This window comes from Streptomyces sp. NPDC050617 (assembly GCF_040654795.1).
In the GTDB taxonomy this organism is placed as follows: Bacteria; Actinomycetota; Actinomycetes; order Streptomycetales; family Streptomycetaceae; genus Streptomyces.
Window position 1 is genome coordinate 57,672 of record NZ_JBFAIS010000019.1, and the last position, 57,198, is coordinate 114,869.

49 protein-coding genes, 1 tRNA gene and 1 pseudogene (2 of these 51 running past the window's edge) are annotated in these 57,198 nt (G+C 70.5%); 17 read left to right on the forward strand and 34 right to left on the reverse strand.

Annotated features, from left to right (window positions below):
- Positions 1 to 105, reverse strand: the start of a protein-coding gene (polA, locus tag AB0I49_RS24155) for a DNA polymerase I (RefSeq protein ID WP_363229132.1). It extends 2,634 nt beyond the left edge of the window; 105 of the gene's 2,739 nt are visible here — the first part of the coding sequence; it begins with the start codon at positions 103 to 105; its stop codon lies off the left edge, out of view.
- 127 nt (positions 106 to 232) lie between these two features.
- Between polA and AB0I49_RS24160 the strand changes: the two genes are divergently transcribed.
- From AB0I49_RS24160 to AB0I49_RS24195, 8 genes are all read left to right on the forward strand, one after another.
- Positions 233 to 2,539: an FdhF/YdeP family oxidoreductase gene (locus tag AB0I49_RS24160; protein ID WP_363229133.1), complete on the forward strand. Its 2,307-nt coding sequence runs from the start codon at positions 233 to 235 to the stop codon at positions 2,537 to 2,539.
- 85 nt (positions 2,540 to 2,624) lie between these two features.
- Positions 2,625 to 3,119, forward strand: coding sequence for a PaaI family thioesterase (locus tag AB0I49_RS24165; RefSeq protein ID WP_363229134.1), 495 nt, complete (start codon positions 2,625 to 2,627; stop codon positions 3,117 to 3,119).
- 148 nt (positions 3,120 to 3,267) lie between these two features.
- Positions 3,268 to 3,681, forward strand: coding sequence for a hypothetical protein (locus AB0I49_RS24170; protein ID WP_363229135.1), 414 nt, complete (start codon positions 3,268 to 3,270; stop codon positions 3,679 to 3,681).
- Positions 3,682 to 4,179: 498 nt separating this feature from the next.
- Positions 4,180 to 5,412 (forward strand): branched-chain amino acid ABC transporter substrate-binding protein, encoded by a 1,233-nt coding sequence (locus tag AB0I49_RS24175; protein ID WP_363229136.1) that lies wholly within the window; start codon positions 4,180 to 4,182, stop codon positions 5,410 to 5,412.
- A 94-nt stretch (positions 5,413 to 5,506) separates the two neighbouring features.
- Positions 5,507 to 6,439, forward strand: a complete 933-nt coding sequence (locus AB0I49_RS24180) for a branched-chain amino acid ABC transporter permease (RefSeq protein ID WP_363229137.1) — start codon at positions 5,507 to 5,509, stop codon at positions 6,437 to 6,439.
- Positions 6,440 to 6,444: 5 nt separating this feature from the next.
- A complete protein-coding gene (locus AB0I49_RS24185; protein ID WP_363229138.1) occupies positions 6,445 to 8,274 on the forward strand; it encodes a branched-chain amino acid ABC transporter permease in 1,830 nt (609 codons plus the stop codon).
- 5 nt (positions 8,275 to 8,279) lie between these two features.
- Positions 8,280 to 9,149: an ABC transporter ATP-binding protein gene (locus tag AB0I49_RS24190; protein ID WP_363229139.1), complete on the forward strand. Its 870-nt coding sequence runs from the start codon at positions 8,280 to 8,282 to the stop codon at positions 9,147 to 9,149.
- The gene (locus AB0I49_RS24195) at positions 9,146 to 9,862 is read left to right on the forward strand and encodes an ABC transporter ATP-binding protein (protein WP_363229140.1); all 717 of its coding nucleotides are present in this window, start codon (positions 9,146 to 9,148) and stop codon (positions 9,860 to 9,862) included. The genes AB0I49_RS24190 and AB0I49_RS24195 overlap by 4 nt, the downstream gene beginning before the upstream one ends.
- A 9-nt stretch (positions 9,863 to 9,871) precedes the next feature.
- Here AB0I49_RS24195 and rdmE read toward each other — a convergent pair whose 3' ends face one another.
- Together rdmE and AB0I49_RS24205 are read right to left on the reverse strand one after the other, a co-directional pair.
- Positions 9,872 to 11,449 (reverse strand): aklavinone 12-hydroxylase RdmE, encoded by a 1,578-nt coding sequence (rdmE, locus tag AB0I49_RS24200; protein ID WP_363229141.1) that lies wholly within the window; start codon positions 11,447 to 11,449, stop codon positions 9,872 to 9,874.
- Between the two features lie 136 nt (positions 11,450 to 11,585).
- Positions 11,586 to 12,236 carry a response regulator gene (locus AB0I49_RS24205; protein WP_363229142.1) on the reverse strand — a complete coding sequence of 217 codons (651 nt, stop codon included), beginning with the start codon at positions 12,234 to 12,236 and terminating at the stop codon, positions 11,586 to 11,588.
- 90 nt (positions 12,237 to 12,326) lie between these two features.
- On the opposite strand from AB0I49_RS24205, the gene AB0I49_RS24210 reads away from it, so the two are divergent.
- Positions 12,327 to 12,410, forward strand: a tRNA-Leu gene (locus AB0I49_RS24210).
- 86 nt (positions 12,411 to 12,496) lie between these two features.
- Positions 12,497 to 13,285, forward strand: coding sequence for a helix-turn-helix domain-containing protein (locus AB0I49_RS24215; protein ID WP_363229143.1), 789 nt, complete (start codon positions 12,497 to 12,499; stop codon positions 13,283 to 13,285).
- Positions 13,286 to 13,299: 14 nt separating this feature from the next.
- Here the strand turns inward: AB0I49_RS24215 and pyk are convergent, their stop codons facing one another.
- From pyk to AB0I49_RS24235, 4 genes are all read right to left on the reverse strand, one after another.
- Positions 13,300 to 14,736, reverse strand: a complete 1,437-nt coding sequence (gene pyk, locus AB0I49_RS24220) for a pyruvate kinase (RefSeq protein WP_363229144.1) — start codon at positions 14,734 to 14,736, stop codon at positions 13,300 to 13,302.
- A gap of 133 nt (positions 14,737 to 14,869) precedes the next feature.
- The gene (locus AB0I49_RS24225) at positions 14,870 to 15,574 is read right to left on the reverse strand and encodes an SIMPL domain-containing protein (protein ID WP_363229145.1); all 705 of its coding nucleotides are present in this window, start codon (positions 15,572 to 15,574) and stop codon (positions 14,870 to 14,872) included.
- Positions 15,575 to 15,624: 50 nt separating this feature from the next.
- Positions 15,625 to 17,064, reverse strand: coding sequence for a SidA/IucD/PvdA family monooxygenase (locus tag AB0I49_RS24230; RefSeq protein ID WP_363229146.1), 1,440 nt, complete (start codon positions 17,062 to 17,064; stop codon positions 15,625 to 15,627).
- A complete protein-coding gene (locus AB0I49_RS24235; protein ID WP_363229147.1) occupies positions 17,042 to 18,475 on the reverse strand; it encodes an aminotransferase class V-fold PLP-dependent enzyme in 1,434 nt (477 codons plus the stop codon). The genes AB0I49_RS24230 and AB0I49_RS24235 overlap by 23 nt, the downstream gene beginning before the upstream one ends.
- A 217-nt stretch (positions 18,476 to 18,692) precedes the next feature.
- On the opposite strand from AB0I49_RS24235, the gene atpF reads away from it, so the two are divergent.
- A complete protein-coding gene (gene atpF, locus AB0I49_RS24240; protein WP_363229148.1) occupies positions 18,693 to 19,241 on the forward strand; it encodes a F0F1 ATP synthase subunit B in 549 nt (182 codons plus the stop codon).
- Positions 19,242 to 19,364: 123 nt separating this feature from the next.
- Here the strand turns inward: atpF and pepN are convergent, their stop codons facing one another.
- Positions 19,365 to 21,920 carry an aminopeptidase N gene (gene pepN / locus AB0I49_RS24245; protein ID WP_363229149.1) on the reverse strand — a complete coding sequence of 852 codons (2,556 nt, stop codon included), beginning with the start codon at positions 21,918 to 21,920 and terminating at the stop codon, positions 19,365 to 19,367.
- Positions 21,921 to 22,050: 130 nt separating this feature from the next.
- On the opposite strand from pepN, the gene AB0I49_RS24250 reads away from it, so the two are divergent.
- Positions 22,051 to 23,238 (forward strand): amidohydrolase, encoded by a 1,188-nt coding sequence (locus AB0I49_RS24250; protein WP_363229150.1) that lies wholly within the window; start codon positions 22,051 to 22,053, stop codon positions 23,236 to 23,238.
- Positions 23,239 to 23,476: 238 nt separating this feature from the next.
- Here AB0I49_RS24250 and AB0I49_RS24255 read toward each other — a convergent pair whose 3' ends face one another.
- The 3 genes from AB0I49_RS24255 to AB0I49_RS24265 form a co-directional block, all read right to left on the reverse strand.
- Positions 23,477 to 23,836 (reverse strand): chorismate mutase, encoded by a 360-nt coding sequence (locus AB0I49_RS24255; protein WP_363229151.1) that lies wholly within the window; start codon positions 23,834 to 23,836, stop codon positions 23,477 to 23,479.
- A 150-nt stretch (positions 23,837 to 23,986) separates the two neighbouring features.
- Positions 23,987 to 24,271 carry a hypothetical protein gene (locus AB0I49_RS24260; protein ID WP_363229152.1) on the reverse strand — a complete coding sequence of 95 codons (285 nt, stop codon included), beginning with the start codon at positions 24,269 to 24,271 and terminating at the stop codon, positions 23,987 to 23,989.
- Between the two features lie 330 nt (positions 24,272 to 24,601).
- The gene (locus AB0I49_RS24265; RefSeq protein ID WP_363229153.1) at positions 24,602 to 25,402 is read right to left on the reverse strand and encodes a serine protease; all 801 of its coding nucleotides are present in this window, start codon (positions 25,400 to 25,402) and stop codon (positions 24,602 to 24,604) included.
- A 336-nt stretch (positions 25,403 to 25,738) separates the two neighbouring features.
- On the opposite strand from AB0I49_RS24265, the gene AB0I49_RS24270 reads away from it, so the two are divergent.
- Positions 25,739 to 26,638 (forward strand): hypothetical protein, encoded by a 900-nt coding sequence (locus tag AB0I49_RS24270; protein WP_363229154.1) that lies wholly within the window; start codon positions 25,739 to 25,741, stop codon positions 26,636 to 26,638.
- Positions 26,639 to 26,837: 199 nt separating this feature from the next.
- Here the strand turns inward: AB0I49_RS24270 and AB0I49_RS24275 are convergent, their stop codons facing one another.
- From AB0I49_RS24275 to hisI, 13 genes are all read right to left on the reverse strand, one after another.
- On the reverse strand, positions 26,838 to 28,298 hold the full coding sequence (locus AB0I49_RS24275; RefSeq protein WP_363229155.1) for a glutamate synthase subunit beta: 1,461 nt from the start codon (positions 28,296 to 28,298) through the stop codon (positions 26,838 to 26,840).
- The gene (gene gltB / locus AB0I49_RS24280) at positions 28,291 to 32,853 is read right to left on the reverse strand and encodes a glutamate synthase large subunit (protein ID WP_363229156.1); all 4,563 of its coding nucleotides are present in this window, start codon (positions 32,851 to 32,853) and stop codon (positions 28,291 to 28,293) included. Before gltB ends, AB0I49_RS24275 begins: the two co-directional genes overlap by 8 nt.
- A gap of 294 nt (positions 32,854 to 33,147) precedes the next feature.
- The gene (locus AB0I49_RS24285) at positions 33,148 to 33,879 is read right to left on the reverse strand and encodes a VIT1/CCC1 transporter family protein (protein ID WP_363229158.1); all 732 of its coding nucleotides are present in this window, start codon (positions 33,877 to 33,879) and stop codon (positions 33,148 to 33,150) included.
- A 241-nt stretch (positions 33,880 to 34,120) separates the two neighbouring features.
- Positions 34,121 to 35,068, reverse strand: coding sequence for a prolipoprotein diacylglyceryl transferase (gene lgt, locus AB0I49_RS24290; protein WP_363229159.1), 948 nt, complete (start codon positions 35,066 to 35,068; stop codon positions 34,121 to 34,123).
- A 162-nt stretch (positions 35,069 to 35,230) separates the two neighbouring features.
- Positions 35,231 to 36,037: a thioredoxin domain-containing protein gene (locus AB0I49_RS24295; RefSeq protein ID WP_363229160.1), complete on the reverse strand. Its 807-nt coding sequence runs from the start codon at positions 36,035 to 36,037 to the stop codon at positions 35,231 to 35,233.
- A gap of 106 nt (positions 36,038 to 36,143) precedes the next feature.
- A complete protein-coding gene (trpA, locus tag AB0I49_RS24300) occupies positions 36,144 to 36,959 on the reverse strand; it encodes a tryptophan synthase subunit alpha (protein WP_363229161.1) in 816 nt (271 codons plus the stop codon).
- Entirely contained in the window at positions 36,956 to 38,254 is a 1,299-nt protein-coding gene (gene trpB, locus AB0I49_RS24305; RefSeq protein ID WP_363229162.1) for a tryptophan synthase subunit beta, read from the reverse strand. Before trpB ends, trpA begins: the two co-directional genes overlap by 4 nt.
- 335 nt (positions 38,255 to 38,589) lie before the next feature.
- A complete protein-coding gene (gene trpC / locus AB0I49_RS24310) occupies positions 38,590 to 39,399 on the reverse strand; it encodes an indole-3-glycerol phosphate synthase TrpC (RefSeq protein ID WP_363229163.1) in 810 nt (269 codons plus the stop codon).
- A 225-nt stretch (positions 39,400 to 39,624) separates the two neighbouring features.
- Positions 39,625 to 40,059, reverse strand: coding sequence for a DUF2752 domain-containing protein (locus tag AB0I49_RS24315; protein WP_363229164.1), 435 nt, complete (start codon positions 40,057 to 40,059; stop codon positions 39,625 to 39,627).
- Positions 40,060 to 40,201: 142 nt separating this feature from the next.
- The gene (locus tag AB0I49_RS24320; protein WP_363229165.1) at positions 40,202 to 40,426 is read right to left on the reverse strand and encodes an HGxxPAAW family protein; all 225 of its coding nucleotides are present in this window, start codon (positions 40,424 to 40,426) and stop codon (positions 40,202 to 40,204) included.
- 103 nt (positions 40,427 to 40,529) lie between these two features.
- A complete protein-coding gene (locus tag AB0I49_RS24325) occupies positions 40,530 to 41,192 on the reverse strand; it encodes a TIGR02234 family membrane protein (protein WP_363229166.1) in 663 nt (220 codons plus the stop codon).
- Positions 41,193 to 41,319: 127 nt separating this feature from the next.
- A complete protein-coding gene (locus AB0I49_RS24330) occupies positions 41,320 to 42,849 on the reverse strand; it encodes an anthranilate synthase component I (RefSeq protein ID WP_363229167.1) in 1,530 nt (509 codons plus the stop codon).
- 11 nt (positions 42,850 to 42,860) lie between these two features.
- On the reverse strand, positions 42,861 to 43,235 hold the full coding sequence (gene hisI / locus AB0I49_RS24335) for a phosphoribosyl-AMP cyclohydrolase (protein WP_363229168.1): 375 nt from the start codon (positions 43,233 to 43,235) through the stop codon (positions 42,861 to 42,863).
- Between the two features lie 127 nt (positions 43,236 to 43,362).
- Between hisI and AB0I49_RS24340 the strand changes: the two genes are divergently transcribed.
- Positions 43,363 to 44,292, forward strand: a complete 930-nt coding sequence (locus AB0I49_RS24340; RefSeq protein WP_363229169.1) for a hypothetical protein — start codon at positions 43,363 to 43,365, stop codon at positions 44,290 to 44,292.
- Between the two features lie 82 nt (positions 44,293 to 44,374).
- Positions 44,375 to 45,007, forward strand: coding sequence for a TIGR03085 family metal-binding protein (locus AB0I49_RS24345; RefSeq protein ID WP_363229170.1), 633 nt, complete (start codon positions 44,375 to 44,377; stop codon positions 45,005 to 45,007).
- A 319-nt stretch (positions 45,008 to 45,326) separates the two neighbouring features.
- Here AB0I49_RS24345 and AB0I49_RS24350 read toward each other — a convergent pair whose 3' ends face one another.
- From AB0I49_RS24350 to AB0I49_RS24360, 3 genes are all read right to left on the reverse strand, one after another.
- On the reverse strand, positions 45,327 to 46,583 hold the full coding sequence (locus AB0I49_RS24350; protein WP_363229171.1) for an MFS transporter: 1,257 nt from the start codon (positions 46,581 to 46,583) through the stop codon (positions 45,327 to 45,329).
- Positions 46,580 to 47,170 carry a helix-turn-helix domain-containing protein gene (locus AB0I49_RS24355; RefSeq protein WP_363229173.1) on the reverse strand — a complete coding sequence of 197 codons (591 nt, stop codon included), beginning with the start codon at positions 47,168 to 47,170 and terminating at the stop codon, positions 46,580 to 46,582. The genes AB0I49_RS24350 and AB0I49_RS24355 overlap by 4 nt, the downstream gene beginning before the upstream one ends.
- Before the next feature lie 191 nt (positions 47,171 to 47,361).
- Positions 47,362 to 49,062 carry a hypothetical protein gene (locus AB0I49_RS24360; protein WP_363229174.1) on the reverse strand — a complete coding sequence of 567 codons (1,701 nt, stop codon included), beginning with the start codon at positions 49,060 to 49,062 and terminating at the stop codon, positions 47,362 to 47,364.
- Between the two features lie 607 nt (positions 49,063 to 49,669).
- On the opposite strand from AB0I49_RS24360, the pseudogene AB0I49_RS24365 reads away from it, so the two are divergent.
- A pseudogene (locus AB0I49_RS24365) lies at positions 49,670 to 50,477 on the forward strand (SDR family oxidoreductase).
- Between the two features lie 187 nt (positions 50,478 to 50,664).
- On the opposite strand, the gene AB0I49_RS24370 reads toward AB0I49_RS24365, so the two are convergent.
- Positions 50,665 to 51,615: an NADP-dependent oxidoreductase gene (locus AB0I49_RS24370; RefSeq protein ID WP_363229175.1), complete on the reverse strand. Its 951-nt coding sequence runs from the start codon at positions 51,613 to 51,615 to the stop codon at positions 50,665 to 50,667.
- 84 nt (positions 51,616 to 51,699) lie between these two features.
- Here AB0I49_RS24370 and AB0I49_RS24375 point away from each other — a divergent pair, with 84 nt between their 5' ends.
- Positions 51,700 to 52,272: a helix-turn-helix domain-containing protein gene (locus AB0I49_RS24375; protein ID WP_363229176.1), complete on the forward strand. Its 573-nt coding sequence runs from the start codon at positions 51,700 to 51,702 to the stop codon at positions 52,270 to 52,272.
- A 354-nt stretch (positions 52,273 to 52,626) separates the two neighbouring features.
- On the opposite strand, the gene AB0I49_RS24380 is transcribed toward AB0I49_RS24375, so the two are convergent.
- The 6 genes from AB0I49_RS24380 to hisH all read right to left on the reverse strand — a co-directional run.
- Entirely contained in the window at positions 52,627 to 52,965 is a 339-nt protein-coding gene (locus tag AB0I49_RS24380; RefSeq protein ID WP_363229177.1) for a hypothetical protein, read from the reverse strand.
- A gap of 806 nt (positions 52,966 to 53,771) precedes the next feature.
- Positions 53,772 to 55,022, reverse strand: a complete 1,251-nt coding sequence (locus tag AB0I49_RS24385) for a helix-turn-helix transcriptional regulator (protein ID WP_363229178.1) — start codon at positions 55,020 to 55,022, stop codon at positions 53,772 to 53,774.
- Positions 55,023 to 55,123: 101 nt separating this feature from the next.
- Complete coding sequence (gene hisF, locus AB0I49_RS24390) at positions 55,124 to 55,888, reverse strand: imidazole glycerol phosphate synthase subunit HisF (RefSeq protein ID WP_363229179.1); 765 nt, start codon at positions 55,886 to 55,888, stop codon at positions 55,124 to 55,126.
- A gap of 3 nt (positions 55,889 to 55,891) precedes the next feature.
- Complete coding sequence (locus AB0I49_RS24395; protein WP_363229180.1) at positions 55,892 to 56,293, reverse strand: RidA family protein; 402 nt, start codon at positions 56,291 to 56,293, stop codon at positions 55,892 to 55,894.
- Complete coding sequence (priA, locus tag AB0I49_RS24400) at positions 56,290 to 57,021, reverse strand: bifunctional 1-(5-phosphoribosyl)-5-((5-phosphoribosylamino)methylideneamino)imidazole-4-carboxamide isomerase/phosphoribosylanthranilate isomerase PriA (RefSeq protein ID WP_363229181.1); 732 nt, start codon at positions 57,019 to 57,021, stop codon at positions 56,290 to 56,292. Before priA ends, AB0I49_RS24395 begins: the two co-directional genes overlap by 4 nt.
- 11 nt (positions 57,022 to 57,032) lie before the next feature.
- Positions 57,033 to 57,198, reverse strand: partial view of an imidazole glycerol phosphate synthase subunit HisH gene (gene hisH, locus AB0I49_RS24405; RefSeq protein WP_363229182.1) — the final stretch only. It continues 479 nt past the right edge of the window; 166 of the gene's 645 nt are visible here — the last part of the coding sequence; its start codon lies beyond the right edge, outside the window; its stop codon occupies positions 57,033 to 57,035.

Sequence of the window (57,198 nt, forward strand, 5' to 3'; positions counted from 1 at the left end):
CCGGTACGCCATGGAGTGCCCGTCCATCAGGAGCAGACGGGGGCGGCCTCCCCCCGCTGCCTCGGTGCCGGTCGTTGCGCTCGTCTTCGATGCCTTTGCTGCCACGACCCCGATCCTGCCACGACCCACTGACAATCCCCGCGCACACGACCTCGGCACCGCCGCTGTCAGCCCCTCGTGTCAGGATCTAAGAGCAGCAAGGTCGCAGGCACACCGCCGAAGGGGAGCCGACATGGCAGGCAAACCGCCCGCAGGAGATCCGGTACAGGACGCGCCCGACGTCACCGCGCCACAGCACTCCGCCGCCGGGCTGCCGGCCGTCGCCCACTCACTGCTCATGGCCCGGCAGCAGATGGGCGTGCGCCGCACCGCCCTCACCCTCCTCAAGGTCAATCAGAAGGACGGGTTCGACTGCCCCGGCTGCGCCTGGCCCGAGCCCGACCACCGGCACAAGGCCGAATTCTGCGAGAACGGCGCGAAGGCCGTCGCCGAGGAGGCGACGCTGCGCCGCGTCACCCCCGACTTCTTCGCCGCCCACCCCGTGGCCGACCTCGCCGCCCGCAGCGGCTACTGGCTCGGCCAGCAGGGCCGCCTCACCCAGCCCATGTACCTCGCCGAAGGCGCGGAGCGCTACGAGGCGGTGCCCTGGGAGCGGGCCTTCGACATCATCGCCGAGGAGCTCACCGCCCTCGACTCCCCCGACGAGGCCGTCTTCTACACCTCCGGGCGCACCAGCAACGAGGCCGCCTTCCTCTACCAGCTCTTCGCCCGCGAATTCGGCACCAACAACCTGCCCGACTGCTCCAACATGTGCCACGAATCCTCCGGCTCCGCGCTCACGGAGACCATCGGCGTCGGCAAGGGCAGCGTGCTCCTCGAAGACCTCTACAAGGCCGACCTGATCATCGTCGCCGGACAGAACCCCGGCACCAACCACCCCCGCATGCTCTCCGCCCTGGAGAAGGCCAAGCAGGGCGGCGCGAAGATCATCTCGGTCAATCCGCTGCCCGAAGCGGGCCTGGAGCGCTTCAAGAACCCCCAGAAGGCACGCGGCCTCGCCGGCAGCGGCACCTCGCTCACCGACCTCTTCCTCCAGATCCGCCTCGGCGGTGACCAGGCTCTCTTCCGCGCCCTCAACAAACTCATCCTCGACACCCAAGGCGCCGTCGACCAGGACTTCATCGACGAACACACCCACGGCTTCGAGGAATTCGCCCGCGCCGCCCGCGCCGCCGACTGGGACGAGACCCTGCGGGCCACCGGCCTCCAACGCGCCGAGATCGACCGCATGCTGCGCATGGTCCTCGACTCCGAGCGCACCATCGTCTGCTGGGCCATGGGCCTCACCCAGCACAAGCACTCCGTTCCCACCATCCAGGAAGTCGTCAACTTCCTCCTGCTGCGCGGAAACATCGGCCGCCCCGGCGCCGGCGTCTGTCCCGTACGCGGCCACAGCAACGTCCAGGGCGACCGCACCATGGGCATCTTCGAACGCCCCGCCCCCGCCTTCCTCGACGCCCTGGAGAAGGAATTCGGCTTCGCGCCGCCCCGCGCCCACGGCCTCGACGTCGTACGGGCCATCCGCGCGCTCCGCGACGGCGACGCGAAGGTCTTCTTCGCCATGGGCGGCAACTTCGTCTCCGCCACCCCCGACACCGACGTCACCGAGGCCGCGGTGCGCCGCGCCCGCCTCACCGTGCACGTCTCGACGAAACTCAACCGCTCCCACGCGGTGACCGGCGCCCGCGCCCTCATCCTGCCCACCCTCGGCCGCACCGAGCGCGACACCCAGGCCGGCGGCGACCAGTTCGTCACCGTCGAGGACTCCATGGGCATGGTCCACGCCTCCCGCGGCCGCCTGGAGCCCGCGGGCCCCCACCTGCTCTCCGAGCCCGCCATCGTGTGCCGCCTCGCGCGAAGCGTCCTCGGCCCCGAAAGCCGCGTCCCCTGGGACGCGTTCGAGAAGGACTACGGCACGATCCGCGACCGCATCGCCGCCGTCGTCCCCGGCTTCGAGGACTTCAACGCCAAGGTCGCCAGGCCCGGCGGCTTCACCCTGCCGCACGCCGCGCGCGACGCCCGCCGCTTCCCCACCGCCACCGGCAAGGCCAACTTCACCGCCGCCCCCGTCGAATACCCCAAGGCGCCCGAAGGCCGGCTGCTCCTGCAGACCATCCGCTCCCACGACCAGTACAACACCACCGTCTACGGCCTCGACGACCGCTACCGCGGCATCAAGAACGGCCGCCGCGTCGTCCTCGTCCACCCCGACGACGCCCGCGCCCGCGGCCTCGCCGACGGCTCGTACGCCGACCTCGTCAGCGAATGGACGGACGGCGCCGAACGGCGCGCGCCCGGCTTCCGGATCGTGTACTACCCCACCGCACGCGGCTGCGCGGCCGCCTACTACCCCGAGACCAACGTCCTGGTCCCCCTGGACCACACCGCCGACACCAGCAACACCCCCGCCTCGAAATCCGTGGTGGTGCGGCTGGAACCCACGGCCATGCCCGGCCCCGGCCTCCAGGACCCGGCCTGACCGCTCACCAGGCCGCCTGGTAAGACTTCCGGCAGGAAAGCCGTTGCCACGTCAACGACCAAAGGACGATCGGAGCCGCGACCCCATGGGCGAACAGAGCCGGACCACGTTCCCACAAGAAGTCCTGGACCAGTGGGCCGACAGCGGCCTCGACCTGTCCCTGATGATGACCGCCGGACACCTCGGCGACCGCATGAGCGTCCAGATCGTCCACGCCTCCCCCGAGCGCGTGGTCGCCACCATGCCCGTCGAAGGCAACACCCAGCCCTACGGCCTGCTGCACGGCGGCGCCTCCGCCGTACTCGCCGAAACCATCGGCTCCGTCGGCTCGATGCTGCACGGCGGCCCCACCAAGATCGCCGTGGGCGTCGACCTCAACTGCACCCACCACCGCAGCGCCCGCTCCGGCCTCGTCACCGGCGTCGCCACCCCCGTACACCGCGGCCGCTCCACCGCCACGTACGACATCGTCATCACCGACGAGAACGACCAGCGCGTCTGCACCGCCCGCCTCACCTGCCTGCTCCGCGACGCGCCGACCGCCCCGGACAGCGCCCCCGGCACGGCGGCCGGCAGCTGACGACGGAGGAGCCCGGACGCGACCCCTCGCGCCCCGGCTCCTCCCACGGGCCCCTCCCGAAACTCCACGACACAGGCCCGGCACACACCGCCGCCCGAAGCCTCCGCCCCCGCTTCCCAGCCCCGCGGGGCGGCCCTACCGTGCCCCCATGAGGGCCCCGCCCCGCACCCCCGCACGGCACACCGCCGGCCGCGCACTGGCGCTCACCGCCGCGTTCGCCCTCGCACTCGGCGGCTGCGGCGACTCCACACCCCACCGCCCCCGCGCCACGGCCAGCGCCGCGCCCAGCTCTTCCCTCATCCGGGCCTGCACCGACCTCATCGCCTACTGGGCGCGGCAGGAACTCGCCGGCAGCCGGTGGGCCGGCCTCGACTGGGAGCAGAAGGGCCTTTCCAACGACCAGCGCGAGATCTACGACGACATCGTGCGCGCCGCACACGCCGAGCGCGATGCCCACGGCACCGACGCCGCGCGCCGGCTGATCGAGCGCCGAGCCGAACAGCGCTGCACCGCGGAGAACGGCGCGACGCGGAGCTCCGAGAACTGGCGCCCGCCCGAATGACCGCGGCCCGCGCCCGACCGAGGCGACCGGCGGGTACCCGGTGAGCGGCATCGGCCCCGCGGCGTCGAACCGCCCATCCTCGACGTAACACTCCGTAGCATTCGCGCCATTCAGAACCAGAGTTTCCTCCCCGGCGAGAGCTACGCCCGCGATCTCTCGTCATCGCTGCGCGGCGCCCGCGCCCCGCAGCGGGCCGTGAACCGGCCAACTCGTTAACAGAACTGCGGAATTAGACGATCCAGATCAGCGAAGAAATCATGATCCGTCCCAACCATCCGATTAGATCTTCTACACAAACCCCAAACAGTGATTCGCGTCATAACAAGACAGTCACAGCATGGACGGCACCACTGCCCCAGCCCGCCGCACACCCTTAGAGTCACGGCCAGTCACCACCCCGCCGGGCGGCTCGCACCTCAAGCACCGCACATTCCACACCCACCCGGCGAGCGATACGGCACCTCAGCAGAGGAGGCCGCGCCAGGGAAAGGAATCGACGTGCGACACCGTTCCTTGCTCATCCTCACCACCGCGCTCACCACGGGAGCCCTCACCCTGAGCGCCTGCGGATCCCGCGACGACAACAAGGGCAGCGACGACGGCGGCAAGAAGACCACCGTGACCATAGGCGTCGACGCCCCGCTGACCGGCTCCCTCTCCGCGATCGGCCAAGGAATCAAGAACTCCGTCGACCTCGCCGTCAAAACCGCCAACAAGAACAACGAGGTCAAAGGCGTAACCTTCAAGATCGAACCGCTCGACGACCAGGCCGTGCCCGCCTCCGGCCAGCAGAACGCCACCAAACTCGCCGCCGACACCAGCGTCCTCGGCGCCGTCGGCCCCCTCAACTCCGGCGTCGCCCAGTCGATGCAGCGCGTCTTCGCCAACGCCAACCTCACCCAGGTGTCCCCCGCCAACACCAACCCCGCCCTCAGCCAGGGCGACGAATGGGGCAAAGGAAAGAAGACCCGCCCCTTCAAGACCTACTTCCGCACCGCCACCACCGACATCATCCAAGGCCGCTTCGCCGCCCAATACCTCTACAACGACGCCAAGAAACGCAAGGCATTCGTCGTCGACGACAAGCAGACCTACGGCGCCGGCCTCGCCACCATCTTCAGCCAGGAATTCAAACGCCTCGGCGGGCAGGTAGTCGGCACCGACCACCTCACCACCAAGGAAACCGACTTCTCCAGCACCGCCAACAAAATCAAGAACTCAGGCGCCGACTCCGTCTACTTCGGCGGCCAGTACCCCGAAGGCGGCCTCCTCTCCGGCCAGACCAAACGCGCCGGCGCCAACGTGCCCGTCATGGGCGGCGACGGCATCTACGACCCCGCCTTCATCAAGGCGGCAGGCGGCGGCAACAACGGAGACCTCGCCACCTCCGTCGGCTACCCCGTCCAGCAGCTCGACTCCGCCAAGAACTTCATCAAGGACTACGCCGCCCAGAGCTACAAAGACCCCTACGCCGCATACGGCGGCTACTCCTACGACGCCGCCTGGGCCATCATCCAGTCCGTCAAGAAGGTCGTCGGCGACAACAACGGCAAACTCCCGAGCAACGCCCGCGGCAAAGTCGTCGAGGCCATGTCCACGGTCTCCTTCCAAGGCGTCACCGGCAAAGTCTCCTTCGACCAGTACGGAGACACCACCAACAAACAACTCACCGTCTACACCGTCAAAAACGGCAAATGGACGACCGTGAAGAGCGCCACCTTCAAGGAATGACCACCGCACCGCCCCGCCACAGCACCCCCGCGCGAGGGCGCCACCAGCGCCCCCGCGCGGCGTCACATCCGACACCCGCATCGGAGGCACCGCGGTGCACGAACTGCCCCAGACACTCATCACCGGCCTGGCCCTGGGCGCCACCTACGGGCTGATCGCCATCGGCTACACCATGGTCTACGGCATCATCCAGCTCATCAACTTCGCCCACGGCGAGATCGTCATGATCGGCGGCTTCGGCGCCCTCACCATCTGGCTCTGGCTCCCCAGCAGCACCTCCCTCACCATCGCCATCCCCCTCATGCTCGTCGGCGCCGTCATCGCCTCCGTCGCCGTCGCCACCGCCGCCGAACGCTTCGCCTACCGCCCCCTGCGCGGCGCACCCCGCCTCGCCCCGCTCATCACCGCCATCGGGCTCTCCCTCGCCCTCCAGCAAATCGTCTGGAGCTTCTACCCCGACGCCAAGAAAGCCCGCAGCTTCCCCCAGATCAGCGGCGACTCCTTCCAACTCACCGGCAACCTCCACCTCCAGCGCAACGACGTCTTCGTCCTCATCGCCGCGCCCGTCTGCATGGCCGCCCTCGGCCTGTTCATCGCCAACAGCCGCACCGGCCGCGCCATGCAGGCCACCGCCCAGGACCCCGACACCGCGAAACTCATGGGCATCAACACCGACCGCATCATCGTCCTCGCCTTCGCCATCGGCGGCGGCTTCGCCGGCGTCGCGGGCGTCGCCTACGGACTGCGCATCGGACAGGTCGAAGTCCTCATGGGCTTCATCCTCGGCCTCAAAGCCTTCACCGCGGCCGTACTCGGTGGCATCGGCAACATCTACGGAGCCATGCTCGGCGGCGTCGTCCTCGGCCTCGCCGAAGCCCTCACCATCACCTACGTACAGGACATCCCCGGCATGCAACAGCTCGGCGGCGGCAGCTGGGCCAACGTCTGGGCCTTCGTCCTCCTCATCGCCGTGCTCCTCCTGCGGCCACAAGGACTCCTCGGCGAACGCGTAGCGGATCGGGCGTGACAGCGATGACCACACCAGCACACACCGAAACCACCCCCGTCATCCCCCTCCCCCTCACCACCGCCCGCACCATCACCGCCGCCGGAGCCGCCCTCACCATCCTCTCCACATTCCTCGCCTGGACCTGGACCACCGACTTCCCCGGCGACCTCACCGTCACCGGCTACCCCGGCGGCCTCCAAGTCCTCACCCTCATCGGCGGCATCCTCACCCTCGCCTTCGCCCTCTCCGCCTGGAACACCCCCGGCCTCACCTGGCTCACCCCCGCCGGCGGCAACAACGCCACCGCCTACCTCGCCGCCGGCACCCTCGCCACCACCTGGTACACCCTCATCGCCATCGCCGACCAACTCGGCGGCCTGGCCAACCTCGAACCCGGCGGCTACATCGCGGCCGCCACCACCCTGGTCGCCCTCCTCGGCGCCCTCGCCCAACCCCTCGACCGACGCACCGCCGCCTCATTCCCCCAGCGCGGCCGACTCCACACCGGCGCCCTCGGCGCCACCCTCCACGGCATCTACCGGACCGTACGACCCGGCCACACCCCCGGCCCCCTACGCCCCACCCGTCCTCTCCCCGCCTGGGCCGAAATCCTCATCATCGCCGCCGCATTCGGTCTCGCCCTCTACGCCACCACCTACGGCATCGACACCGAATACGGCGAACTCTTCACCGGATTCCTCATCCTCGTCGTCTTCGCCGCCGTCGCACTCTTCAAAGCGGGCCTCATCGCCCGCCTCTCCACCCTCACCAACAAACACCGCAACATCACCATCGCCGCCGCATTCGCCGCGGCAGCAGCCTTCCCCCTCACCCAGAACACCGACCAATACACCCTCATCGCCGTCAACATCCTCATCTTCGCGACCGTCGCCCTCGGCCTCAACGTCGTCGTCGGACTCGCCGGCCTTCTCGACCTCGGATACGTCGCATTCCTCGGCGTCGGCGCCTACACCGCCGCCCTCGTCTCCGGCTCCACCGCCTCCACCTTCGACATCCACTTCCCCTTCTGGGCCGCCGCCCTCACCGGCACCGCCGCCTCACTCCTCTTCGGCGTCATCATCGGCGCCCCCACCCTCCGCCTGCGCGGCGACTACCTCGCCATCGTCACCCTCGGCTTCGGAGAAATATTCCGCATCACCGTCGGAAACCTCGACGGAAACTCCGGACCATCCGTCACCAACGGACCCAACGGAATCCCCAACATCCCCGACCTCGTCGTCTTCGGCTACTCCTTCGACAAAACCCACGACATCGCCGGAATCACCCTCACCCCCTTCGCCAACTACTACCTCCTCATGCTCCTCATCACCATCCTCGTCGTCCTCGTCTTCAGCCGCGCCGGAAACTCCCGCATAGGACGCGCCTGGATAGCCATCCGCGAAGACGAAACCGCCGCAACCGCCAGCGGCATCAACAGCTTCCGCCTCAAACTCCTCGCCTTCGCACTCGGCGCCACCCTCGCCGGACTCGCCGGCACCGTCCAAGCCCACGTCACCTCCACCGTCGTACCCGAGCAATACGTCTTCGCCGGCCCCGTACCCCCCAACTCCGCATTCCTCCTCGCCGCCGTCATCCTCGGCGGAATGGGAACCATCAGCGGACCGCTCCTCGGCGCCGCCCTCCTCTACCTCATCCCCGCCAAACTCCAATTCCTCCAGGACTACCAACTCCTCGCCTTCGGCATCGCCCTCATCCTCCTCATGCGACTACGCCCCGAAGGAATCATCCCCAACCGCCGCCAGCAGCTCGAATACCACGACACCGGCCAACTCGACACCCCCGACCGCGACCTACCACCCGGCACCGTCGGCGTCACCAAGGCAGGGGCGTGAGAGCCATGACGACCACCACCGACACCCCCGTCCTCACCGCCACCGGCGTCACCATGCGCTTCGGCGGACTCACCGCCGTACGCGCCGTCGACCTCACCGTCCACCCCCGCGAAATCGTCGGCCTCATCGGCCCCAACGGCGCCGGAAAAACCACCTTCTTCAACTGCCTGACCGGCCTCTACGTACCCACCAGCGGAAAAGTCACCTACAAAAACACCACCCTCCCCCCGAAACCCCACCTCGTCGCCAAAGCAGGCATCGCCCGCACCTTCCAGAACATCCGCCTCTTCGCCAACATGACCGTCCTCGAAAACGTCCTCGTCGGCCACCACACCCGAACCAAAGAAGGACTCTTCTCCGCACTCCTACGCGGCCCCGCCTTCCACCGCGCCGAAAACGCCTCCACCCAACGCGCCCAAGAACTCCTCGAATTCACCGGCCTCACCCCCAAAGCCGACCACCTCGCCCGCAACCTCCCCTACGGCGAACAACGAAAACTCGAAATCGCCCGCGCACTCGCCAGCGACCCCGGCCTCCTCCTCCTCGACGAACCCACCGCCGGAATGAACCCCCAGGAAACCCGCACCACCCAGCAACTCGTCTTCGCCATCCGCGACCAAGGCACCGCCGTCCTCGTCATCGAGCACGACATGCGCTTCATCTTCAACCTCTGCGACCGCGTCGCCGTCCTCGTACAAGGCGAAAAACTCACCGAAGGCACAACCGACGCCGTACAAGCCGACGAACGCGTCATCGCCGCCTACCTCGGCACCCCCTTCGAAGGCGCACCCGGAGCCGAAGAACTAGCAGAAGTCGAAGCCGCCGAAACAGCAACACCACCGGACACCGTCGCCCACCCGGAGGACAACCAGTGACCGCGCTCCTCGAAGTGGACGACCTCAAAGTCGCCTACGGCAAAATCCAAGCCGTCAAAGGCATATCCTTCACCGTCGACACCGGCCAAGTCGTCACCCTCATCGGCACCAACGGAGCCGGAAAAACCACCACCCTGCGCACCATCTCCGGACTCCTCACCCCCCAGAGCGGCACCATCACCTTCGACGGCCGGCCACTCACCGGCACACCCGCCCACCAAATCGTCGCCCGCGGCCTCGCCCACTCCCCCGAAGGCCGCCGCATCTTCCCCCGACTCACCGTCGCCGAAAACCTGCAACTCGGCGCATTCCTCCGGAAAAACCCCACCGAAATCACCAAGGACGCCGACCGCGCCTACGAACTCTTCCCCATACTCGGCGAACGCCGCAAACAAGCAGCCGGCACCCTCTCCGGCGGCGAACAACAAATGCTCGCCATGGGCCGCGCCCTCATGTCACGCCCCAAACTCCTCATGCTCGACGAACCCTCCATGGGGCTCTCGCCCATCATGATGCAGAAAATCATGGAGACCATCGCGGAACTCAAAGCCACCGGCACCACCATCCTGCTCGTCGAACAGAACGCCCAAGCCGCCCTCACCCTCGCCGACTACGGCCACGTCATGGAAGTCGGCACCATCGCCCTCTCCGGCACCGGCGACCACCTGCTCCACGACGAATCCGTACGCAAGGCATACCTCGGCGAAGACTGAAGCGCGGCACTACCTCGACAACACCGACGTCAGCACACCCAGCAGAACAGCCTCCGGATCAGCCGGCGCGGCAACGGAGCGCCAGGCCACCACGCCGTCCGGACGGACCAGACTCGCCCCCGCCGGCCCGATCCCGTACCGGGCGAGGAAACCACCCGAAGGATCACCCAACTCCCCGCCGACGACATGCGTCTCCACGGAGACGCCCAGCCGCGCAGCGACGCCCTCCGCCGCACCGGACCAGAACCCGCCCCCCGACCCGGCCAACAGCACGAAACCACGCCCGAACAACCCCACCGTCGACACCGCCTCACCACCCCGCCGCAGCCACACATGCGGAGCACGGAACCCCGGCCGCCCGGACGGACGGTACGGATCCTCCGCATCGGCCCCATCGTCGGTCTCCGCGAGCACCGCGCCCGAACGGCAACGGAACCCCAGCGTCAGCTCGACCGCCTTCCGCTGCTCGGAAACCCCGTCCTCCGCCGCCGGCCCGAACCCCCGGCTCGCCTGCAACCGCATCGACTCGGCGACCACCCGCTCCGCGATCGGACGACGCTCGGCGTCATAGCTGTCGAGCAGCCCCGGCCCCGCCGAGGAATCGAGCACCGCCGCCAGCTTCCACGCCAGGTCGTAGGCGTCACCGATCGCCGTGTTGCCGCCGAACCCGCCGACCGGCGGAGTGACCTTGGCCGCGTCACCGGCCAGCAGCACCCGCCCCACCCGAAACCGCTCCGCCACCGCCGCCGCCATCTCCCACGGATGCACGGCCCTGATCCGCGGTTCGAGCTCAGGCAACTCCGTGACCAGCCGAATCAGCTCGGTACACCGGTCATCAGTGAAGTCCCCGGGCGACTCGCCGGCGCCCGGATCGTACGACGTACTGAACAAATGCCGCCCAGCAACGGGATCGACGGTACCGAACACACCCGCCACCTCCCCCGAATCGAGCAGGTACATCGTGGGCCGCTCAGGATCGACCAGATCACCCAGATCGGCGTCGAAGATCATGTTGATGTTGTGCGACAGACTCCCCGGCCCCTGCCGGCCGACGCCGAGCGCCTCCCGCACCGCGCCACGGCCACCGTCCGCCGCCACCAGATAATCCGCGCGCACCCACGACGACGCCTCACCGCCGCACCCACGCAGCTCCGCGGTCACCCCGGCGCCGTCCTGGACGAACGACACCAGCTCGGTACCGAAACACACCTCGGCGCCCAACTCCTCGGCGCGCCGCCGCAGCACCGGCTCCAACTCGTCCTGACCCGCCGCACCACGCCCCGCCGGGGACAGCGCACCCGCATCGTCGACCTCGTCATCATGGACGATCTCGTGGAACGCCGGCCCCCGCATACTGGCCGCGATCCTGATCGTGAACCGCCCGACACCGGGCCCGTCGGCCCGCACCTCGTCGGCGACCCCGCCGAACCCCAGCAGCTCCATCGTCCGCTGGTTCTGCCCCACCGCCCGCGGAAACGGCGACGTCCCGGACCGCCGCTCCACCAGCAGCACGTCCACACCCCGCCGCGCCAGAAACATCGCACTGGCCAGACCGGCCAGCCCAGCGCCCACGACCAGCACCGACACCCGATCCCGCACCATTGACCCCACCCCGAACGCGTAACTGAACGTTCCGGCAGGCTAGTTCGCGGAAATCATGGACGGCAAAGGAATTTCCCCGGCCGGCGGGCCCGGCCCTCGACCCAGACCGCCGGCGGGCCCCCTACTCCCCCTTGGACGCCTTCTTCTCCTCGGCGTCCTCGATCACGGCCTCGGCCACCTGCTGCATCGACAGCCTGCGGTCCATCGACGTCTTCTGAATCCACCGGAAGGCCGCGGGCTCCGTCAGCCCGTACTGCGTCTGCAGCACGCTCTTCGCCCGGTCCACCAGCTTGCGCGTCTCCAGCCGCTGCGACAGGTCCGCGACCTCGCGCTCCAGCGCCCGCAGCTCCGTGAACCGCGAAACCGCCATCTCGATGGCCGGCACCACGTCGCTCTTGCTGAACGGCTTCACCAGATACGCCATGGCCCCGGCGTCCCGCGCCCGCTCCACCAGCTCGCGCTGCGAGAAGGCCGTGAGCATCAGCACGGGCGCGATGGACTCCGCGGCGATCCGCTCCGCGGCGGAGATCCCGTCGAGTACGGGCATCTTCACGTCGAGGATGACGAGGTCGGGCTTGTGCTCCTGGGCCAGGGCGACGGCGGTCTCCCCGTCACCGGCTTCGCCGACGACGCTATAGCCCTCTTCCTCCAGCATCTCTTTGAGATCGAGCCGGATCAGGGCCTCGTCCTCCGCGATGACGACGCGGGTCGTCAGCGGAGGGACGTGCGACTGCTCGTCGTCGGCATGCGGCTGGGGCTCGGCGGCGGTCACGGGACTCCTCGTTCCAGACAGGGCTGTGCCACACGAGCCTACCTAGAGGCAGCCACTCGCGCGCACACGGTACGATGGGGCGCGCAACCGGCCCGGTTGGTGGAACTGGTTAGACACGCGACTCTCAAACAGTCGTGCCCATTGGGCATGTGGGTTCGAATCCCACACCGGGCACTTTTACCCAAATGCGGAATTTCACGTTCTCGTGAATTCGGGCATATCTCACCTTGCGCCTCGCCTCTGTAGCGCAGGATCGAGCCATGCAGATGCACGGCGCAGAAGTGCGCCAACAAGCGCTCGCGCTCATTCGTTCGGGAACCACGAACGCGGACGTCGCCCGCGCCCTGGCGGTCCCACCCGGCACTGTCAGCTACTGGCTCCACGAGGACCGGTCCAAACGCGGCGAATGCCCCGGAGCCCATAACCCAAAATGCCCGCGATGCGACGACCGGGAGCTCGACACAGTCGCGTATTCCTATCTCCTCGGCCTCTACCTCGGTGACGGCCACGTCAGTCAGTACTCCCAACACCGAGCGCCGAGCCTCATGATCACCTGTTGCGATGCCTGGCCAGGGCTGATGGACGAGTGCGAATGGGCGATGCGCGCGGTGCTGCCCGACAACTCCGTCTGCCGGCTCCAGAGGACTGGCTGCCACAACGTAAAGGTGTACTCCAAACACCTATGGTGCCTGTTCCCGCAACACGGTCCCGGCAAGAAGCACGACCGCCGCATAGCCCTCGAGCCATGGCAGCAGCAGATCGTGGACGCCCGCCCCTGGGGGTTCTTGCGCGGCCTCATCCACTCCGATGGATGCCGCATCACCAACTGGACCACCCGACTCGTAGGCGGCGAGCACAAGCGCTACGAGTATCCGCGTTACTTCTTCACCAACAAGTCCGAGGACATCCTCAAGCTCTGCTCGGACACCCTCGACAAGGTCGGCGTCGAGTGGAAGGTCACCTGGCGCGGGAGCGATCCGTACAACATCTCCGTCGCCCGCCGCGCCTCCGTAGCTCTCATGGATCGGTACATCGGGCCGAAATACTGACCTGGCGTGCCGGGCTACTTCTTCGGTGAATCGTCCTCGCCGATGTGGTGTACGCGCACCAGATTGGTCGAGCCCGGGACCCCTGGCGGGGAGCCCGCGGTGATGATGACCACGTCTCCCTTCTGGCAGCGGCCGATGCGCAGGAGATGTTCGTCGACCTGTTGGACCATTTGGTCGGTGTTCTCGGCTCGGGGGCCGAGGAAGGTTTCGACTCCCCAGGTGAGGTTGAGCTGGGAGCGGGTGGCGGGTTCCGGGGTGAAGGCGAGGAGGGGGATTGGGGAGCGGTAGCGGGAGAGGCGGCGGACGGTGTCGCCGCTCTGGGTGCAGGCTACGAGGTATTTGGCTCCGAGGAAGTCGCCGATTTCGGCTGCGGCGCGGGCTACGGCGCCGCCTTGGGTGCGGGGTTTGCTGCTTTCGGTGAGGGGTGGGAGTCCTTTGAGGAGGACGTCTTCCTCGGCCGCTTCGACGATGCGGCTCATGGTTTTGACGGTTTCGACGGGGTATTTGCCGACGCTGGTTTCGCCGGAGAGCATGACGGCGTCGGTGCCGTCGATGACGGCGTTGGCGACGTCGGAGGCTTCGGCGCGGGTGGGGCGGGATGAGTCGATCATTGAGTCGAGCATCTGGGTGGCGACGATGACCGGCTTGGCGTTGCGTTTGGTGAGTTTGATGGCGCGTTTTTGGACGATGGGCACGGTTTCGAGCGGCATTTCGACGCCGAGGTCGCCGCGGGCGACCATGATGCTGTCGAAGGCGGCGACGATGCCTTCGAGGTTGTCGACGGCCTGGGGTTTTTCGATTTTGGCCATGACGGGGAGGCGGCGGCCTTCTTCGTCCATGATGCGGTGGACGTCGAGGATGTCGTCGGCGCTGCGGACGAAGGAGAGGGCGATCATGTCGGCGCCGGCGTGGAGTGCCCAGCGGAGGTCTTCGACGTCTTTTTCGGAGAGGGCGGGGACGGAGACGGCGACGCCGGGGAGGTTCAGTCCCTTGTGGTCGGAGACCATGCCCCCTTCTATGACGATGGTCTTGACGCGGGGGCCGTCGACTTCGATGACTTCGAGGGTGACGCGGCCGTCGTCGACGAGGATGCGTTCGCCTCGGGTGACGTCGGCGGCGAGTCCTTCGTAGGTGGTGCCGCAGCGGTGGCGGTCGCCTTCGGTGGGTTCGACGGTGATGGTGAACTCGTCGCCGCGTTCAAGGAGTACGGGTCCTTCGCGGAAGCGGCCGAGTCGAATCTTCGGGCCTTGAAGGTCGGCGAGGATGCCGACGTTGCGGCCGGTCTCTTCTGAGGCTTTGCGCACCCGGTGGTACCGCGCTTCGTGTTCGGCGTAGGTGCCGTGGCTGAGGTTGAAGCGGGCGATGTCCATTCCTGCCTCGACGAGTGCCTTGATCTGCTCGTACGAGTCGGTGGCGGGTCCTAGGGTGCAGACGATTTTTGCTCGGCGCATGTCTCGACTCTATGACGTACTGATGGGTAGGGAATCTGTCGGTCGGGACAGGCCAACGGCCGTTGGGTTAAGGCTTGTTGACAAGTAGTGAAACGTGCGCGGGGGCGCTCTGATGAGCGGTTCGGGTGTGGTTTCAGAGGGTGGGGCGGGTCATCGTGAAGCGGGCGTTGATCTGGGCGTGGACGTGCTGGCGTTGGGGTTCGAGGTCGAGGGTGGGTTCGGGGTGTGCTGCTCCGCCGTATCCGGCGACGGAGCGGGCTGCTGCGCCGGGGGGTCCGTAGGGCATGGGGCCGTGGGGTGCGGGGTCGTCGGCTCCGATGTCGGCGAGTTCGACGATGGCGTCGAGTCGTGCGCCGAGTGCGTCGGCGTATTCGCGGGCGCGTTGTACGGCTTCGTGGACGGCTTGGCGGCGGGCTTCGCGGTGGGCGGGTGAGTCGGGGCGCAGGCTCCACCAGGGGCCGTCGACGCGGGTGAGGTCGAGGGCCGTGAGGCGGGTGGTGAGTTCGCCGAGGGCGGTGAAGTCGCTGATGGTGGCGGTGGTGTGGATGTGGCCGTGGTACGCGTGGATGCGTTCGTGGCGGCCTTTTTCGGTGAGTTGGGGGGTGATGGTGAAGCTGCCGGTTTCGAGTTTTTCGATGGCGTGGTCGTAGTTCTTGAGCAGGTCGAGTACGTGGGTGTTGCGGCGGGTGAGGTCTTCGAGGGTGGTGCGGTGTTCGGTGCCGCGGGCGTTGACGGTGATGTCGAGGTGGGCGGTTTCGGGGTCGACTTCGAGGTGGGCTTCGCCGCGGACGGCGAGGCGGGGGGTTTCGGGGGTGCCGTAGGGGAGGTGTTGGGTCATGGCCGCAGCTTCTCAGGTGTGGGGCTGTGTGCCGAGAGCTGTGGTCGATGTCAGACCTTGAGGTGGTTGGCGGGTTGGGAGAGTGGGAGTGGTTTTCGGGTGGTGGGGGTGCGGGGGTGTTGTGGGAGGCCGAAGGTGGTGAAGGCGGTGCGGTGTGGTTGGGGGTAGGGGGTGGTGTCGGTGAGGTTGTTGAGGATGGTGGCGCTGCGCCAGGCGGCGAGGCCGAGGTCGGGTGTGCCGGGTCCGTGGGTGTGGCGTTCGGCGTTCTGTACGTAGATGGAGCCTGTGACGCTGGGGTCGAGGGTGAGGCGTTGGTGTTCGTCGACGCGGGGCCGGCCTGTGCTGTCGCGGCGGAGGTAGGGGTCGAGGGGGGCGAGGAGGGCGTCGGTGGGGCGTTCGCGGTAGCCGGTGGCGAGGATGACGGCGTCGGTGGTGAGGCGGGTGCGGGTGCCTTGTTGGATGTGGTCGAGGTGGAGTTCGATGCGGGTGGTGCCGACGCGGCCTGCGGTGCGGACGTTGACGCCGGGGGTGAGGACGGTGTCGGGCCAGCCGCCGTCGAGGGTGCGGCGGTAGAGCTCGTCGTGGATGGCGGCGAGGGTCTGGGCGTCGATTCCTTTGTAGAGCTGCCATTGCTGTGGCAGGAGTTGGTCGCGTACGGCTTCGGGGAGTGCGTGGAAGTAGTGGGTGTAGTCGGGGGTGAATTGTTCGAGGCCGAGTTTGCTGTATTCCATGGGGGCGAAGGCGGGGGTGCGGGCGAGCCAGTGGATTTTTTCTTTTCCGGGTGGGCGGTGCTGGAGGAGGTCGAGGAAGATTTCGGCTCCTGATTGGCCGGAGCCGATGACGGTGATGTGTTCGGCGGCGAGGATTTTCTGTCGGTGGTCGAGGTAGTGGGCGGAGTGGATGACGGGGGTGGCGGGGGTTTCGGCGAGGGGGCGTAGTGGGGTGGGGATGTGGGGGGCGGTGCCGATGCCGAGGGCGAGGTTGCGGGTGTAGGCGCGGCCGAGGGCTTCGGCTTCGCCGTGGGGGTCGAGTTGGGTGTAGTCGATTTCGAAGAGGGTGCGTTCGGGGTTCCAGCGGATGGTGTCGATGTGGTGGTTGAAGTGGAGTCCGGTGAGGTTTTCGCTGACCCAGCGGCAGTAGGCGTTGTATTCGGTGCGGTGGATGTGGAATTTCTCGGAGAAGTAGAAGGGGTAGAGGCGTTGCTGGGTTTTCAGGTAGTTGAGGAAGGTCCAGGGGCTGGTGGGGTCGGTGAGGGTGACGAGGTCGGCGAGGAAGGGGACTTGGAGGGTGGTGTGGTCGATGAGGAGGCCGGGGTGCCAGGTGAAGTTGGGGCGTTGGTCGTAGAACGCGGTGTGGAGGTGGGTGAGGGGGTGGGCGAGGGCTGCGAGGGAGAGGTTGAAGGGGCCGATGCCGATGCCTGCGAGGTCGAGGGGGCGGTTGGGGGTTGAGGGTGCGGTCGTGGGGTGGTCAGGGGGTGGTGCGGTGGTCATCGGCGGGGGTGCCTTCCGGGGGTGGTGCGATGAGGTGGAGGAGTGCGCGCAGGTCGGCAGGGTGGGTGTGGGGGTTGAGGAGGGTGGCCTTGAGCCAGAGGCCGGTGGGGGTGGTGGCGCGGCCGAGGACGGCGCGGCCTTGGTGAAGGAGGCGGCGGCGGGTGTCGGCGATGGTGCGGGCGGTGGCGTTGGCGGGGCGGAAGAGGACGGTGCTGAGGGTGGGGCGGGAGTGGAGTTCGAGGGCGGGGTGGGCGTCGATGAGGTCGGCGAGGTGGTGGGCGGTGGCGCAGACGCCTTCGATGAGGTGGGCGAGGCCGTGGCGGCCGAGGGCGCGGAGGGTGACGGCGATTTTGAGGGTGTCGGGGCGGCGGGTGGTGCGGAGGGAGCGGCCGAGGAGGTCGGGGAGGCCGGCTTCGGTGTCGTCGTCGGCGTTGAGGTAGTCGGCGCGGTGGTCGAGGGGGTGGAGGGCGGTGGTGTCGGGGACGAGGAGGAGTCCTGCGGCGATGGGCTGCCAGCCGAGTTTGTGGAGGTCGAGGGTGATGGTGTGGGCGTGGTCGAGTCCGTTGAGGAGGGGGCGGAGGGTGTGGCTGAAGAGGAGTGGTCCGCCGTAGGCGGCGTCTACGTGGAGGGTGGCGCGGTGGGTGTGGCAGAGGGCGGCGATGCGTGGGAGGGGGTCGATTTGGCCGGTGTCGGTGGTGCCGGCGGTGGCGGTGACGAGGAGGGGGCCGGTGTGGTGGGTGCGGGTGGTGGTGAGGGTTTCGTCGAGTTGGGCGGGGTCGATGGTGCCGGTGGGTGTGGGGATGGTGATGGGGGCGGGGAGGCCGAGGAGCCAGGCGGCGCGGTGGATGCTGTGGTGGGCGTTGGCGCCGCAGATGACTTGGAGGGGTTGGGGGTGGGGGGTTTCGCGGGCGAGCAGGAGGGCTAGTTGGTTGGATTCGGTGCCGCCGGTGGTGACGAGGGCGTCGGGTGCGGGGCGGTCGGGGTAGGCGAGGGCGGCGAGGGCCCGGGTGGTGCGGGCTTCGATTTGGGAGGCGGCGGGGGCCTGGTCCCAGGAGTCCATGGAGGGGTTGAGGGCGCTGGCGGCGAGGTCGGCGGCGGCCGCGACGGCGAGTGGGGGGCAGTGGAGGTGGGCGGCGCAGTGGGGGTGTGCGGGGTCGGCGGTGCCTGCGGTGAGGGTGTGTACGAGGGTGTGGAGGGCTTCGTGGGCGCCGGTGCCGGTTTCGGGGATGACGGGGTCGGCGGCGGCTCGTACGCGCTGGTCGACGGTGTCGGGGCCGCCGGCGGGCAGGGGGCCGTCCCGGGTGGTGGCGCCGTGGGTGAGTGCGTCGAGGACGGTGGCGAGGAGGGGCCGTAAGGCGTCGGGCCCTTGGGCGCCGCCGGCGAGGGCGCTGGTGGGGTCGGGGGCGGGCATGGGGGTGCCTCTTCGGGGTGCGGCGGTTGTGTGGGGGGGCTGCCCGTGTGAGGTGGGGGCGGGTGACAGCCGCATCAAGTTACTGGTTTCGTGCGATTTTCGGTTGTGATCCGGTCATGGTTCGCCCAATGGTGGTACTGCCGTGCGGTGTGGGGCGGTTGGGTCTGCTAATGGGGGGCCGCGCGTGGGTGGGCGTGTTTCGACTAATCTTCGCGTCATGGACATTGCTTTGGACATTGGTCCGCTCAAGCCGGAGCCCGTGCCGTTCGTCTTGGGGCTGGTTCTCTTCTTCCTGTTGTTCGCGGTGATGGCGAAGGTGCTGCTGCCGCGGATCGCGCGGGTGCTCGCGGAGCGGGAGAAGGCCACCGAGGGCCGGATCGAGGTGGCGGAGGCGACGCGCGCGGAGGCCGCGCGGGTCCATGCGGAGTACGAGGCGCTGTTGGCGGAGGCGCGTCATGAGGCGGCTCGGCTGCGGCAGGAGTCCGCCGAGCAGGGGACGGCGCTGATCGCGGAGTTGCGTGCCGAGGGGCAGCGGCAGCGCGAGGAGATCGTCGCGGCGGGGCATGCGGTGATCGACGCGGAGCGTGCGGTGGCCGAGGCGGAGCTGCGGGAGCAGGTCGGGTCGTTGGCCACGGAACTGGCGGGCCGGATCGTGGGCGAGCCGGTGGACGCTTTCGCGCGGGAGAGCGGCGTGGTGGAGCGGTTCATGGCGGAGCTGCGTACGGCTCAGCCGTCGGACGCCGCCTCCGGCGAGTCGCGCGGCTGAGCCGAGGCGGCCGCCGCTGAGGACGGCGCCGAGGGCGGCGCTGATAGGGCGGGCTCCCGCACCCTTCGGGGTGACGGGGGCCCTTTTCGTATGCGGCGGCTGGTAGGCCGGTTTCTTGTCGGGTCAGTCGGCGGTGTTGCGGATGGTCAGGGCGCGCTTGAGGTCGTCGAGTTGGTCGTTGAGCCTGCGGCGGAGGGTGGGGGTGGGGCCGGTGGTGCGGAGGCATTCCTCGCCGAGGCGGAGGTTCTCGTCGGTGACGAGCGGGTGGGGGAAGGCATGGGTGGCGGCGGAGACGGCGAGGGTGGTGCCGCGGCGGGTGGCGAGGGCGACGGCGGCCGGGTAGTAGCGGGTGAGGTAGGGCTGTACGAGGTCGAGTTGTTCGGGCTGCCAGAAGCCTTGGGCAGTGGCGTTGAAGAGGTAGTTGGAGAGGTCGTCGGCTTCGAACAGGGCGTGCCAGGCGGTGGCTTTGGCAGTGGCGTCGGGGAGGGCGGCGCGGCAGCGGGCGGCGCCTTCGCGGCCGGTGGCGCTGGGGTCGCGGGCGAGTTCGGCGTCGATGTCGGCGGGGGTGGTGGCGCCGAGGACGGCGAGCCGGGTGAGGGCGCGCCAGCGGAGTTCGGGGTCGAGTTCGGGGCCGCCGGGGACGGTGCCGGCCTGGAGCCAGTCGTGGAGGGTTCCGGGGGTGGTGGCGCTGTCGATGAAGGTGCGTACGGCGGTGAGGCGGATTCCCTGGCCGCCGTTCTCGGTGCGGGCGAGGAGGTCGTGGCAGAGGTCGGTGAGGGTGGCGAGGGCGACGGGGCGGGCGTCGGCGGTGACGTAGTGGTCGGCGATGTGGGTGCGGGCGAAGGTGAGGACGGCGTGGGTGATGGGGGTGGTGGTCTCGTGGGGCAGGTGGGCGCGGGCGGCGTCGAGGTGGGCGGCGGGGGCGAGGGCGCCGTCGCGGACCATGTCGCGGGCGGCGTTCCAGACGGTGGCGCGGGTGAGGGGGTCGGGGAGGCCGGAGAGGTTGTGGAGGGCGGTGTCCCAGGAGTGGGGGTCGAGGCGGATTTTGGTGTAGGTGAGGTCGTTGTCGTTGAGGAGGACGAGGGCGGGGCGTCGGCCGGGGTGGGTGTGGCTGTGAGTGGAGCCGGTGGCGGGGAGTTCGGTTTCGGTGCGTTCGCGGAGGGTGAGGCGGCGGGGGTCGGCGGGTGACTGGTCGTAGAGGCCGATGGCGAGGTGGTGGGGGCGGGTTCCGCGGTGGTGGACGGTCAATTGCCAGCCGTCGTTTGCCGAAGGGCCGTCGTCTGCGGAAGGGCCGTCGTCGGGGGTTTCGGGGGTGATTTCCGGGATGAGGGTGTCGACTCCGGTGGTGCGGAGCCATTTCTCGGCCCAGCCGTGGACGTCGCGGTCGCAGGCGTGGGCGAGGGAGTCGATGAAGTCGGCGAGGGTGGCGTTGGCGAAGCGGTGGCGGGCGAAGTGTTCGTTGATGCCGGCGAGGAAGTTCTTCTCGCCGAGCCAGGCGACGAGTTGGCGCAGGACGCTGGCGCCTTTCGCGTAGGAGATGCCGTCGAAGTTGAGTTCGGCGGCGGCGGTGTCGAGGACGTCCTCGGGCGCGGGGGCGACGGGGTGGGTGGAGGGGCGCTGGTCGGCGTCGTAGCCCCAGGCTTTGCGGGCGACGGCGAAGTCGGCCCAGGTGTCGGTGTACTGGGTGGCTTCGGTGAGGGTCTGGTAGCCCATGTATTCGGCGAAGGACTCGTTGAGCCAGATGTCGTCCCACCATTGGAGGGTGACGAGGTCGCCGAACCACATGTGGGCCATTTCGTGGGCGATGACCATGGCGCGGGTCTGGCGTTCGGCGTCGGTGACGGCCGATCGGTAGATGAATTCGTCGCGGAAGGTGACGAGTCCGGGGTTTTCCATGGCGCCGGAGTTGAATTCGGGGACGAACGCCTGGTCGTAGGAGTCGAAGGGGTAGGGCTCGTCGAATTTCTGGTGGTAGCGGTCGAAGCAGCGGGTGGTGACGTCGAGGATTTCCTCGGCGTCGGCGTCGAGGTGGGGCGCGAGGGACTGGCGTACGTGGATGCCGAAGGGGATGCCGCGGTGTTCGGTGCGCACGGAGTGCCAGGGGCCGGCGGCGACGGCCATGAGGTAGGTGCTGATGGGCGGGGTGGGGGCGATCTCCCAGTGTCCGTCGGCGGGGTCTCCGGTGCGGGTGGCGACGCCGTTGCCGAGGACGGTCCACTCCGGAGGCGCGGTGACGGTGGTGTGGAAGACGGCTTTGAGGTCGGGCTGGTCGAAGGCGGCGAAGATGCCGGGGGCGTCGGCGAGGCAGCACTGGGTGTAGAGGTAGACGGCCTGGTCGAGGGGGTCGGTGAAGCGGTGCATGCCCTCGCCGGTGTGGGAGTAGGGCGGTTCGGCCTCGACGCGCAGTTCGTGTTCGCCTCGGGTGAGGCCGGTGAGGGGGTATCTGCCGCCGGAGGCGGCGGCCGGGTCGAGGTCGGCGCCGTCGAGGGTGATGCGGCGCAGGCCGCTGGCGGCCAGTTCGACGAAGGTGTCCGCGCCGTCCTCGCGCGCGTCGAAGCGGATGACGCTGGTGGAGCCGAAGCGTTCCTCGCCGCGGGTGAGGTCGAGGTGGACGGTGTAGCGGTGGACGTCGAGGAGGCGGGCGCGGGTCTGCGCTTCTTCGCGTGTGAGTACGGGCATGGGCTCATGGTGCCGCAGCCGGCGGCGAGGGGGCATGGGGGTTTGGGGCAAGCTGTGGGCGTGGTCGTGTCCCCTTGGCCGTCGCGACCGTCCTGATCGTGTCGGCTGTCTTTACCGTCTGGAGTTGGCTGTGTCTGTCGATACTGTGCGTGATCGTGATCGTGCTCGCGGCCTCGTGGAGGCCCGGATCGGGGAGTTCTCGGAGCGGCTGCTGGAGCTCGGGCGGGCTCTGCACGCGGAGCCGGAGCTGTCGTTCGAGGAGCACGCCGCGGCGGCGCGGCTCGCGGAGCTGCTGGAGGGGGCCGGGTTCGCGGTGGAGCGGGGCGCGTACGGACTGGAGACCGCGGTGGTCGGCTCGTACGGGAGCGGCGATCTGACGGTGGGGGTGTGCGCGGAGTACGACGCGCTGCCGGGCATCGGGCACGCCTGCGGGCACAACGTGATCTGTGCGGCGGGGGCGGGCGCGGCGATCGGGCTGGCGGCCGCCGCCGAGGTGCTCGGGATCCGGGTGGTGCTGCTGGGGACGCCCGCGGAGGAGGCGGGCGGCGGGAAGGTGCTGATGCTGGAGCGCGGGGCGTTCGACGGGGTGACGGTCGCGATGATGGCGCATCCGGCGCGCGAGGACGATGTGGATCCGCGGTCCTCCACGACGTCGGTGTCCCGGTTCGAGGTGACGTTCACGGGCCGGTCGGCGCACGCGGCGCTGGCTCCGGAGGCGGGGGTCAACGCGGGGGACGCGGCGGTGGTGGCGCAGGTGGCCGTGGGGCAGTTGCGGCAGCAGTTGCGGGACGGCTATCGGGTGGCGGGGGTGGTGCGGGACGGCGGCGAGCGGTCGAACATCATCCCCGAGCGCACGGTCCTGGAGTGGGAGGTGCGGACGCCGACCGCGGAGGAGCTGGCGCCGCTGAAGGAGCGGGTGCGGGCGTGTTTCGAGGGCGCGGCGATCGCGACGGGGTGCTCCGTGTCGTTCCGTCCGACGCAGCCGGACTATCTGGATCTGCGGAACGATCCGTGGCTGATGGACGCGTACGCGGAAGGGCTGCGGGCGGCAGGCCGCACGCTGCCGCCATCCGCGCCGGTGCGGCTGGGCGCGTCGACGGACATGGGCAATGTGACGCACGCGCTGCCGGCGATCCATCCGAGCATCGGCATCCTGGGCGCCGAGGGCTCGCCGCACACGCGGGAGTTCGCGCGGTCGACGGTGGGCGCGGCGGCGGACGACGCGGTGCTGGCGGCGGCGCGGGCGATGGCCTGGACCGGGGTGGCGGTGGCGGCCGACGCGGAGCGCCGCGCGCACTATCTGTCCGTACGGGGGTGATGACGGTACGGGGGGGCGACGCCGGCGCGAGGGGTGGCGGCCGTACGTGCGGGGACGGGCGGGACGGCGGTACGGGCGGGTGGTCCGTACCGGGGCGGGGTCCGTGCGTACGGGCGGGTGGTCCGTACCGGAGCGGGACCCGTGCGTACGGGCGGGTGGTCCGTACGAGGACTGCGTCCTTCCGGGGCCGGTGTCCGTACGAGCGTGGGGCCGGGCCGTTCGGGCTCGGCTGGGGCCGTCAGGAGCGGGCGATCGTCTCGTGGTGGCGGATCACCTCGGCGATGATGAAGTTGAGGAACTTCTCCGCGAAGGCGGGGTCGAGCTTGGCGTTCTCGGCGAGTTCGCGCAGGCGGGCGATCTGGCGGGATTCGCGGGCGGGGTCGGCGGGCGGGAGCTTGTGCTCGGCCTTGAGGTGACCGACCTGCTGGGTGCATTTGAAGCGCTCGGCCAGCATGTGGATCACGGCCGCGTCGATGTTGTCGATGCTGTCGCGGAGCCGGCCGAGCTCCGCGCGTACGGTCTCGTCGACGTCGACGGTGGTGTCCACGGCGGTGCCTGTGGTGGTGCCCGTAGCGGTGTCGCTGTCGCTTTTCGTCATGGGCCCTGACCCTATGTGGCGGTACTGACAGGGCGCGGTGCGGGGGCCGGTGGCGTGCCGCTCGGCGCGCGAAATCAGATCCGCCGGCGCGTGGGACCCGTCAGCGCGTAGGGCCTCTCGGCGCATGAGGCGGGGCGGTGCCGAGGTCCGTCAGCGCGTGGAGCGGCGGCGGGCGAGGCGCAGCGCTCCGTACGCGCCGGTGCCCGCGACGAGCACGGCGGCGCCGGCGAGGACCGGGCGGGGGATGTCGTGGTGGTCGCGGACGTCCTGGCCGACGTCGACGGCCTGCTTGAGGGGGTTGGTGAAGGCCATGGCCTGGCTCTTCCCCTCGCGTTCGGCGGCGTGGGCGTCGGCTGCCGGGACGGCCACCACTCCGACGGCGACGGTGGCCGTGGCGAAGGCGGTGGCGAGGAGGATGCGGGCCTTGGTGGGCACGGGCGGTCCTTTTCTGTGCGCGTCTCGGGTGCGGCCGCCGGGCGGCGGCGCCGCGGCTCCGGGCCCCGGTTCGGCGAACCGGTGGCCGGGGGCCGCAGGTCAGGAAGTGGTTGTCCGGACCATGAGACGCACGTTACGGAGTCGGGGGCTGCCCGCACCACGGCCATACGGTCACTGTTGCCTCCGTCGCAAGGATGACCGCGGGCCCGTCCGGGTCATACGAAAGTCGATCAGGAGCCGCTCGGGAGCCGCCCCGGAGACGAACCGGAGCGGGATCGGGAGCAGGACCGGAGCCGATCGGACGGGCCCGTTCCGCGCACCGTGCCGCTGTCAGCCGCCGAGGCTCTGGGCCGCCTTCTTGATGTCGGCGGCGAAGGCGCTCACCTCGGTGTAGACGCCGGGGTAGCCGGGCTCGGCGCAGCCCTGGCCCCAGCTGACGATGCCGACCTGTATCCAGCCGCCGGCCGCGTCCTTGCGGAACATCGGGCCGCCGGAGTCGCCCTGGCAGGTGTCGACGCCGCCCTTGTCGATGTATCCGGCGCAGATCTCGTCGCCCGGTGTGAGCTGGTTGCCGTACGCCTTCTTGCAGGTGGCGTCGTCGACGAAGGGGACCTTCGCCTTGAGGAGGTAGCGCTGCTGCTGCCCGCCCTCGCGGTCGGCGCCCCAGCCGGCGATGGTGAACTCGCCGTTGTTGACGGCGTCGGTCTCGGCGATCTTCAGGGTGGGCTGGCTGAGGGGCTTGGCGAGTTTGACGAGCGCCCAGTCCTTGCCCTTGCCGTTGTAGCCGGGGGCCTGGACGACCTGGGTGGACTTCACCGATACGGCCTTGGAGCCCTTGAGGTCGACGTCGCCGACGGTCGCGGTGATGGAGGTGTCACGGCCGCTGCCGTCCACGCAGTGGGCGGCGGTCAGGACGAGCTGCTTGCTGTAGACGGCGCCGCCGCAGCCCATGGACAGCCGTACCATCCACGGGAATTCGCCCTGCTGGGCGCGGGTGCCGCCGACGACGCCGGGGGTGGGGTCGGCCGGTTCGGCCGTGGCCTGGGCGCTGCCGGGCTGGAGGCTGAAGGCGGCGAGGGCGACGGCGGCGACGGCGAGGGCTCTCTTGAGGGGCTTCAGGTGGCGGGACAAGGCGTGTCCTTCCGTGGGGGGGCGGTACTCCTGTCAGGCTCATGTCAATCCACGGTCCGGAAGTCGCCGCCGGAAGGGCTGTGCCGGGATGCGGCGGTGGCGGCGTGCGGCAGTGTGCCGCACGGCGTCCGGTCCCATGGGGGTGAGCCCGTGAAGCGCCCTGTGATTATGTGGACGGGGTGAACGGTGTGACAAGGGTGGCTTTCCGGCCACGCCAGGCCGTCCACATGCGGCATTCGGACTGTCAGTGCCCGCCCGTAGAGTTGGGGCAACGTCTCGGAGCCGACGTCGCCGACGTCTCGGGGCGGGCCGACCGAGCAGTACGGGGGTGATCGCATGGCGGTGCCGGGGAGCGATGTCGAACACGGCTTTCCGCATCTGGAGACGGTCCGCGCCGCGATCACGGCGCTCTACAAACGGCTCTCCTACGACACGGTGCACACCTTCGGGCTGAGCATGCTCCCCGTCGACGTCGCCTTCGACGACGACGAGGACCTCCACCTCGGCGTGCAGCGCGTCGCCCGCGCGATGGTGCAGCATCTGCGCCTCCCCGACGCCCGGATGATCGTCGGCTTCCGCGAGATGCAGCACGCGGCCAACGTCGAACTGGCGGCGGGGCCGGAGTACTTCATCGAGCTGAACGACCGCTTCAAGAACCACCGCCGCGACATCGGCGCCGCCCTCGCGCACGAGGTGATGCACGTCTATCTGCACCGCCTCGACCTCTCCTTCCCCGGCACGCGGGACAACGAGATCCTCACCGACACCGCGGCGGCCTACCTCGGGGCGGGCTGGCTACTGCTGGACGCGTATCGGGAGGACTCCCTCTCCAGCCAGAAGCTTGGCTACCTCACCCCCGAGGAGTACGGCTACGTCCTCGCCAAGCGGGCGCTCGCCTTCGACGAGGACCCCGCGCCATGGTTCACCAGCCCGCAGGCGTACGAGGCGTATGTGAAGGGGCTGGCCCGCGCCCGGCGCGACGAACAGCGGCCGCCGCTGGCCGCCGCCGGGCGGCTCGCCCGCCACCGGTACGCCAGGGACCGCCGCCATGTGGAGTCGGACCCGGCGGCCGCCGCGTCCGCCCTCCCCAACGGCGGCTACGCCTTCGAGGGCCGCGCGCCGCTGCGCGTCGTCTTCCCGTGCCCGACCTGCCATCAGCGGATCAGAGTGCCGGTGCAGGGCAGACTGCGGGCGCGCTGCGGACTGTGCCGTACGGTCCTGGACTGCGACACGTAGCCCTCGCGGACCCCGGGCGCTCCCCCGCTCCCCCGCCCCCACCTTCCCCGCCCTCGGCTTCCCCGCTGAACCGATCGGAACGCAGAAGTGCGGCGCCTGCCTCCGGTCGGGGAGAAGCAGGCGCCGCTGAGGCCCGTACGGCGCTGTACGGACGACTGAGGGGCCGTGAGTGGCCGTGAAGGACCTTGAGGTCCGTCGCTCAGACCATCAGCGAGCGGTCCGTCGGCTTGATGGGGGCCGGCAGCGCGCTGTCCCCCGCGAGGTAGCGGTCCACGCCGCGGGCGGCCGAGCGGCCCTCGGCGATGGCCCAGACGATCAGCGACTGGCCGCGGCCCGCGTCGCCCGCCACGTACACGCCCGGCACGTTGGTGGCGTAGTCGCCGTCGCGCGCGATGTTGCCGCGGGCGTCCAGTTCGAGACCGAACTGGCGGACCAGGCCGTTCTCCTGGTCGGTGCCGGTGAAGCCCATGGCCAGCGTCACCAGCTGGGCGGGGATCTTCCGCTCGGTGCCCGGCTTCTGTTCGAGCTTGCCGTCCTTGAACTCGACCTCGACGAGGTGCAGGAACTGCACATTCCCGTCCTCGTCGCCTTCGAAGTGGGTGGTGGAGACGGAATAGATCCGCTCGCCGCCCTCCTCGTGGGCCGAGGTGACCTTGTAGAGCATGGGGAAGGTCGGCCACGGCTGGTTGGCGGGCCGCTCCTCGCCCGGCCGGGCCATGATCTCCAGCTGGGTGACGGAGACGGCGCCCTGGCGGTGGGCGGTGCCGACGCAGTCCGCGCCGGTGTCGCCGCCGCCGATGACGATGACGTGCTTGCCCTCGGCGGTGATCGGGGAGACCGTCAGGTCGCCCTCCTGCACCTTGTTGGCGAGCGGCAGGTACTCCATCGCCTGGTGGATGCCGCCGAGTTCGCGGCCCGGTACGGGCAGGTCGCGGGCGGTGGTGGCGCCGGCGGCGATCACCACGGCGTCGTAGCGCTTGCGCAGCTTGGCGGCGTCGACGTCCCGGCCGATCTCCACCTCCGTACGGAACTTGGTGCCCTCCGCGCGCATCTGCTCGATGCGGCGGTTGATGTGGCGCTTCTCCATCTTGAACTCGGGGATGCCGTAGCGCAGGAGCCCGCCGATGCGGTCGGCGCGCTCGTACACGGCGACGGTGTGCCCGGCGCGGGTGAGCTGCTGGGCGGCGGCGAGCCCGGCCGGGCCGGAGCCGATGACGGCGACGGTCTTGCCGGAGAGCCGCTCGGGGGGCTGCGGGGTGACGTCGCCGCTGTCCCACGCCTTGTCGATGATGGTGACTTCGACGTTCTTGATGGTGACGGCGGGCTGGTTGATGGCCAGGACGCACGCGGATTCGCAGGGGGCGGGGCAGAGCCGGCCGGTGAACTCGGGGAAGTTGTTGGTGGCGTGCAGCCGCTCGCTGGCGGCGGACCAGTCCTCGCGGTAGGCGTAGTCGTTCCACTCGGGGATGAGGTTCCCGAGCGGGCAGCCCTGGTGGCAGAAGGGGATGCCGCAGTCCATGCAGCGCCCGGCCTGCTTGCTGATGATCGGCAGCAGCGAGCCGGGGACGTACACCTCGTTCCAGTCCTTGACGCGCTCGCCGACGGGGCGGGTCCGCGCGACCTCGCGGCCGGTGGTCAGGAAGCCCTTGGGGTCAGCCATTGGTCGCCGCCTCCATCATCTTCTCGTGGATCTCGGACTCGGAGAGTCCCGCTCGCTCGGCGGCGTCCTTGGCGGCGAGCACTGCCTGGTAGGTGGCCGGTACGACCTTGCTGAACCGGGCGGCGGCGGCCGGCCAGTCGGCGAGCAGGGTCGCGGCGACGGTGGAGCCGGTCTCCTCCTGGTGGCGGCGCACGACATCGTGCAGCCACTGCCGGTCGTCGGCGGTCAGCGTGGTGACGGCGGAGCCCAGTTCCTTGTTGACGTTGCGGGGGTCGAGGTCGATGACGTACGCGGTGCCGCCGGACATGCCGGCCGCGAAGTTGCGTCCGGTCTCGCCGAGGATGACGGCGGCGCCGCCGGTCATGTACTCGCAGCCGTGGTCGCCGACGCCTTCGGAGACGACGGTGGCGCCGGAGTTGCGGACGCAGAACCGCTCGCCGGTCCGGCCGCGCAGGAAGAGTTCGCCGCCGGTCGCCCCGTACGCGATGGTGTTGCCGGCGATGGTCGAGTACTCGGCGAGGTGGTCGGCGCCGCGGTCGGGCCGTACGACGACGCGGCCGCCGGAGAGGCCCTTGCCGACGTAGTCGTTGGCGTCGCCCTCCAGGCGCAGCGTGACGCCGCGCGGCAGGAACGCGCCGAAGGACTGGCCGGCGGAGCCGGTGAAGGTGATGTCTATGGTGTCGTCCGGCAGGCCCGCGCCGCCGAACTTCTTGGTCACCTCGTGGCCGAGCATGGTGCCGACGGTGCGGTTGATGTTGCGGATGGCTACCTGGGCGCGTACGGGCTGGGCGTCGGCCGGAGAGTTCGCGGCGAGCGCGTCGGCGGCGAGCTTGATCAGCTCGTTGTCGAGGGCCTTGGCCAGGCCGTGGTCCTGGGCGGCGATGTGGTGGCGGACAGCGCCGCTGGGCAGGTCGGGGACGTGCAGCAGCGGGGCGAGGTCCAGGCCTTGGGCCTTCCAGTGGTCGACGGCCCGCGCGGTGTCGAGGAGTTCGGCGTGGCCGACGGCCTCCTCGATGGTGCGGAAGCCGAGTTCGGCGAGGAGCTCGCGGACCTCTTCGGCGATGAACTCGAAGAAGTTGACGACGTATTCGGCCTTGCCGGCGAAACGCTCGCGGAGCACCGGGTTCTGGGTGGCGATGCCGACGGGGCAGGTGTCGAGGTGGCAGACGCGCATCATGACGCAGCCGGAGACGACGAGCGGCGCGGTCGCGAAGCCGAACTCCTCGGCGCCGAGGAGGGCGGCGATCAGGACGTCGCGGCCGGTCTTGAGCTGGCCGTCGGTCTGCACGACGATGCGGTCCCGCAGGCCGTTGAGGAGCAGGGTCTGCTGGGTTTCGGCGAGGCCGAGCTCCCAGGGGCCGCCGGCGTGCTTGAGGGAGGTCAGCGGGGACGCGCCCGTACCGCCGTCGTGGCCGGAGATGAGGACGACGTCGGCGTGGGCCTTGGAGACGCCCGCGGCGACCGTTCCGACGCCGACCTCGGAGACCAGCTTCACGTGGATGCGGGCCGCTGGGTTGGCGTTCTTCAGGTCGTGGATGAGCTGGGCGAGGTCCTCGATGGAGTAGATGTCGTGGTGCGGGGGCGGGGAGATGAGGCCGACGCCGGGCGTGGAGTACCGGGTCTTGGCGACCCAGGGGTAGACCTTGTGGCCGGGCAGTTGGCCGCCCTCGCCGGGCTTGGCGCCCTGGGCCATCTTGATCTGGATGTCGTCGGAGTTGACGAGGTATTCGGAGGTGACGCCGAAGCGGCCGGAGGCGACCTGCTTGATGGAGGAGCGGCGCGCGGGGTCGTAGAGGCGCTCCGCGTCCTCGCCGCCCTCGCCGGTGTTGGACTTGCCGCCGAGCTGGTTCATGGCGATGGCGAGGGTCTCGTGGGCCTCGCGGGAGATGGAGCCGTAGGACATGGCGCCGGTGGAGAAGCGCTTGACGATGTCGCTGACGGGCTCGACCTCCTCCAGCGGTACGGGGGTGCGGCCGGCGCTCTTGAGGGTGAACAGGCCGCGGAGCGTCATGAGCCGCTCGGACTGCTCGTTCACGCGCTCCGTGTACTGCTTGAAGATGTCGTAGCGGCGGGAGCGGGTGGAGTGCTGGAGGCGGAAGACGGTGTCGGGGTCGAAGAGGTGCGGCTCGCCCTCGCGGCGCCACTGGTATTCGCCGCCGATGTCGAGGCGGCGGTGGGTGGCGGCGATGCCGGTGGCGGGGTACGCCTTGGCGTGCCGGGCGGCGACTTCCCGGGCGATGACGTCGAGTCCGGCGCCGCCGATCTTGGTGGCGGTGCCGTGGAAGTAGGCGTCGACGAAGGCGCCGTCGAGGCCGACGGCCTCGAAGACCTGCGCGCCGCGGTAGGAGGCGACGGTGGAGATGCCCATCTTGGACATGACCTTCAGGACGCCCTTGCCGAGCGCCTTGATGAGGTTGCGGATGGCGTCCTCGGCCTCGACGCCGGGCAGGAAGGTGCCGGCGCGCACGAGGTCCTCGACCGACTCCATCGCGAGGTAGGGGTTGACGGCGGCCGCGCCGTAGCCGATGAGCAGCGCGACGTGGTGCACCTCGCGGACGTCGCCGGCCTCGACGAGCAGGCCGACCTGGGTGCGCTGCTTGGTGCCGATGAGGTGGTGGTGGACGGCGGCGGTGAGCAGCAGCGACGGGATCGGGGCGTGCTCGGCGTCGGAGTGCCGGTCGGAGAGGACGATCAGGCGCGCGCCGTCCTCGATGGCGGCGTCGGCCTCGGCGCAGACCTCGGCGATCCGGGCGGCGAGGGCGTCGCCGCCGCCGCTGACGCGGTAGAGGCCGGCGAGGGTGGCGGCCTTGAGGCCGGGCATGTCGCCGTCGGCGTTGATGTGGATGAGCTTGGCGAGCTCGTCGTTGTCGATCACCGGGAAGGGCAGGGTGACGCTGCGACAGGAGGCGGCGGTGGGGGCGAGGAGGTTGCCCTGGGGGCCGAGGGAGGAGATCAGCGAGGTGACGAGCTCCTCGCGGATGGCGTCCAGCGGCGGGTTGGTGACCTGCGCGAAGAGCTGGGTGAAGTAGTCGAAGAGGAGCCGCGGCCGGTCGGAGAGGGCGGCGATGGGCGAGTCGGTGCCCATGGAGCCGATGGGTTCGGCGGCGGTCTTGGCCATGGGCGCGAGGATGACCCGCAGCTCTTCCTCGGTGTAGCCGAAGGTCTGCTGGCGGCGGGTGACCGAGGCGTGGGTGTGCACGATGTGCTCGCGCTCGGGCAGGTCGGCGAGGTCGATGAGGCCGGCGTCCAGCCATTCCCCGTAGGGGTGTTCGGCGGCGAGGCCGGCCTTGATCTCGTCGTCCTCGATGATGCGGTGCTGCTCGGTGTCGACGAGGAACATCCGGCCGGGCTGGAGGCGGCCCTTGCGGACGACCTTGGCGGGGTCGATGTCGAGGACGCCGACCTCGGAGGAGAGGACGACGAGGCCGTCGTCGGTGACCCAGTAGCGGCCGGGGCGCAGGCCGTTGCGGTCGAGGACGGCGCCGACGAGGGCGCCGTCGGTGAAGGTGACGCAGGCGGGGCCGTCCCAGGGCTCCATCATCGTGGAGTGGTACTGGTAGAAGGCGCGGCGGGCCGGGTCCATGGAGGCGTGGTTCTCCCAGGCCTCGGGGATCATCATCAGCACGCTGTGCGGGAGGGAGCGGCCGCCGAGGTGGAGGAGTTCGAGCACCTCGTCGAAGGTGGCGGAGTCGGAGGCGTCGGGGGTGCAGACCGGGAACAGGCGCTCGCGGTCGTCCGCGCCGAGCAGGTCGCCGGCGAGCTGGGATTCGCGGGCGCGCATCCAGTTGCGGTTGCCCTGGACGGTGTTGATCTCGCCGTTGTGCGCGACGAAGCGGTACGGGTGGGCGAGCGGCCAGGACGGGAAGGTGTTGGTGGAGAACCGCGAGTGGACCAGCGCGATGGCGGTGGCGAGGCGGCGGTCGGAGAGGTCCGGGAAGAACGGCTCCAGCTGCCCGGTGGTGAGCATGCCCTTGTAGACGAGGGTGCGGGCGGAGAGCGAGGGGAAGTAGACGCCCGCTTCGCGTTCGGCGCGCTTGCGCAGCGCGAACGCCTTGCGGTCGAGGGCGAGGCCGCTGAGCTCCCGGCCGCCGTCGCGGGCGGCGACGAAGAGCTGGGAGAAGGCGGGCATGGTGGCGCGGGCGCCGCTGCCGAGGAGCTGGGGGGCGACGGGGACGACGCGCCAGCCGAGGACGTCGAGGCCTTCTTCGGCGGCGATGGTCTCGATGCGGGAGACGGCGGCGGCGGCTTCCTCGGCGTCGGCCGGGAGGAAGGCGATGCCGACGGCGTACGAGCCGGCCTCGGGGAGGGGGAAGGCGACGGTGTCGCGCAGGAACGCGTCGGGGACCTGGAGCAGGATGCCCGCGCCGTCGCCGGAGTCGGGCTCGGAGCCGGTGGCGCCGCGGTGTTCGAGGTTCCGCAGGACGGTGAGGGCCTGCTCGACGAGCGCGTGGCTCGCCTCGCCGGTGAGGGTGGCGACAAAGCCCACGCCGCAGGCGTCGTGTTCATTGCGCGGGTCGTACAAACCCTGCTGGGCGGGGTGGGATGCGGATCGCATCGGCTCTCCCGTCGTCGTCATGGCATCTGAGGGTGCCGAGGGACGACTCTGGCCCTCTGCGAAGAATTTCACGCAGGTTACATGATGGCCTGCTTCTCGAACAGCGGATGCCTGATTCCAGGATGTGGACTTCAGACGCAATGCGCGAATCGGGGCGAATGCGGATTGATCGCCCGTCGGTGGGGCAACGTGCAGCGGGCGACGTTGCCCGCGACGCTCCGGCCTTATGCCCGGCCGCCCGAACCCTGAAACCGCACGGTAACTCGCTCACTATGCGGCCGGCCGCATAAAGCGTCAACCCACGGCGGTGCCGAAAAGGATGCCGAGCAGGTACGTCACGCCCGCCGCGGCCCCGCCCAGGCCCAGCTGGCGCAGCCCGCTGAACCACCAGGACCGCGCCGTCACCCGCGCCACCACGGCGCCGCAGCCGAAGAGCCCGATCAGCGCGAGCAGCACGGCGGGCCACAGCGACGTCGCGCCCAGCAGATAGGGCAGTACGGGCAGCAGCGCGCCCAGCGCGAAGGAGCCGAAGGAGGAGACCGCGGCGACCATCGGCGAGGGCAGGTCGGAGGGGTCGACGCCCAGTTCCTCGCGGGCGTGGATCTCCAGCGCCTGCTCCGGGTCCTTCGACAGCTGCTCGGCGACCTGCCGGGCCAGGGGCGCGTCGACGCCCCGCGACTCGTACAGCGCGGCCAGCTCGTCGATCTCGTCCTCGGGGTGCTTGCGCAGCTCGCGCCGCTCGATGTCCAGCTCGGCCTGGACGAGCTCGCGCTGCGAGGCCACGGAGGTGTACTCGCCGGCGGCCATCGAGAACGCGCCGGCCGCGAGCCCCGCGAGCCCGGTGATCACGATGGTCTGCGAGGAGGCGGAGCCGCCCGCGACACCGGTCATCAGCGCGAGGTTGGAGACCAGCCCGTCCATGGCCCCGAAGACCGCCGGACGCAGCCAGCCGCCGTTCACATCGCGGTGGGTGTGGTTGTCGCGGTGCGCGACGTGCGGGGCCTCGGCCGTATCCAGGACAGACATTGCTGCGCGTACTCCTCACTTCGGGGGCGGGAGCCCGATGCCCCGCCCCGAACGATTCAAAAGTACGCACGATTTACGGTGATCCGCTAGCAAGGAAGGCCGAACTTACCTCTCTGACCTGCACAAACGCGAGAGGGTTCGGGAAATTCCCGCGCTGCGCCCCGCGTTGCGCCCCCGCTGCGCGACGAGGCCGCCGGACCCGGTGGGGTGCGACGGCCTCGGGGCGACGGAACGGAATCCGTCAGGGCTTCTCGGAGGGTTCCTCGGCGCCGGCGGCGCTCTTCTCGGCCTTCTCGGCTTTATCCGCCTTCTCGGCCTCGGCGGGCTTCACCATAGAGACGGCGGCGTCGTCGCCGCCCTCCGCTCCCGCCGTCGCCGTCTCGATGACGGACTCCCGGCCGGGCCTGCGCTTGGCGGAGACGACCATGAACACCACGGCGGCGACGAAGACGATGATCGACGTCCAGTCGTTCAGCCGCAGCCCGAGGATGTGGTGGGCGTCGTCGACGCGCAGGTACTCGATCCAGAACCGGCCCACCGTGTACGCGGCGACGTACAGCGCGAAGGACCGCCCGTGCCCGAGCTTGAAGCGCCGGTCGGCCCAGATGACCAGCAGCGCGACGCCGATGCACCACAGCGACTCGTACAGGAACGTCGGGTGGTACGTACCGGCGACCCGGCCGATCGACGGGTCGGCGTCGATCTTCAGCGCCCAGGGCAGATCGGTCTTGCGTCCGTACAGCTCCTGGTTGAACCAGTTGCCCCAGCGGCCGATGGCCTGCGCGATGGCGAGGCCGGGCGCGAGGGTGTCGGCCCAGGCCGGGAACGGGACGCCGCGCCGGCGGCAGCCGATCCACGCGCCGAGCGCGCCGAGCGCCACCGCGCCCCAGATGCCGAGCCCGCCCTCCCAGATCTTGAAGGCGTCCACCCAGTTCCGACCCGCGCCGAAGTACAGCTCGTAGTCGGTGATCACGTGGTAGAGCCGCCCGCCGACCAGCCCGAAGGGCACCGCCCAGACGGCGATGTCGGCGACGGTCCCCGACGTGCCGCCCCGGGCGACCCAGCGCCGGTTGCCGATCCAGACGGCGACGAAGACGCCGATGATGATGCAGAACGCGTAGCCGCGCAGCGGAACCGGGCCGAGGTGAATCACGCCGGTCGACGGGCTGGGAATGTAAGCGAGGTCCATGACAGGGACGACGCTACCGTGCCGAACCAGAAGCACGGCAACCCGCCCGGCGCAACAGCTGCGTAACGGGGCCCCTCGGGCGGGGCCGAGCGCGCGGAATGCCGCCGGGCCCTCCAGGGACTGGCGGCATTCGTCCGTGCGGGAGGTCGCCTCTCGCCGGGGTCACTTCTTGTCGGCGTCGGCGACCATCTTCTTGAGCTTGTCGGGGGTCAGCGGGTTGTTCTGGTCCGCGTAGATGTTCTTGCCGTCGAGGAGGACGGTCGGCGTCGCGTGGTAGGAGGACTTCCCGAAGGCTTCGTTGGACTTCTTCACCCAGCTGTCGTGGGTGCCGTCGTTCACGCACTTCCGGAAGGACGGGGTGTCCAGGCCCTTCACCTGGCCGGCGAGTTCGATCAGGTGGGCCTTGTCCGCGAAGGCGTCCTCGCGCTCGTCGGGCTGGTTCTTGTAGAGCAGGTCGTGGTAGTCGGGGAACTTGCCCGCGTCCTGGGCGCAGCCGGCCGCGTTGGCAGCGTTGAGGGAGCCCGTGCCGCCCATGTTGCCGTCGATGATCGTGACCAGGTGGTACTCGGTCTTGAGCTGTCCCTTGTCCTGGAGTTCGCGGATGGTGTCGTGGAATTGGGCCTCGAACCCGCCGCAGCCGGGGCAGCGGAAGTCCTCGTAGACGGTGAGGGTGGCCTTGGCGGCGGGCTTGCCCTCGGGGATCACCACGTTGCCGTCGCCGGTGGCGCCCTTGGGCGCGACGGCCGGTCCGGACGCCTGCTGATCCTTGCCCTTGTCGTTGCCCGAGTTCTTGACGAGCGCGCTCACTCCGGCCGCGATCCCCAGCACCGCCACCACGGCGACGGCCGCGATCAGCGTCCGCTTCCGCTTCTCGCGTGCCCGGTCCGCTTCTCGCTGTTCCCGCAGCCGCTCGCGGGCGCTGCGCGTTCCGTCGTCCTTGCCTGGCCTGCCTGGGTTCTTCTGGTTCACGCCCCCGTACAACGAGCCGGGGACGCGCTCATGCGCCTCCCCGGCCGCTGTTTCCTTCCAAAGAGTTACGCGCGGAGTCACCCGCAGGGGTTGCCCGCGCCGCGGCTCAGCCGCGCTTGCGCACTCCCGCGGCGAGTTCGCCCGCGAGTGCGGAGACCGCCGTGAGCCCCGAGTCCAGGTCAGGGGCGTCCAGCAGCCGCTTGACGAACGCGGAGCCGACGATCACTCCGTCCGCGAACCCGGCCACCTCGGCGGCCTGTTCGGGGTTGGAGACGCCGAGGCCGACGCAGACCGGCAGCTCGGTGGTCGCGCGGGTGCGTTCGACGAGGTCCTGCGCCTGCCGGCCCACGGACTCGCGGGTGCCGGTGACGCCCATCAGCGAGGCCGCGTACACGAAGCCGCTGCCCGCCGCGGTGATCCGGGCGAGCCGCTCGTCCCGGCTGCTCGGCGCGACGACGAACACCGTTGCCAGGCCGTGCAGTTGGGCGGCCTTGCGCCAGGTCTCGGACTCCTCGACCGGCAGGTCGGGCAGGATGCAGCCCGCTCCCCCGGCCGCCGCGAGGTCGGCGGCGAACCGCTCGACGCCGTACTGGTCGACGGGGTTCCAGTACGTCATGCACAGCACGGGCGCGCCCGTCGAGGTGTGCACCTCGCGGATGGTGTCCATGACGTCGCTGATCTTGACGCCGCCGCGCAGGGCGATGTCGACGGCGGTCTGGATGACGGGGCCGTCGAGGACCGGGTCGCTGTGCGGGAGCCCGACCTCGATGATGTCGCAGCCGCCCTCGACCATCGCGCGGACGGCCCGTACACCGCCGTCCACGGTGGGGAAGCCGGCCGGGAGGTAGCCCACCAGCGCGGCGCGTCCCTCGGTCTTGGCCGCGGCCAGGGCCTGGCTCAACAGCTCGATGTTGCCGCTCACTTGACTCGCTCCGGGTTCGTCTCAGCCTGCTGTCCGGCGCGCTCCGCCTGCTCGGTCCGCCCCGTCTGCTCGGGATCGTACAGACCGAAATAGCGCGCCGCCGTGTCCATGTCCTTGTCGCCGCGCCCCGACAGGTTGACGAGCAGCAGGCCGTCCTCGCCCAGTTCCTCGCCGACTTTGAGAGCGCCCGCGAGGGCGTGGGCGCTCTCTATCGCCGGGATGATGCCCTCGGTGCGGGACAGCAGCCGCAGCGCCCGCATCGCCTCGTCGTCGGTGACCGCCCGGTACTCGGCGCGGCCGGCGTCCTTGAGGTAGGCGTGCTCGGGGCCGATGCCGGGGTAGTCCAGGCCGGCCGAGATCGAGTACGGCTCGGTGATCTGGCCGTCCGCGTCCTGGAGGACGTAGCTGCGCGAGCCGTGCAGTATGCCCGGCGTGCCGGCGGTGAGGGTCGCGGCGTGCTCGCCGGTGGCGACGCCGTGGCCGCCCGGTTCGCAGCCGATCAGCCGGACGTCCGTGTCGGGCAGGAAGGCGTGGAAGAGGCCGATGGCGTTGGAGCCGCCGCCGACGCAGGCGATGGCGGCGTCGGGCAGCCGGCCCGTACGGTCGAGGAGCTGGCGGCGCGCCTCGACGCCGATGACGCGGTGGAAGTCGCGGACGAGCGCGGGGAAGGGGTGCGGGCCCGCGACGGTGCCGAAGAGGTAGTGCGTGTGGTCGACGTTGGCGACCCAGTCGCGGAACGCCTCGTTGATGGCGTCCTTGAGGGTGCGACTGCCGGAGGTGACGCTGACGACCTCGGCGCCGAGCATCCGCATCCGGGCGACGTTGAGCGCCTGCCGCTCGGTGTCGATCTCGCCCATGTAGACGGTGCAGTCGAGGCCGAAGAGGGCGCAGGCGGTGGCGGTGGCGACGCCGTGCTGGCCGGCGCCGGTCTCGGCGATGACGCGGGTCTTGCCCATCCGTTTGGTGAGCAGCGCCTGGCCCAGCACGTTGTTGATCTTGTGTGAGCCGGTGTGGTTGAGGTCCTCGCGCTTGAGGAAGACGCGGGCCCCGCCCGCGTGTTCGGCGAAGCGCGGCACCTCGGTCAGGGCGCTGGGGCGCCCGGTGTAGTTGGCCATCAGGTCGTTCAGCTCGACCGCGAAGGACGGGTCCGCCTTGGCCTTCTCGTACTCGGCGGCAACCTCCTCCACCGCGGCCACCAGCGCCTCGGGGATGAACCTGCCGCCGAACGCGCCGAAGTAGCCCTCGGTGCTCGGGATGTGACCTTCCGGGTCCGGGATGAAGAAGTCAGATGACATCCGACGTACTCCTCAGATCGGGGCCGTGGCCCCGCAAAGTATCGGTCTGTGGGCATCGCGCGCTGCGCGCGACCCGGCGCGCCGCTCGTCGAGCGGGCGTACGGGCCCGGCGCTCGCGCGGGCGTACGGGGTGGGGAAGCCCCCGCCGCGCGCCGGTCAGGCGCGCGGCGGAGCGGCTAGCGCTCCGTCGCGCGACGCCATCGCATGCCGTTGATCTGGCCGGGCTCACAGCCGATGTGGTAGCGCACCCGGCGCCCGTGCACCCTGCGCGCGGGCGCGCGGCAGCCGCGCGGCCTGCAGCCGCGGGCCAGCCGTGCGTACGCGCCCATGGGTTCTCAGCCCCGTCCGTGCCGGATCGCCGGGTGCGAGCCCGCGGCGACGAGGTCGGCGACGGCGGTCCTGGGGTCGCGGCCGGTGACCAGGGACTCGCCGACCAGGACGGCGTCCGCGCCGTCGTTGGCGTAGGCGATGAGGTCGTGCGGGCCGCGCACGCCGGACTCGGCGATCTTGACGATGTGGTCCGGGATCTCGGGGGCGACGCGGGCGAAGTTGTCCCGGTCGACCTCCAGCGTCTTGAGGTTGCGGGCGTTGACGCCGATGATCCGCGCCCCGGCGTCGACGGCGCGCTCGACCTCGTCCTCGTCGTGCACCTCGACGATGGGGGTGAGCCCGATCGTCTCGGCCCGCTCGACGAGGGAGACCAGGGCCTCCTGCTCCAGGGCGGAGACGATCAGGAGCGCCAGGTCGGCGCCGTACGCGCGGGCCTCCCAGAGCTGGTAGGCGGTGACGATGAAGTCCTTGCGCAGGACCGGGATGTCGACCTTGGCGCGGACGGCCTCCAGGTCGGCGAGGGAGCCGCCGAAGCGGCGCTGCTCGGTCAGCACGCTGATGACGGCCGCGCCGCCCGCCTCGTAGTCGGCGGCGAGCCCGGCGGGGTCCGCGATGGCGGCGAGCGCTCCCTTGGAGGGGCTGGACCGCTTGACCTCGCAGATCACGGTGACGCTGTCGCCCTTGAGGGCCGCGACGCCGTCCCTGGCCTGGCGCGCCTTCGCCGCCCGCTCCTTGAGCTCGTCGAGAGTGACGCGTGCCTGCCGCTCCGCGAGGTCGGCACGGACCCCGTCGATGATCTCGTCGAGCACACTCACGCGAGCGGCCCCCTTCCGGACTGGAGCGAGTAGTCGCGCCGGCGGGGTCGGCTCGGTCGAGCCGGTCCGCCGGTCACTGTCGATGCACGGTCGATGGTATCTGCCGAGGGGCCGAGGTCTCGCATCCGGTTGACGCCACGCCTTCGACCTGGACCTTTGCCGCGTCGATCATGAGTGTCGGAACACAGGTGCCCATAGCCGGACGGCCGTGTTCGCCCGAGCCGGTCAGGGCGCGAGGAAGCTCCCGAAGGGCAGGTTCCGCACGATCGTGAAGACCAGGACGAGCCCGCCGAGCGCCCACCAGTGCCCCGCCCGCAGGGGGAGGGCGACGGCGCGGCCCTGGACCGAGCGCAGCAGCCATACGGCCCAGAAGACCGCGAAGGCGGCGTAGCCCACCGTGGCGAGGGCGTTGGCGCCCAGCGCGGCGGCGAGGTCGCCGTGCGCGACGGCGTGGACGCTGCGCAGGCCGCCGCAGCCGGGGCAGTACACACCGGTGTAGCGCAGCAGCGGGCAGGCGGGGTAGTGGCCGCTCTCGTTGGGGTCGACCGCGCCGACGTAGACGAAGGCGGCGGCGAGCCCGGCGGCGACGCCGAGCGGCGCGGAGAGCCGGCGCGCGAGGGGCTCGGGGGCGGCTGCGCGGTGCGCGGGTTCCTCGGTCACACCGCCGAGTCTCCTCCCCTCGCCGCGGACTCTCACCACGAAGGCGCGGCCCGGGGCCGCGTACGAGCGTCCGTACGGGCCCTGGGCCGCGCCTGCGGGTGGTGCGGGGGCGCCGCGTGAAGTGCGGCGGGCGCCTCGGTCCTCAGCTCTGGGTCTGGGTCCGCGGAGCCTTCTGCTTGGGCTGGCCGAGACCGGCCGCGCGCATGCCCAGGCCCACGATGCCGCCGATGGCGATGACCACGATTCCGGCCCAGAAGCCGAGCGGCATCGCCATCACCGTGAACGCGCCGGAGACGCAGAAGCCGATGAAGGCGATGATGACACCGGTCCAGGCGGCCGGGGTGTGTCCGTGGCTGGTTCCCGCCATGAGTACTCCTCATTGCTGTGTTGCGCCTGGTTCCGGGCGCGACGAACGCTCGGTCCCATTGTCTCCCGACGCGCCCGCTCCCGGACGACCGGGGGTCGCTCTGTCAGTTCCGCGTGTCCTCGGTGGGGTCCTCGCCGCGGTCGATGGCCTTCCACAGCTCCTCGGGGCGGTCCGGGTCGGGCGCGGTGCGGGCGCGGCGCGGGCGGGGGGCGCCGTCGCGCTCGTACCGGCCGGACATCGCGGGCCAGTGGCGGCCGTAGCGCAGCGCGAGGAGCCCGGCGAGGAGCAGCAGCACGCCGCCCGCGAGGGCGACCCACGGCCAGCCGGTGGAGCTGACGTCCTGGATGGTCGCGTTGGTCAGGCCGCTCGCCTTGGCGGCCTTGGCCTGGAGGGCGGCGGTGTCGAACGCGCCGGCCGCCGAGGCGGCCACGACGCCGGCGCCGCACAGGGCGAGCAGCGCGGCGACGACGATCCGGCCGACGCGGCGGACGGCGAAGACGGCGACGAGGGCGGCGAGCCCGACGATCGCGAGGGCGCCGGGCAGCCCGGTGATGTCCTGGCCGCTCGCGTGCTGGTCGACGGTGCCGCGGGCGACGGCGGCGGTGCCGTCGGCCCAGGTGCGGCCGGAGGCGACCAGGGCGAGCGCGGCGCCGAGCGCGCCGAGGAACAGGGCTGCGGCGACGCTGCTCCGCCCTCTGCGCACGGAGGCGGCGGAGGGCTCGGCGTGGACTCGGGGCTGGGGAACGGCTGCACTCACGCCTACCACTATCCCTCGGGACGGCGCGCGGTACGCACGCGGGGGCGGCCGGGTCACGCGGCGCGCGGGCCCGGCCGGTGCGCGCGGGGCCGCGCGCCGGGTCGGCCGGGCCCGGATCGGTCGGGCGGCGGCCGGGTCAGTCGCGCTGCCGCGCGAGGCGGTTGGCGGAGGACACGGCCCGCAGCACGGCGGCCGCCTTGTTGCGGCACTCGGCGTCCTCGGCGGCCGGGTCGGAGTCCGCGACGACGCCCGCGCCGGCCTGGACGTACGCCGTGCCGTCGCGCAGCAGGGCGGTGCGGATCGCGATGGCGGTGTCGGAGTCCCCCGCGAAGTCGAGGTAGCCCACGCAGCCGCCGTACAGGCCGCGCCTGCTCGGCTCCAGCTCCTCGATGATCTGGAGCGCGCGGGGCTTGGGCGCGCCGGAGAGGGTGCCCGCCGGGAAGCAGGCGGTGAGCACGTCGAAGGCGGTGCGGCCGGGCGCGAGCCGGCCGGTCACGGTGGAGACGATGTGCATGACGTGGCTGTAGCGCTCGATCGACATGAAGTCGACGACCTCGACGCTGCCCGGCTCGCAGACCCGCCCCAGGTCGTTGCGGCCGAGGTCCACGAGCATCAGGTGCTCGGCGCGCTCCTTGGGGTCGGCCAGCAGCTCGTCGCCGAGGGCGGCGTCTTCCTGCGGGGTCGCGCCGCGCGGCCGGGTGCCGGCGATGGGGTGCACCATGGCGCGCCCGCCCTCGACCTTGACCAGCGCCTCGGGGCTGGAGCCGACGACGTCGAAGCCGTCGAGGCGCAGCAGGTACATGTACGGGCTGGGGTTGGTGGCGCGCAGCACCCGGTAGACGTCGAGGGCGGACGCCTCGCAGGGGGTCTCGAACCGCTGCGAGGGGACGACCTGGAACGCCTCGCCCGCGCGGATGCCCTCCTTGATGTCCTCGACGGCCTTCATGTACGCCTCGCCGCCCCACAGGGCGGTGTACTCGGGGAGTTCGGAGGGCGGCAGCACGGCGGGACGGGTGTGCACGGGGCGTACGAGGTCGGCGGCCATCGCGTCGAGGCGGGCGACGGCGTCCGCGTACGCCTCGTCGACGCCGGTGTCGAGGTCGTTGTGGTTGATCGCGTTGGCGATCAGCAGGACGGTGCCGTTCCAGTGGTCGAGCACGGCGAGGTCCGAGGTGAGCAGCATGGTCAGCTCGGGCAGCCGCAGGTCGTCGCGGGTGCTGTCGCCGATCTTCTCCAGCCGCCGGACGATGTCGTAGCCGAGGTAGCCGACCATGCCGCCGGTGAAGGGCGGCAGTCCGGCGTCCTCGATCAGGTCGCGCGGGGTGTGCAGGGCCTCGATGGTGGCGCGCAGGGCCCGCAGCGGATCGCCGTCGGCGGGGACGCCGACGGGCGGCGTGCCGAGCCAGTGCGCCTGTCCGTCGCGCGCGGTGAGGGTGGCGGCGCTGCGGACGCCGATGAAGGAGTAGCGGGACCAGGTGCGGCCGTTCTCGGCCGACTCCAGGAGGAAGGTGCCGGGGCGCTCGCCGGCGAGCTTGCGGTAGAGGCCGACAGGGGTGTCGCCGTCGGCGAGGAAGCGTCGGGTGACGGGGATGGCCCGGCGGTCCTTCGCGAGCGTCCGGAAGGTGTCGAGGTCAGGTGTGACATCACCCGTGGTCGTGGCAGCCATGGCAGCGGAGCCTACTGGCCCAGGGGCAGGACATCGGCATCGAAGCAGGTCCGTTCGCCGGTGTGGCAGGCCGCGCCGACCTGGTCGACCTTGACGAGGATCGTGTCGGCGTCGCAGTCGAGGGCCACGGACTTGACGTGCTGGACGTGGCCGGAGGTGTCGCCCTTGACCCAGTACTCCCGGCGGCTGCGGCTCCAGTACGTGCAGCGGCCGGTGGTCAGGGTGCGGTGCAGCGCCTCGTCGTCCATCCAGCCGAGCATGAGCACCTCGCCGGTGTCGTACTGCTGGGCGATGGCGGGGACCAGGCCGTCGACGTCGCGCTTGAGGCGGGCGGCGACGGCGGGGTCGAGCGCTGAGGGTCCGCCGGGGCGGGTGGTACCGGTCATGACCCCATTCTGCCGCGTCGCCGGGGTGTGCCGTGATCGCTTCCGCTCTCCGGCGCCACCCCGCCGCCGGCCTCGGGCGAGACGGCCCGCCGACCGGTTTGTCAGTGGCGTGCGGCATGCTTCGCCCATGACGTTTCCGCCTCCGCCGAACTCCTCGCAACCGCCTCAACCGCCGGGCGCCGGCGGCGGTTTCGGACCGCCGCCGCAGGGGTTCGGACCGCCGCCGGATGTGCCGGGCGGCCCCGGCCCGGTCCAGGGGTACGGACCGGCGCCGGCTCAGGGGTACGGACAGCCGCCAGGGTACGGGCAGGAGCAGCCGTACGGGCAGGGGTACGGGCAGGGGTTCCCGGCGTCCCCGCCACCGCCTCCGCCGCCTCCCCCGTCGCGGGGCAATGGCGGGAAGATCGCGGCGATCGTCGTGGCGGCGGTGCTGGTCGCGGGGCTGACCGTGGCGGGGGTTGTGCTGACCAGCGGGGACGGCGGCAGGAGCAACAAGGCGGCGGGCAGCGGGCCGTCCGCCTCCTCTTCCTCCTCCCCCACGGCCGCTCCCTCGGGGTCGTCGGGTTCGGACGGCGCGGAGGCCCCCGGCGTGGGCGCGCCGCTGGAGGGCGCGCCGGGCCGCGGGGAGGACGGCTCCCAGCCCTCGGACTCGGGCCCGGACTCGGACCCGGCGGGGAGCCCGGCCGACGGGCAGGTGCGGTATGTGAAGTTGAAGCCCGGCGAGTGCTTCGACCATCCCGGTCTGGACAGCGCCGTGAAGCAGATAGAGGTCCGCTCGTGCGACAGCCCGCACGACGGCGAGGTCATCGCGAACGAGACGCTGACCGGCACGTTCTCGACGGACAAGGAGCTTCAGAGCAAGGCCCTGTCGATGTGCAAGGCGGACGCCGCCCAGCGCATGCGCTCCATAGGCACCGACGGGCGCACGTATTACTACTACGCGCTCTTCCCGTCCCAGACGACCTACGCCCAGCAGGGCCGGAACCAGGTCTCGTGCTCCCTGACGCTCAGCGACAAACCGGGCGGCAAGAAGCTGTCCGAGTCGCTGCCGGGATAGGCGGGGCGGCGCGTGGCGGGAGGGATTACGGACCGGGCGCGGCGGCGTGGCAGCGGACCCGTGCCGGTCGTAGGCTGGCGCCATGTCGACCCACGCGAAGCGCGAACGCCTACTGCTGGCTGATCTGTTGGAGACGGCGGGGCCGGAGTCCCCGACCCTGTGCGCGGGGTGGACCGCCCGCGACCTCGCCGCGCACGTGGTGGTGCGCGAGCGGCGCGCGGACGCGGCGGGCGGCATCCTGATCAAGCCGCTGGCCGCGCGGCTGGAGCGGGTGCAGGGCGAGTTCGCGTCGAAGCCGTACACGGAGCTGGTCCAGATGATCCGCACGGGACCGCCGCGCATGTCGCCCTTCTCGCTGAAGCAGATCGACGAGGCGTCCAACACGGTCGAGTTCTACGTACACGCGGAGGACGTGCGCCGCGCGGCGCCGGAGTGGACGCCGCGCGAGCTGGACCCGGTCTTCGAGGACGCGCTGTGGTCCCGGCTGGAGCGGATGGCGCGGGTGCTGGGCCGCAAGTCCCCGGTCGGCCTGGTGCTGCGGCGGCCGGACGGCCGTACGGCCGTGGCGAACCGCTCCACGCCGGTCGTCACGGTCACCGGCGAGCCGGGCGAGCTGACGCTCTTCGCCTTCGGCCGCCAAGAGGCCGCGCGCGTCGAGATCGACGGCGACAAGGAGGCCGTGGCGCGCCTCTACGACGCCAAGCTCGGCCTCTGATGCCATGTCGGGAGCGCACTGGGCGCTCCCGACTCCCCTGCCCGGCCCTTCACCACCCCGACCCCGCAGCCCGGCAGCCCTCCTGACCCGGAGAACACGCACGTGCCGTGCGCCTCATGGGCCCCGCGCGGGCTGGTATGAGCCGTACGCCGCGTACAGCTCAGGAGTCGCGGGCGGCGTCTCCGGTCCGTACGCCCCGTGCGTCCGACACGGCCCGTACGCCCCGTGCGTCCGACACGGCCCGTACGCCCCGTATAGCCGGCGGTCCGTACGTCCGGCCCGGAGAATCCCGGCCGGTACGCCGGGCCGACCGCCCAGTTCAGCGCGGCAGTTCGGCCCGGCGCAGCGATGGCGTGAGGAGGCCGATGGCCGCGCCGCTCACGATGACCGCGGCGGAGGCCACGAAGACCGGTGCGGGGCCCCAGGCCCCGACCGCCGCGCCCGTCAGCGGATAGGCGAGCGGGGCGGTGCCCACGGTGAAGAGCATGGCGACGGAGGTGACCCGGCCCAGGTGCGCGGGGTCGGCCTCGGTCTGCATCAGGGCGTTGTTCAGGGTGCCGCTGAGCCCCGCCGTCAGCCCCACGACCACGCCGGCCGCGACGGCGGCGGCGAGCGTCGGTACGTACCCGAGCGCGGCGACGGCCAGGGCTCCGACGGCCATGAAGCAGGAGAACAGCAGCCCGGCCCGGCCCAGTCGGCCGCGCACGGCGACCAGCAGCGCGGCCCCGCCCGCGCCCAGCCCGAAGCCGGCGATGATCCAGCCCAGGCCGGACGCGCCCCAGCCCCTTTCCTGGACGAGCAGCGCCAGGCCGACGTTCATCGGCCCGCTGAAGCCCAGTTCGCCGACGGCCGTGGCCACTACCAGCGGGGCGAGCAGCCGGTGGCGTCTGATGTAGCGCAGGCCGTCGGCGAGGTCGCGCCAGGGAGTGGTGGGTGCCTTCCCAGCGGCGTCCACCGGGGTCGGCGCGACGCGTACGGCCATGAGCAGCCCGAGCGATCCGGCGAAGAACACCCCGGCCGCCGCGAAGGCCGCCGCCGATCCCCCGAGCGCGACGGCCATGCCGCCGAGCGGCGCGCCCGCGATCAGCGCCGTACGGGACGCCATGCCGCGCATCCCTTGGACGCGCGCGAGTTGCCCGGGGGCGGTGATGCGCGGCGGCAGCGCGCCGACGGCGGGCATGAACAGCGCGTCGACCGCGCCGAAGACCAGCGCTATCGCCGCCAGCGCCCAGAGGCCGGGGGCGGCGAACGCCAGCAGCCCGGCCGCGGCGAGGATCACGACGCAGCGCACGAGGTCGCTGCCGATCACCACCCGGCGGGGGCCGAGCCGGTCGGCGACCACTCCCCCGCCGAGCATCAGCACGGCGCGCGGCACGGCGCCGATCGCCAGCACGAGCCCGACCTGCGAGGGCCCGCCGCTGCGGGTCGCGGCCCACGACAGGGCGACGAAGTAGACGGTGTCACCTAACAGCGAGGCGACGTAGGCGGCGAGCCAGCGCAGGACGTTGGGGTCCCGGTGCGCGGGCCGCTCCGCGGTGGGCCGCCGGGTGAGCACAGCGGCCTCGGGCGCGCTCACTGGCGGAAGGGGAAGCCGTAGAAGTGCAGCGCCACGTTCTCGCGCCCTTCGGTGTCGCCCGCTTCCTCGGCGGCGCGACCGCGCTCGGTCCACCGCTTCGCCAGGGCGTGCATCTCATCGTTGAGCTGTGCCAGTTCCCCGGCGGTCAGCCGGGGCAGGAACTCCGAACTGAAGGCGGCGGAGCGCCACTCCTGCGGCCAGGCGGACTGCTCGTCCAGATGCCGCTCGTACATCTCGGAGCTCTGCCGGAAGAGCATCCGGGAGAACGCCGCGTGCGCGGCCACGCTCTCGGGCGCGTCCCGGAAGTCCTGGTCCCTGACGCTCACCCCGCTGGCCGCCGCCATCCGCCACCAGCGTTCACGCCCGTCGGCGCTCTGCGGCTCCGCCTCCTCGATCAGCCCGTGCGCGGCGAGTTTGCGCAGGTGGTAGCTGACGAGCGAGACCGCCTCGTCGACCGTCTCGGCCAGTTGGGAGGCGGTGGCGGTGCGGGCCACGGTCAGCGCACGGTAGAGCTTCATGCGGAGCGGGTGGCTGAACGCCTTGAGGGTGCCCAGGTCGGCGATCCGCTGCATCTCGGGGTCGGTCATGCCGGCAACGATAGATAGGAAAGAAATATTGCGCAATAAAAATTGCGCTTCTGCCCGGGGAGGGCCCCTACGACCGGGCCGGCCGGCCTCACCGCCCCGCCGGGCCCATGCGTCAGCGCCTCACCGATCAGCGGCCGCGCGGCCACGCGGTCATGGATGGGGCCACGCGGCCACGCGAGAGAATTCGCCGATCAGCGTGTCTCCACCCGGATGGAGAGACCTTGCTGCTGGGCGAACAGTTCAAGGTGGGCCTTCTGCGCCTTGACCCACGGCGAGGGGTTCAACACGATGCGCTCGACGTCGGCCCAGTTCAACGGACCATGGATCTGGGCCTCGAAGTACTCCTGCAACGAGTTGACGCTGCCGCTGTCGACCTGGCTCTTCATCTCCGGGTCGAACCGGAAACTCGTGGCCTCGGCGACAGCCAGTCTCACCACCTGTTCGGGGCCGTGGGCCAGAAGCGGATACAGGTTCCGTGAACCGGTGACGCCGCGAGCTCCGCCGACGCCGTTCTGCCAGCTGTCGATCGGAGTGAGCGTGACTCGGTCCCGGAGCCCGGGCTTCCAGTGAACCGCCGCCTCACCATAGGCCGAAAGCCCGGCCGGCCGATTGCGGGACATCAGTGCCGCATACTTCGGCAGCAGCGACGGGTCCGGAGGACTGAACCTGTCGTGGTTGTCGTCAGGGGCCGGATTCTGGAACCGCCCTTGGGTACGGTTGAGAGCGTCCTTGTATCCCAAGTGTTCTTCGCGGGAACCCCGCAAGGCGGACGTGGCCTGCCCACCCGAAGACCGCGTTTCCCAGTAGTTCTTGAACGTAACGTCGGGGCCGCCGGTCAGCCGGCTGATCGTCGACGTCGCCTCAGCGGGATTGCCGAACCCCATGTTGCTCATCAGAACACTGGCGCTCAGAAGATGGCGGTGGGTGTCAGCGAGCATTGCCTCGACCGTGAGGCCGGCGTTCTTGTAGGGCGCGAACCACGAGAGCCTGTCGAATCGCCCGACTGCCGCCGCACGCTCCCGTTCCACGACCGCCGCACCACGCTTCTCCACCAGGATCAGCGACATGGCCTGAATGTCGTGCAGTTTCGCCCAGTCGACCGCGCGGTCCTTCAGCGCGTTGTAGACCGGCAGGTCCTCAGGGGCCAGCGCGGACGCGCCTCCGGAACGCAGAGCATGGAGCACACGCTGCTCCCGCTGTCCTGGAACCATCTTCTGGGATGCGTCGGCGGCCTTGCGCTTGTCGAGTTCCCCACGCAGACGGACTACCTCGCCACGCAACTCGTTCTTCAGGTCGCCCGTGCCTGAGCGCATGGAGAGACTCTTTTTGCTGATGAAGGCATTGCGGAGGGCGATGGCATTTTCCAACGGCTTGCCTTCGGAGTTCATCAGGAACCGCTTGAACGACTGCTCGTACCCGGCGCGGACCTCCTGCTCTTCGTGGCCGCCCGCCTTCCGCGCGCTCTTGACCGTTTCCAAGAAATGGTCGGCGCCCTTCGCAAGCGGATCCGCGAATGCCATGTTGTGGCCCCGCTGGGGATCGTCTTCGGGATGCACCGCCACCGACGGGGCCGGTTCGGTCAGGGCCTGCGAACCGGACTGCGGTGCGGGCTCGCTGTCGGACTTCTGACCCTTACTGCTCTTGAACAACCTCTGCACGGGCGGGGACGCGGTGTCGGCGTTCCATGGGTGGCCGCCTCTCGCATGGTGTTCGTGCCTGCCCTGCGCGACCAACTCGGCGGCGGCGCCGTTGCCCACGGCCCGCTGGAGCACGGCCATTTGCTCCGGCCCCACCGGGCCACCGGCAACAGGCTCAGCCGCTTTGCGGTTCCGCGTCGACCGCCTGGCCGGGGCAGGCGTCTGGTCACGGACCGGTTCCTGGTGCGCTTTCATGAGACCTACTCCCTGCTTGTACGGTGCGGGATTCCCATGCCGAATGAGATGTCCGCAAGGGACGAGGCCCTCGGAACGTCAAGGAGGCGGGCGCTTGAAGACTCAACCCACCAGCACGTGAACCGCATCGGCCTCCTGGACCTGTCGCACCCGACCTGCCTCATGGCCCCGTCGGGTGCGACCATCGTCACCTGTGAGATGGCCGCCACCGCAAGCTCCCTCGCCCCAAGGGACTCCGGTCGGCCAGTCTAGCTACGCCGCTACAGCGTCCGTTGACCCGGTTCTCCATGATGACGACCGGGCGGCGCCCGTCCTTGTCGCCCTTTGCCTCAGCGGCCCGCAGCCCGTCGCAGGTCGCTCGTACTGGAGGTCGCGCTGGAGTTCGCCGACGGCGGCGTCAGCGCACCAGGCAAGGGGGTTCTCGCAGTACCTGTATCACCAGGGTCTTCCAGACATCCCCAATGCCTGTCAACCTGGTCGAGTCGAAAGCGCCGACAACACTCCATGGACACGCACTGCGGCTTTCCCCCATCAGTTCAATTCAGCTGCCCCGAATGTGTGACCGTGTCGGCGCATTCTTTTTTCACGACAGAAGGGACGAAGACCAATGACTGACACCCGATTCACCACTCACGCAGAACTTTTCGATCTGAGCGGGAAGTACGCCCTTGTCACTGGCGGCACCAAGGGAATTGGGGATGATGATAGCGCGTGGCCTTCTCCAGGCGGGCGCCCGCGTCGTCATCAGCTCACGCAATGCAGACACGTGCGCGGAGGCACAGCGTCTGCTGTCCGAATTCGGCGACGTTCGAGCAATCCCCGCCGACCTTTCCAGGCACGATGAGTGCCAGCGCCTCGCTGATCTCGTCGCGGCCGACTCGGAACGCCTGGACATCCTTGTCAACAACGCGGGAGCGATGTGGCGCGAGCCGCTGGCGACGTTCCCGGACGAGGCCTGGGACACAGTGATCGACCTCAACCTCAAGTCGCCGTTCTGGCTGGTGCAGGCGCTGCTCCCCGCGCTTCGCAGGGCGGGCACCGCCGATGATCCCGCGCGGATCATCAACATCGGCAGTATCGCCGCCATCCACGTCGCCCGGTCGCCCAACTACTCGTACGCCAGCAGCAAAGCAGCGCTCCATCAACTCACCAGAGTGCTTGCCGGCGAGCTGGGCCCGCAGCACGTCACGGTGAACGCGGTAGCACCGGGAGTGTTCCCGTCGCGGATGATGGCGTCCACGCTCGATGCCATCGGCGACACGATCGCGGCGGCGACCCCTGCGCGCCGGCTCGGCCGCGACGACGACATGGCGGGTGTCGCCGTATTTCTCGCCAGCCGGGCCGGGTCCTACCTCACGGGCGCCATCATCCCGGTGGACGGCGGAATCGCGACGACCGCATCGGGTACCCCTTGAATTGCGGGACGGGTTGAATCGCGGGACGGGCTTACGGTGAGGGAATAGCCACGATGGATCTACGCACCGGGGATTGACCCGTGGGTTCGCGGCGAACACGCGGGAGCGGCTTCGAGGCCGGCCTGGAAAAGATGCCCGCCCCCGCTCCGCGTCGAGGTGGTCTCGCTCTGTCAGGCCGGCAGGGCGATCACAGGACGAGCATGAGCTTGCCGCCGGGTCGGCGGGACTGGCTGAGCTCGGCCGCTTCCTTGATCTGGTCGAGCGTGTAGGTGCGGGCGACCGGTATGACCAAGACGCCTTCGCCGGCGAGCCGGGCGAACTCGTCCATCTGCTCATAGCGGAGCTCGGTGGTGGTCCGGACGCCCAGTTCGGCCGCGGCGGCGAAGTCCGAGACGGTGAGGACACGGTCGGAATCCCCGGTCAGCCCGATCAGGGTCGGCAGCGAGCCGCCGGCCGGGCTGGGCTGGTCGGCGCGGTCGATCCGGCCCCCGGTCGGCGCCGCGTCGAGGGCACGGTCGATGTGCCCTCCGGACAGTGCCCTGACACGTTCGGCCATGCCCTCGCCGTAGGCGGCCACCTGGGCGCCGATCTCATCCAGAGCGGCGGCCCGGGTCTGCCCGGCGGTGGCGATCACCCGAATACCCCGGTGCAGCGCGAAGCGCACCGCCGCCTCGCCCACGGTGGTGCCCGCGCCGTGGACGAGCAGCAGCTCACCCGGCTGGACGCCAAGGCCGTCGAGCGCGCGCCACGCCGTCTCGGCCGCCATCGGCAACGCGGCGGCCTGCTCGAAGGTGACGCCTTCGGGGATACGTGCCCAGGCCGGCATCAGCGCGTACTCGGCAGCACCGGCCGTCGGACCGTCGAAGGCGGCCGGGCCGAACACGCGATCGCCGATCCGGACGCCGGTGACGCCCTCACCGAGCGCGTCGACCGTGCCCGCGACCTCCAAGCCGAGCCCGCGCGGCAACGGCGGCAGATGATCGGCGAGGAGACCTTCGACGACGTGCCAGTCGGCCGGTGTCAGGCCGCACGCCCGCACGGCGATCCGGATGTGACCGGGCCCCGGCTCCGGCTGTGGGACGTCGCGGAGCACGATCACGTCCGGGGACCCGAACCGGCCGAACTGAAGAGCCTTCATGACGATCTCCCGACTGATGACAGCATCTGTTGTCATCGACAGTACCACCGTGACGACAGATGCTGTTGTCGTACCCTGGTGGGTATGCCGAGATGGGAATCCGACGCACAAGGCCGGCTTGAGCGCGCGGCGCTCGACCTCTTCGAGACACAGGGGTTCGAGCGCACCTCGGTCGCGCAGATCGCGGGCGCCGCCGGCCTGAAGGAGCGCTCCTTCTACCGCTACTTCCCCGACAAGCGGGAAGTCCTCTTCGCCGGCAACGAACTTGAGGCCCACCTCGTCGCCCAGGTCGAGGCGACCGACCCGGACCTCACGCCGATCGAGGCGCTGCTGACCGCGCTGAGAACCGCCGAGGAGATCTTCCGCCCGCGCGAGTTCCTGCTGCGCCGCGCCAAAGTGATCGCCGCCAACCCGGCGCTGGCCGAGCGCGATCTGATCAAACTCGCCGACATCGCCGACGCGCTGGCGCTGGCGCTTGAGCGCCGCGGCGTCGAGCCCGGCAAGGCACGCTTCCTCATCGACGTGGTGCTGGCGATCCACCGGCGCGCCACGTCCCGCTGGCTGGCCTCCCCTGACGCCTCCCTCTCCCAGCTCATCACCCAGGCCTCCGACGAGTTGCGCGAGGCGGTCACGCTGCCGACTCCGACGGCCCGCTGAGCCGGCCCACGACTCCCGAAGCCGCCCCGTCCACGGCCGGCCGACACGACCTGACCGAAATGACACCCTTAGGGCTCACCTCGGCGATACTCGGCTTCGACCTCGGCGCCCTTCTCCCTACGGCGTCAGGACTGGTGAGCACCCATCCGCGGTTGACACAGAGCGACCGCGGCCCGCATCGGTCCGGAATACGCGACGCCTCAACATGCGAGCCCACCAGTCCCGAGGCCGAGAGCGCGCTGGCGGCACGACCAGAGCGTCAGGGACGGACGGCGACGATCAGCGTGACCGCGACCGCGAGCACGCTCACGAACGAAGCCGTGGTCACGGCGAGCGCGGAGACCCGGGCCAGGGTCACCGCTCGCCGCCGCTCGTGGGCCGGGACGGGAGTACGAGCCGGGGCCGCGCCGCTTCCGCCTCCGCCTCCGCCTCCGCCTCGCCGATCACGGGGCGGCCCGCGTACCCCTCCGGCGGCTCCATCGTCACGTAGTCGGCGACCGTCCGGCAGTAACGGGTGTGGCCCGTCTCCTGGGTGTGGCGGCGCATCCATTCCTCGACCCATTCCAGGCCGCCGGAGCGGATCATCTCACCGCAGTCCTTCTCCTCCCCCGTCACGCAGTCGGCGCGGTAGTCGGGGTACGTCGACGCATCCTGCGTGATCTGCCACGTCACGTACCGGTAGCTGCGGCTCATCGGTCCCTCCTCATGATCCGTTCGGCTTCGGCACCGAGGAGCCGCCGGAGCAGTCGGCTCTCATCCGGCTTCCCCGCCGCGATTTCGTTGTCCTTGATCCGCAGCACGACGCGCCGCAACTCCGGGTCACAGCAGTCGAATTCGGTGCACCGCACCGCCACGGCCCCACACACCCGCCGCCGACTGGGCCATACGGCGCGCATCGGCCGCGAGAACTGCCCGTACAGCGACCACCATCGCCGCGCCCGGCGGAAGCGACCCCGCACAGAAGGCCGCCTCATCGTCCGCCCCCGTTACGCGGCTCGCCGACGTCTCGCGCGGTCAGCTTGACGTCCGTATCGGCCCTGCCCCGCCCTTTACGGTGCTCGGGACATTGACACGGCGGGAAAGCGATCGAACCGGGCAGACGATCCGCCCCACTCCCCGACTCGCTCCACCAGGCCTTCGGGGCAGCCGACTTGGGGAATACGAGCACCCCATTGATGCCGCGCTCAGCCATGAGCCGGGCCAGTGCCGCCCGCGCCTGGCTCTTCACGAGAACAGCCACTTCATACGGCCCAACTCGGTCCGCACGCGCGCCAGTACGGGCCGGTCAACACGGCACTCACTCGCCGCCGGCCAATCCGCCGGCGCTATGGCCCACGCACCGCCCGCGCGGAGGACGGCCTCGGCTACAGCCGCGGCAGGCTCGGAGGTGCGTGCGCCAGCAGGAAGGGCCGCGTCGCCCATGGGGAATCCCCGCCTCTCTGTTGAGGCCTGAGACCATAGAGCGGCGGAAGACCAGCCAGGGGGGCAGTTTGCCCCCCCTACGCGGTGAGCACCCCTACCTCGTCGGCAAGCTGCGCCGCATCGGATTTGAGCGGGCCCCGGGCGTCCTTTGCGAGGTCGCTGATGAGGGTCCGCGCCGAAGGGGTGTACCGCACGGTTTCCGGGGATGCGGCGACCGCTCGCCGCATCCAATGCAACGCGCCTGCCTGGTCCCGACGTTGGCGCTGCGCGCGAGCCAGTTCGACCAGCACGCGCGAGCGGCGTTCGACGCTCGGCATCGCGTCGAGGTCGATGGCTTCGGCGCGGTTCATCGCCGATCCCGGCGTACGGAGGTCCACACCGATGCTCACCGCGTGGAAATCGGTGTTCGCCCGGCCGAAGACGGTCCACGAGTGGACGTAGCCGTCCGGCAGGCGGGCCGCCGTCCGGTCGGCCTCGTCCCAATGCCGCCACGCGTCGCCGTCGCGCCCTTCTCGGGCGCACGTGATCGCGGCATGAAGGTGCAGCGCTCCGAACATGCCCCTCAGGTCATCTGCCGCGCCGTCGAGTTGGGGTCGGATGGCCTCGGCGGCCTGCTCCACGACCTGGATCGCCTCTTCGGCGTACCCGGTCTCCCGGAGCCCGTTGCCGAACGCCCATGCCGCGCCGGAGAGGCTCAGCGGGTCGTCGGCGTCCTGAGCGGCGCGCCTGCCACGGTCGGCGATGACCCAGTACAGCTCTGGTTCGACGGCGTACGCCGTGACCTGCTGGGCCAGGTGGTACACGTCGGCGAGCACGGCGTACGCCCGCCGGCGTTCCGGCCCTTCGAGCCGGCGGGGAAGCGTCTGAGCGTCCTGGATGAGCCCCGCCAGCAGCGCTGACACTTCGGAGCGCTGGAAGCGCGAGGTGTGCCAGAGGCGCCACGCCTCCGCGACCCTCCCCCGGAGCACGTCCACGCTGGGCGGCCCCTCGGGCGCGCCGTCGGAAGGCTCGGAGAACAATGACCCTCGTATGGCGTCACGGACGCCGTGCGCGCCCGGCAGCATGAGCCGGGCCCCTGCGGTGACCGGACGAGGCGTCAACTCGCCGGTGATCACCGACAGGTCCGAGACCCGAAGCGCTGTCGCGACGCGTACGAGCAGGCCGTGGTCGCGGAGTTGTCGCTTGCCCTTCTCGATGCCTTTCAGCCAGTCCGGGCCGCGCCCGCACAGCCCGGCCAGCACTGGGCGGCTCATGCCGCGTCGTTCGCGGAGTCGTTGGATGCGCTCGCCTGGCGGCATCTCGTCGGGGAAGTCGGAACGGTCCGTCATTCGGTGCTCCCTGGCGCGAAGTCAAGCCCTTCTGCGCAGGGTACGCCGGAGCCCCTCTGATCGCAGGGGGCTCCGGCGTGCCCGCCACGGGAGGCGCCGCGTCAGCGAACCGGCTGGCCGGCCCCCCGCAGCGCGTCCTTCACCTCGCCGATGCGCAGGTCGCCGAAGTGGAAGACGGAGGCGGCCAGTACCGCGTCCGCGCCTGCCTCGACGGCCGGGGCGAAGTGTTCGAGGCGGCCCGCGCCGCCGCTGGCGATGACGGGGACGGACACATGGCGGCGGACGGCCGCGATCATGTCGGTGTTGTAGCCGTCCTTGGTGCCGTCGGCGTCCATGGCGTTGAGGAGGATCTCCCCCGCGCCCAGTTCGGCCGCGCGGTGCGCCCATTCGACGGCGTCGAGGCCCGTACCGCGGCGACCGCCGTGGGTGGTGACCTCGAAGCCGGACGCGGTGCCCGCGTCAGTGCGGCGGGCGTCGACGGAGAGCACGAGGACCTGGCTGCCGAACCGTTCGGCGATCTCCCGGATCAGCTCCGGCCGCTCAATGGCGGCGGTGGCGACGCCGACCTTGTCGGCTCCGGCGCGCAGCAGTTTGTCGACGTCGTCGGCGGTGCGGACGCCGCCGCCGACGGTCAGCGGGATGAAGACCTGCTCGGCGGTGCGGCGGACCACGTCGTAGGTGGTCTCCCGGTTGCCGGAGGAGGCGGTGATGTCGAGGAACGTCAGCTCGTCGGCGCCCTCCTCCCCGTAGATCTTGGCCATCTCCACGGGGTCGCCCGCGTCGCGCAGGTTCTGGAAGTTGACGCCCTTGACGACCCGGCCGCCGTCCACGTCCAGGCAGGGGATCACTCGGACCGCGAGGGTCATGGTTCAGGCTCCTCGGAATGCTTCCACTTCGATTTCGACGACCATGCGGGAGTCGACGAAGCCGGATACGACGATCATCGAGGCGGCCGGGCGGACCGCGTCGAACAGTTCCTTGTGGGCGCGGCCCACGGCGTCCACGTCACGGGCGTGTGTGAGGTACATCCGGGTGCGTACGACGTCCCCGGGGCCGAGGCCGAACTTCTCCAGGGCCTCGAAGGCCACCCCGAACGCGGTGCGGGCCTGCTCGTACGGATCGCCCTCGTGCGCGATGGCGCCGTCCACGACCGAGGTGCAGCCGGAGACCAGCACCAGCCCGTTTCCGAGCCGTACGGCCCGCGAGTATCCGAAGGCTTCCTCATAAGGCGAATGGGTACTCACGCGCTGCACGGGCTCGGGTGCGGTCATACGGACACAGCCTCCAACGCTTCTTCCAAGGTGAACGCCTTGGCGTAAAGGGCCTTGCCCACGATGGCGCCTTCGACGCCCTCCGGTACCAGCGTGGCGAGCGCGCGCAGGTCGTCAAGGGAGGAGACGCCTCCGGAGGCGACGACGGGCTTGTCGGTCGCGGCGCACACGTTCTTCAGGAGCTCCAGGTTGGGTCCCTGGAGCGTGCCGTCCTTGGCGATGTCGGTGACGACGTAGCGGGCGCAGCCCTCGGAGTCGAGGCGGGCGAGGGTCTCGTACAGGTCGCCGCCGTCGCGGGTCCAGCCGCGCCCGCGCAGGGTGGTGCCGCGCACGTCGAGGCCGACCGCGATGCGGTCCCCGTGGTCGGCGATGATCCTGGCGACCCACTCCGGGGCCTCCAGGGCGGCGGTGCCGAGGTTGACGCGGGTGCAGCCGGTGGCGAGGGCCGCGGCGAGCGAGGCGTCGTCGCGGATGCCGCCGGAGAGCTCGACCTTGATGTCCATGGCCTGGGCGACCTCGGCGATCCGCGCCCGGTTGTCGCCGGTGCCGAAGGCCGCGTCGAGGTCCACCAGATGCAGCCATTCGGCGCCCGCCCGCTGCCAGGCGAGGGCCGCGGAGAGCGGGTCGCCGTAGGACGTCTCGGAGCCGGACTCGCCGTGTACGAGGCGTACGGCCTGGCCGTCGCGGACGTCGACGGCGGGGAGGAGTTCGAGGCGGTTGGAGCTCATGGAGGCGGGTCCTAGAGGGTCTTGAGCCAATTGGTCAGGAGCTGGGCTCCGGCGTCGCCGGACTTCTCGGGGTGGAACTGGGTGGCCCACAGCGGGCCGTTCTCGACCGCGGCGACGAACGGCTCGCCGTGCGTCGCCCAGGTGACCTTCGGGGGGTTGATGTGGTCGTTGGAGATC

Coding starts and splice junctions, on each gene's coding strand:
- AB0I49_RS24160 (WP_363229133.1), top strand. CDS start 233: ATGGCAGGCAAACCGCCCGCAGGAGATCCGGTACAGGACGCGCCCGAC.
- AB0I49_RS24165 (WP_363229134.1), top strand. CDS start 2,625: ATGGGCGAACAGAGCCGGACCACGTTCCCACAAGAAGTCCTGGACCAG.
- AB0I49_RS24170 (WP_363229135.1), top strand. CDS start 3,268: ATGAGGGCCCCGCCCCGCACCCCCGCACGGCACACCGCCGGCCGCGCA.
- AB0I49_RS24185 (WP_363229138.1), top strand. CDS start 6,445: ATGACCACACCAGCACACACCGAAACCACCCCCGTCATCCCCCTCCCC.
- AB0I49_RS24190 (WP_363229139.1), top strand. CDS start 8,280: ATGACGACCACCACCGACACCCCCGTCCTCACCGCCACCGGCGTCACC.
- AB0I49_RS24215 (WP_363229143.1), top strand. CDS start 12,497: ATGCAGATGCACGGCGCAGAAGTGCGCCAACAAGCGCTCGCGCTCATT.
- pyk (WP_363229144.1), bottom strand. CDS start 14,736: ATGCGCCGAGCAAAAATCGTCTGCACCCTAGGACCCGCCACCGACTCG.
- AB0I49_RS24225 (WP_363229145.1), bottom strand. CDS start 15,574: ATGACCCAACACCTCCCCTACGGCACCCCCGAAACCCCCCGCCTCGCC.
- AB0I49_RS24230 (WP_363229146.1), bottom strand. CDS start 17,064: ATGACCACCGCACCACCCCCTGACCACCCCACGACCGCACCCTCAACC.
- AB0I49_RS24235 (WP_363229147.1), bottom strand. CDS start 18,475: ATGCCCGCCCCCGACCCCACCAGCGCCCTCGCCGGCGGCGCCCAAGGG.
- atpF (WP_363229148.1), top strand. CDS start 18,693: ATGGACATTGCTTTGGACATTGGTCCGCTCAAGCCGGAGCCCGTGCCG.
- pepN (WP_363229149.1), bottom strand. CDS start 21,920: ATGCCCGTACTCACACGCGAAGAAGCGCAGACCCGCGCCCGCCTCCTC.
- AB0I49_RS24255 (WP_363229151.1), bottom strand. CDS start 23,836: ATGACGAAAAGCGACAGCGACACCGCTACGGGCACCACCACAGGCACC.
- AB0I49_RS24270 (WP_363229154.1), top strand. CDS start 25,739: ATGGCGGTGCCGGGGAGCGATGTCGAACACGGCTTTCCGCATCTGGAG.
- AB0I49_RS24275 (WP_363229155.1), bottom strand. CDS start 28,298: ATGGCTGACCCCAAGGGCTTCCTGACCACCGGCCGCGAGGTCGCGCGG.
- gltB (WP_363229156.1), bottom strand. CDS start 32,853: ATGCGATCCGCATCCCACCCCGCCCAGCAGGGTTTGTACGACCCGCGC.
- AB0I49_RS24285 (WP_363229158.1), bottom strand. CDS start 33,879: ATGTCTGTCCTGGATACGGCCGAGGCCCCGCACGTCGCGCACCGCGAC.
- lgt (WP_363229159.1), bottom strand. CDS start 35,068: ATGGACCTCGCTTACATTCCCAGCCCGTCGACCGGCGTGATTCACCTC.
- trpB (WP_363229162.1), bottom strand. CDS start 38,254: ATGTCATCTGACTTCTTCATCCCGGACCCGGAAGGTCACATCCCGAGC.
- AB0I49_RS24320 (WP_363229165.1), bottom strand. CDS start 40,426: ATGGCGGGAACCAGCCACGGACACACCCCGGCCGCCTGGACCGGTGTC.
- AB0I49_RS24330 (WP_363229167.1), bottom strand. CDS start 42,849: ATGGCTGCCACGACCACGGGTGATGTCACACCTGACCTCGACACCTTC.
- hisI (WP_363229168.1), bottom strand. CDS start 43,235: ATGACCGGTACCACCCGCCCCGGCGGACCCTCAGCGCTCGACCCCGCC.
- AB0I49_RS24340 (WP_363229169.1), top strand. CDS start 43,363: ATGACGTTTCCGCCTCCGCCGAACTCCTCGCAACCGCCTCAACCGCCG.
- AB0I49_RS24345 (WP_363229170.1), top strand. CDS start 44,375: ATGTCGACCCACGCGAAGCGCGAACGCCTACTGCTGGCTGATCTGTTG.
- AB0I49_RS24355 (WP_363229173.1), bottom strand. CDS start 47,170: ATGACCGACCCCGAGATGCAGCGGATCGCCGACCTGGGCACCCTCAAG.
- AB0I49_RS24360 (WP_363229174.1), bottom strand. CDS start 49,062: ATGAAAGCGCACCAGGAACCGGTCCGTGACCAGACGCCTGCCCCGGCC.
- AB0I49_RS24370 (WP_363229175.1), bottom strand. CDS start 51,615: ATGAAGGCTCTTCAGTTCGGCCGGTTCGGGTCCCCGGACGTGATCGTG.
- AB0I49_RS24375 (WP_363229176.1), top strand. CDS start 51,700: ATGCCGAGATGGGAATCCGACGCACAAGGCCGGCTTGAGCGCGCGGCG.
- AB0I49_RS24380 (WP_363229177.1), bottom strand. CDS start 52,965: ATGAGCCGCAGCTACCGGTACGTGACGTGGCAGATCACGCAGGATGCG.
- AB0I49_RS24385 (WP_363229178.1), bottom strand. CDS start 55,022: ATGACGGACCGTTCCGACTTCCCCGACGAGATGCCGCCAGGCGAGCGC.
- hisF (WP_363229179.1), bottom strand. CDS start 55,888: ATGACCCTCGCGGTCCGAGTGATCCCCTGCCTGGACGTGGACGGCGGC.
- AB0I49_RS24395 (WP_363229180.1), bottom strand. CDS start 56,293: ATGACCGCACCCGAGCCCGTGCAGCGCGTGAGTACCCATTCGCCTTAT.
- priA (WP_363229181.1), bottom strand. CDS start 57,021: ATGAGCTCCAACCGCCTCGAACTCCTCCCCGCCGTCGACGTCCGCGAC.